General features: G+C 72.0%; 53 protein-coding genes (1 of these 53 cut by a window edge). 23 read left to right on the top strand and 30 right to left on the bottom strand.

The features are described 5' to 3' along the window. Positions 1 to 77: 77 nt before the first annotated feature. From SALPAC2_RS0106115 to SALPAC2_RS0106090, 6 genes are all read right to left on the bottom strand, one after another. The gene (locus SALPAC2_RS0106115; protein ID WP_018215763.1) at positions 78 to 683 is read right to left on the bottom strand and encodes a copper resistance protein CopC; all 606 of its coding nucleotides are present in this window, start codon (positions 681 to 683) and stop codon (positions 78 to 80) included. Positions 684 to 699: 16 nt separating this feature from the next. Next, positions 700 to 1,929, bottom strand: a complete 1,230-nt coding sequence (locus tag SALPAC2_RS0106110; RefSeq protein WP_026184480.1) for a Dyp-type peroxidase — start codon at positions 1,927 to 1,929, stop codon at positions 700 to 702. After that, complete coding sequence (locus SALPAC2_RS0106105) at positions 1,926 to 2,513, bottom strand: copper chaperone PCu(A)C (protein ID WP_018215761.1); 588 nt, start codon at positions 2,511 to 2,513, stop codon at positions 1,926 to 1,928. The genes SALPAC2_RS0106110 and SALPAC2_RS0106105 overlap by 4 nt, the downstream gene beginning before the upstream one ends. A gap of 125 nt (positions 2,514 to 2,638) precedes the next feature. Beyond that, entirely contained in the window at positions 2,639 to 3,463 is an 825-nt protein-coding gene (locus SALPAC2_RS0106100; RefSeq protein WP_026184479.1) for a zf-HC2 domain-containing protein, read from the bottom strand. Between the two features lie 55 nt (positions 3,464 to 3,518). Further along, entirely contained in the window at positions 3,519 to 4,079 is a 561-nt protein-coding gene (locus SALPAC2_RS0106095) for a sigma-70 family RNA polymerase sigma factor (RefSeq protein WP_026184478.1), read from the bottom strand. A 98-nt stretch (positions 4,080 to 4,177) separates the two neighbouring features. Beyond that, the gene (locus SALPAC2_RS0106090; protein WP_018215758.1) at positions 4,178 to 5,425 is read right to left on the bottom strand and encodes a MalY/PatB family protein; all 1,248 of its coding nucleotides are present in this window, start codon (positions 5,423 to 5,425) and stop codon (positions 4,178 to 4,180) included. Between the two features lie 120 nt (positions 5,426 to 5,545). Here SALPAC2_RS0106090 and SALPAC2_RS28300 point away from each other — a divergent pair, with 120 nt between their 5' ends. From SALPAC2_RS28300 to SALPAC2_RS0106060, 6 genes are all read left to right on the top strand, one after another. Beyond that, positions 5,546 to 5,833, top strand: coding sequence for a hypothetical protein (locus tag SALPAC2_RS28300; protein WP_018215757.1), 288 nt, complete (start codon positions 5,546 to 5,548; stop codon positions 5,831 to 5,833). A 113-nt stretch (positions 5,834 to 5,946) separates the two neighbouring features. After that, positions 5,947 to 6,855 carry an ABC transporter ATP-binding protein gene (locus tag SALPAC2_RS0106080; RefSeq protein ID WP_018215756.1) on the top strand — a complete coding sequence of 303 codons (909 nt, stop codon included), beginning with the start codon at positions 5,947 to 5,949 and terminating at the stop codon, positions 6,853 to 6,855. Continuing rightward, entirely contained in the window at positions 6,855 to 8,513 is a 1,659-nt protein-coding gene (locus SALPAC2_RS0106075; protein ID WP_018215755.1) for an ABC transporter permease, read from the top strand. Before SALPAC2_RS0106080 ends, SALPAC2_RS0106075 begins: the two co-directional genes overlap by 1 nt. A 92-nt stretch (positions 8,514 to 8,605) precedes the next feature. Continuing rightward, complete coding sequence (locus SALPAC2_RS0106070) at positions 8,606 to 9,487, top strand: hypothetical protein (protein ID WP_026184477.1); 882 nt, start codon at positions 8,606 to 8,608, stop codon at positions 9,485 to 9,487. 75 nt (positions 9,488 to 9,562) lie between these two features. After that, on the top strand, positions 9,563 to 10,453 hold the full coding sequence (locus SALPAC2_RS0106065; protein ID WP_018215753.1) for a bile acid:sodium symporter family protein: 891 nt from the start codon (positions 9,563 to 9,565) through the stop codon (positions 10,451 to 10,453). 25 nt (positions 10,454 to 10,478) lie between these two features. Next, complete coding sequence (locus SALPAC2_RS0106060; RefSeq protein WP_018215752.1) at positions 10,479 to 11,072, top strand: TetR/AcrR family transcriptional regulator; 594 nt, start codon at positions 10,479 to 10,481, stop codon at positions 11,070 to 11,072. 28 nt (positions 11,073 to 11,100) lie between these two features. Here the strand turns inward: SALPAC2_RS0106060 and SALPAC2_RS0106055 are convergent, their stop codons facing one another. Together SALPAC2_RS0106055 and SALPAC2_RS0106050 are read right to left on the bottom strand one after the other, a co-directional pair. Beyond that, the gene (locus tag SALPAC2_RS0106055; protein WP_018215751.1) at positions 11,101 to 11,676 is read right to left on the bottom strand and encodes a flavoprotein; all 576 of its coding nucleotides are present in this window, start codon (positions 11,674 to 11,676) and stop codon (positions 11,101 to 11,103) included. Positions 11,677 to 11,826: 150 nt separating this feature from the next. Further along, the gene (locus SALPAC2_RS0106050; protein WP_026184476.1) at positions 11,827 to 13,389 is read right to left on the bottom strand and encodes an FAD-binding oxidoreductase; all 1,563 of its coding nucleotides are present in this window, start codon (positions 13,387 to 13,389) and stop codon (positions 11,827 to 11,829) included. A 48-nt stretch (positions 13,390 to 13,437) separates the two neighbouring features. Here SALPAC2_RS0106050 and SALPAC2_RS0106045 point away from each other — a divergent pair, with 48 nt between their 5' ends. Then, entirely contained in the window at positions 13,438 to 14,964 is a 1,527-nt protein-coding gene (locus tag SALPAC2_RS0106045) for a glycerol-3-phosphate dehydrogenase/oxidase (protein ID WP_018215749.1), read from the top strand. Between the two features lie 32 nt (positions 14,965 to 14,996). Here the strand turns inward: SALPAC2_RS0106045 and SALPAC2_RS0106040 are convergent, their stop codons facing one another. The 7 genes from SALPAC2_RS0106040 to SALPAC2_RS0106010 form a co-directional block, all read right to left on the bottom strand. Beyond that, positions 14,997 to 15,380: a hypothetical protein gene (locus SALPAC2_RS0106040; protein ID WP_018215748.1), complete on the bottom strand. Its 384-nt coding sequence runs from the start codon at positions 15,378 to 15,380 to the stop codon at positions 14,997 to 14,999. An 89-nt stretch (positions 15,381 to 15,469) separates the two neighbouring features. Next, positions 15,470 to 15,910, bottom strand: a complete 441-nt coding sequence (locus tag SALPAC2_RS0106035) for a hypothetical protein (RefSeq protein ID WP_018215747.1) — start codon at positions 15,908 to 15,910, stop codon at positions 15,470 to 15,472. A 167-nt stretch (positions 15,911 to 16,077) separates the two neighbouring features. Then, positions 16,078 to 17,943: a hypothetical protein gene (locus SALPAC2_RS24445; RefSeq protein ID WP_018215746.1), complete on the bottom strand. Its 1,866-nt coding sequence runs from the start codon at positions 17,941 to 17,943 to the stop codon at positions 16,078 to 16,080. Continuing rightward, positions 17,928 to 18,695, bottom strand: coding sequence for an ABC transporter ATP-binding protein (locus SALPAC2_RS0106025; protein ID WP_018215745.1), 768 nt, complete (start codon positions 18,693 to 18,695; stop codon positions 17,928 to 17,930). Before SALPAC2_RS0106025 ends, SALPAC2_RS24445 begins: the two co-directional genes overlap by 16 nt. Before the next feature lie 103 nt (positions 18,696 to 18,798). Beyond that, positions 18,799 to 19,095 (bottom strand): BON domain-containing protein, encoded by a 297-nt coding sequence (locus SALPAC2_RS0106020; protein ID WP_018215744.1) that lies wholly within the window; start codon positions 19,093 to 19,095, stop codon positions 18,799 to 18,801. 72 nt (positions 19,096 to 19,167) lie between these two features. Further along, the gene (locus tag SALPAC2_RS0106015; RefSeq protein ID WP_018215743.1) at positions 19,168 to 19,701 is read right to left on the bottom strand and encodes an STAS domain-containing protein; all 534 of its coding nucleotides are present in this window, start codon (positions 19,699 to 19,701) and stop codon (positions 19,168 to 19,170) included. Next, the gene (locus SALPAC2_RS0106010) at positions 19,698 to 20,054 is read right to left on the bottom strand and encodes a hypothetical protein (RefSeq protein WP_018215742.1); all 357 of its coding nucleotides are present in this window, start codon (positions 20,052 to 20,054) and stop codon (positions 19,698 to 19,700) included. Before SALPAC2_RS0106010 ends, SALPAC2_RS0106015 begins: the two co-directional genes overlap by 4 nt. A gap of 177 nt (positions 20,055 to 20,231) precedes the next feature. Here SALPAC2_RS0106010 and SALPAC2_RS0106005 point away from each other — a divergent pair, with 177 nt between their 5' ends. Genes SALPAC2_RS0106005 through SALPAC2_RS0105995 form a run of 3 tightly spaced genes read left to right on the top strand, consistent with a single transcriptional unit; the run spans position 20,232 to position 22,809 of the window. After that, positions 20,232 to 20,906 (top strand): response regulator transcription factor, encoded by a 675-nt coding sequence (locus SALPAC2_RS0106005; RefSeq protein ID WP_018215741.1) that lies wholly within the window; start codon positions 20,232 to 20,234, stop codon positions 20,904 to 20,906. Further along, positions 20,903 to 22,255 carry a sensor histidine kinase gene (locus SALPAC2_RS0106000; RefSeq protein ID WP_026184474.1) on the top strand — a complete coding sequence of 451 codons (1,353 nt, stop codon included), beginning with the start codon at positions 20,903 to 20,905 and terminating at the stop codon, positions 22,253 to 22,255. Before SALPAC2_RS0106005 ends, SALPAC2_RS0106000 begins: the two co-directional genes overlap by 4 nt. After that, positions 22,252 to 22,809, top strand: coding sequence for a GerMN domain-containing protein (locus SALPAC2_RS0105995; RefSeq protein ID WP_018215739.1), 558 nt, complete (start codon positions 22,252 to 22,254; stop codon positions 22,807 to 22,809). Before SALPAC2_RS0106000 ends, SALPAC2_RS0105995 begins: the two co-directional genes overlap by 4 nt. 76 nt (positions 22,810 to 22,885) lie before the next feature. On the opposite strand, the gene SALPAC2_RS0105990 is transcribed toward SALPAC2_RS0105995, so the two are convergent. Then, on the bottom strand, positions 22,886 to 24,361 hold the full coding sequence (locus SALPAC2_RS0105990) for a coiled-coil domain-containing protein (RefSeq protein WP_018215738.1): 1,476 nt from the start codon (positions 24,359 to 24,361) through the stop codon (positions 22,886 to 22,888). A 258-nt stretch (positions 24,362 to 24,619) separates the two neighbouring features. On the opposite strand from SALPAC2_RS0105990, the gene SALPAC2_RS0105985 reads away from it, so the two are divergent. Both SALPAC2_RS0105985 and SALPAC2_RS0105980 read left to right on the top strand, forming a co-directional pair. Beyond that, on the top strand, positions 24,620 to 25,519 hold the full coding sequence (locus tag SALPAC2_RS0105985; protein ID WP_018215737.1) for a siderophore-interacting protein: 900 nt from the start codon (positions 24,620 to 24,622) through the stop codon (positions 25,517 to 25,519). Between the two features lie 151 nt (positions 25,520 to 25,670). Continuing rightward, complete coding sequence (locus tag SALPAC2_RS0105980; RefSeq protein WP_026184473.1) at positions 25,671 to 26,423, top strand: SDR family NAD(P)-dependent oxidoreductase; 753 nt, start codon at positions 25,671 to 25,673, stop codon at positions 26,421 to 26,423. Between the two features lie 35 nt (positions 26,424 to 26,458). Here SALPAC2_RS0105980 and SALPAC2_RS0105975 read toward each other — a convergent pair whose 3' ends face one another. From SALPAC2_RS0105975 to SALPAC2_RS0105955, 5 genes are read right to left on the bottom strand one after another with little or no spacing between them, the layout of a single operon-like run. Then, on the bottom strand, positions 26,459 to 27,022 hold the full coding sequence (locus SALPAC2_RS0105975; RefSeq protein ID WP_018215735.1) for a GNAT family N-acetyltransferase: 564 nt from the start codon (positions 27,020 to 27,022) through the stop codon (positions 26,459 to 26,461). Continuing rightward, complete coding sequence (locus SALPAC2_RS0105970) at positions 27,015 to 29,123, bottom strand: penicillin acylase family protein (protein ID WP_026184472.1); 2,109 nt, start codon at positions 29,121 to 29,123, stop codon at positions 27,015 to 27,017. Before SALPAC2_RS0105970 ends, SALPAC2_RS0105975 begins: the two co-directional genes overlap by 8 nt. Further along, the gene (locus tag SALPAC2_RS0105965) at positions 29,120 to 29,929 is read right to left on the bottom strand and encodes an ABC transporter ATP-binding protein (protein ID WP_026184471.1); all 810 of its coding nucleotides are present in this window, start codon (positions 29,927 to 29,929) and stop codon (positions 29,120 to 29,122) included. The genes SALPAC2_RS0105970 and SALPAC2_RS0105965 overlap by 4 nt, the downstream gene beginning before the upstream one ends. A 26-nt stretch (positions 29,930 to 29,955) precedes the next feature. Further along, entirely contained in the window at positions 29,956 to 30,984 is a 1,029-nt protein-coding gene (locus SALPAC2_RS0105960; protein WP_018215732.1) for a FecCD family ABC transporter permease, read from the bottom strand. Then, on the bottom strand, positions 30,981 to 31,931 hold the full coding sequence (locus SALPAC2_RS0105955) for a FecCD family ABC transporter permease (RefSeq protein ID WP_018215731.1): 951 nt from the start codon (positions 31,929 to 31,931) through the stop codon (positions 30,981 to 30,983). The genes SALPAC2_RS0105960 and SALPAC2_RS0105955 overlap by 4 nt, the downstream gene beginning before the upstream one ends. A gap of 216 nt (positions 31,932 to 32,147) precedes the next feature. On the opposite strand from SALPAC2_RS0105955, the gene SALPAC2_RS0105950 reads away from it, so the two are divergent. From SALPAC2_RS0105950 to SALPAC2_RS0105930, 5 genes are all read left to right on the top strand, one after another. Next, positions 32,148 to 33,179, top strand: a complete 1,032-nt coding sequence (locus tag SALPAC2_RS0105950) for an ABC transporter substrate-binding protein (protein ID WP_018215730.1) — start codon at positions 32,148 to 32,150, stop codon at positions 33,177 to 33,179. Between the two features lie 123 nt (positions 33,180 to 33,302). Further along, entirely contained in the window at positions 33,303 to 34,904 is a 1,602-nt protein-coding gene (locus tag SALPAC2_RS0105945) for a pyridoxal phosphate-dependent decarboxylase family protein (RefSeq protein WP_018215729.1), read from the top strand. A gap of 35 nt (positions 34,905 to 34,939) precedes the next feature. After that, positions 34,940 to 36,226 (top strand): lysine N(6)-hydroxylase/L-ornithine N(5)-oxygenase family protein, encoded by a 1,287-nt coding sequence (locus tag SALPAC2_RS0105940; RefSeq protein ID WP_018215728.1) that lies wholly within the window; start codon positions 34,940 to 34,942, stop codon positions 36,224 to 36,226. Then, complete coding sequence (locus tag SALPAC2_RS0105935) at positions 36,223 to 36,789, top strand: GNAT family N-acetyltransferase (RefSeq protein WP_018215727.1); 567 nt, start codon at positions 36,223 to 36,225, stop codon at positions 36,787 to 36,789. The genes SALPAC2_RS0105940 and SALPAC2_RS0105935 overlap by 4 nt, the downstream gene beginning before the upstream one ends. Continuing rightward, a complete protein-coding gene (locus SALPAC2_RS0105930; protein ID WP_018215726.1) occupies positions 36,786 to 38,576 on the top strand; it encodes an IucA/IucC family protein in 1,791 nt (596 codons plus the stop codon). Before SALPAC2_RS0105935 ends, SALPAC2_RS0105930 begins: the two co-directional genes overlap by 4 nt. 63 nt (positions 38,577 to 38,639) lie before the next feature. Here SALPAC2_RS0105930 and SALPAC2_RS0105925 read toward each other — a convergent pair whose 3' ends face one another. Genes SALPAC2_RS0105925 through SALPAC2_RS0105910 form a run of 4 tightly spaced genes read right to left on the bottom strand, consistent with a single transcriptional unit; the run spans position 38,640 to position 41,735 of the window. After that, positions 38,640 to 39,704 carry an ABC transporter ATP-binding protein gene (locus SALPAC2_RS0105925; RefSeq protein WP_018215725.1) on the bottom strand — a complete coding sequence of 355 codons (1,065 nt, stop codon included), beginning with the start codon at positions 39,702 to 39,704 and terminating at the stop codon, positions 38,640 to 38,642. Continuing rightward, complete coding sequence (locus tag SALPAC2_RS0105920) at positions 39,701 to 40,549, bottom strand: ABC transporter permease (RefSeq protein WP_018215724.1); 849 nt, start codon at positions 40,547 to 40,549, stop codon at positions 39,701 to 39,703. Before SALPAC2_RS0105920 ends, SALPAC2_RS0105925 begins: the two co-directional genes overlap by 4 nt. Further along, positions 40,546 to 41,313: a molybdate ABC transporter substrate-binding protein gene (gene modA, locus SALPAC2_RS0105915; RefSeq protein ID WP_018215723.1), complete on the bottom strand. Its 768-nt coding sequence runs from the start codon at positions 41,311 to 41,313 to the stop codon at positions 40,546 to 40,548. The genes SALPAC2_RS0105920 and modA overlap by 4 nt, the downstream gene beginning before the upstream one ends. Then, positions 41,310 to 41,735: a TOBE domain-containing protein gene (locus SALPAC2_RS0105910; protein WP_018215722.1), complete on the bottom strand. Its 426-nt coding sequence runs from the start codon at positions 41,733 to 41,735 to the stop codon at positions 41,310 to 41,312. Before SALPAC2_RS0105910 ends, modA begins: the two co-directional genes overlap by 4 nt. Before the next feature lie 263 nt (positions 41,736 to 41,998). On the opposite strand from SALPAC2_RS0105910, the gene SALPAC2_RS0105905 reads away from it, so the two are divergent. Continuing rightward, positions 41,999 to 42,421 carry a Fur family transcriptional regulator gene (locus tag SALPAC2_RS0105905; RefSeq protein WP_018724739.1) on the top strand — a complete coding sequence of 141 codons (423 nt, stop codon included), beginning with the start codon at positions 41,999 to 42,001 and terminating at the stop codon, positions 42,419 to 42,421. A 141-nt stretch (positions 42,422 to 42,562) separates the two neighbouring features. Continuing rightward, the gene (locus SALPAC2_RS0105900) at positions 42,563 to 43,699 is read left to right on the top strand and encodes a carboxylate-amine ligase (protein WP_018215720.1); all 1,137 of its coding nucleotides are present in this window, start codon (positions 42,563 to 42,565) and stop codon (positions 43,697 to 43,699) included. A gap of 74 nt (positions 43,700 to 43,773) precedes the next feature. Here SALPAC2_RS0105900 and SALPAC2_RS0105895 read toward each other — a convergent pair whose 3' ends face one another. Further along, positions 43,774 to 45,555, bottom strand: coding sequence for an N-acetylglutaminylglutamine amidotransferase (locus SALPAC2_RS0105895; RefSeq protein ID WP_080636875.1), 1,782 nt, complete (start codon positions 45,553 to 45,555; stop codon positions 43,774 to 43,776). A gap of 319 nt (positions 45,556 to 45,874) precedes the next feature. Here SALPAC2_RS0105895 and SALPAC2_RS0105890 point away from each other — a divergent pair, with 319 nt between their 5' ends. Beyond that, on the top strand, positions 45,875 to 46,804 hold the full coding sequence (locus SALPAC2_RS0105890) for an ABC transporter ATP-binding protein (RefSeq protein WP_018215718.1): 930 nt from the start codon (positions 45,875 to 45,877) through the stop codon (positions 46,802 to 46,804). Next, positions 46,801 to 48,423 (top strand): ABC transporter permease, encoded by a 1,623-nt coding sequence (locus SALPAC2_RS0105885; RefSeq protein ID WP_018215717.1) that lies wholly within the window; start codon positions 46,801 to 46,803, stop codon positions 48,421 to 48,423. Before SALPAC2_RS0105890 ends, SALPAC2_RS0105885 begins: the two co-directional genes overlap by 4 nt. A 25-nt stretch (positions 48,424 to 48,448) precedes the next feature. Here SALPAC2_RS0105885 and SALPAC2_RS0105880 read toward each other — a convergent pair whose 3' ends face one another. From SALPAC2_RS0105880 to SALPAC2_RS0105870, 3 genes are all read right to left on the bottom strand, one after another. Then, on the bottom strand, positions 48,449 to 49,408 hold the full coding sequence (locus SALPAC2_RS0105880) for a hypothetical protein (protein WP_018215716.1): 960 nt from the start codon (positions 49,406 to 49,408) through the stop codon (positions 48,449 to 48,451). A gap of 361 nt (positions 49,409 to 49,769) precedes the next feature. Then, on the bottom strand, positions 49,770 to 50,417 hold the full coding sequence (locus tag SALPAC2_RS0105875) for a CatB-related O-acetyltransferase (protein WP_026184468.1): 648 nt from the start codon (positions 50,415 to 50,417) through the stop codon (positions 49,770 to 49,772). Between the two features lie 63 nt (positions 50,418 to 50,480). After that, complete coding sequence (locus SALPAC2_RS0105870) at positions 50,481 to 51,467, bottom strand: LacI family DNA-binding transcriptional regulator (RefSeq protein ID WP_018215714.1); 987 nt, start codon at positions 51,465 to 51,467, stop codon at positions 50,481 to 50,483. Positions 51,468 to 51,630: 163 nt separating this feature from the next. Here SALPAC2_RS0105870 and SALPAC2_RS0105865 point away from each other — a divergent pair, with 163 nt between their 5' ends. After that, positions 51,631 to 52,845: an MFS transporter gene (locus SALPAC2_RS0105865; protein ID WP_026184467.1), complete on the top strand. Its 1,215-nt coding sequence runs from the start codon at positions 51,631 to 51,633 to the stop codon at positions 52,843 to 52,845. 148 nt (positions 52,846 to 52,993) lie between these two features. Here the strand turns inward: SALPAC2_RS0105865 and SALPAC2_RS0105855 are convergent, their stop codons facing one another. Continuing rightward, entirely contained in the window at positions 52,994 to 54,649 is a 1,656-nt protein-coding gene (locus SALPAC2_RS0105855; RefSeq protein WP_018215711.1) for an FAD-binding dehydrogenase, read from the bottom strand. Positions 54,650 to 54,851: 202 nt separating this feature from the next. On the opposite strand from SALPAC2_RS0105855, the gene SALPAC2_RS0105850 reads away from it, so the two are divergent. Next, positions 54,852 to 55,364, top strand: the 5' end (the start) of a protein-coding gene (locus SALPAC2_RS0105850; RefSeq protein ID WP_018215710.1) for a PucR family transcriptional regulator. 696 nt of this gene lie beyond the right edge of the window; the window shows 513 of its 1,209 coding nt (coding positions 1-513); it begins with the start codon at positions 54,852 to 54,854; its stop codon lies beyond the right edge, outside the window.

The raw sequence follows: 55,364 nt of genomic DNA, 5'->3' as shown, positions 1-55,364 counted from the left end.
CCAACGGCGCTGATTCCGCTGGGACAGCGGCGCCAACGGGTGCCGGGCAGTGCCGAGCACTGCCCGGCACCCGTTGGTCAGGCTGTGCCGCGTCGGCGGCGCAAGAGCACCAGGCCGCCGGCCACCAGGACCAACAGGATCCCGCCGCCGATCGCCGCCGCCGTGCCGATCCCGCTGCCGCCGTCGTCGTCGGTCGCCGCCACCGGGCTGGCCGCCGCGGGCTCCCCCGACGGTGTGGTGGGCTCGGCCGCGGAGGACGACTTCGCCGGCGTCGGAGCCGGCGCCTCGGCGCCAGCGGGGTCGGCGACGGTGAACGTGTACGAGCCCTGGACCGGGTGCCCGTCGGCGGAGACGACCCGGTACGCCACGGTGTAGGTGCCGTTCGCCAGAGCTCCGTCGATGCTTATCGTGCCCTTTGCCCCGGTGACCACGGGTTCACCGGTGGCGACCTTCTGCTCCGCGGCGTCGGAGAGGACGATGGTGGTGAACGCCGGATCCAGCTTCTGGAGGAATTCCAGGGTGATCTCGGCCGGCGCCTTGTCCAGCTCGGCGTTCTTGGCCGGTGTGGTGGTCTTCAGGGAATTGTGCGCAGCAGCCGGCGCGGCCGGTACGAGCAGCAGCGCGGCGGCGGCGAGGACTGCGGCGAGGAAGCCGGCGGGTCTCGGGCGGGTGTTGGTCCGCATGGTTCTCCTGTCGAGGTCAGCCGAGCAGTTGCTGGCCGACCCAGCTGCCTTCGGGGCAGCCGGGTGGGATCGCGAAGACGGCGGAGCCGATCGGGGTGGTCCACTCGTTGAGTAGGTCCCGCTCGGCCAGCCGTCGTTGGATGGGTAGGAACTGCTGGGTGATGTCGGCCTGGTACGAGGCGAAGATCAGGCCGCTGTCCGCAGTGCCGTCGGCGCTGGGCACGCCGTCGTAATTGTAGGGGCGGCGCAGAATCCGGAGCCGGTCCTCGGTGACGTGGGAGCGGGTCAGGTGCGAGAAGTCCGGGATGACGGTGAGCCCGCCCGACCCGAGGGCGTCGAAGTCGGGCTCGTCGTGTTCGTCCGTGCCGGTCAGCGGCGCGCCGGTGTCGAGCCGGCGGCCGACGGACAACTCCCGGTCGGTGCGGCCGAGGAGGTCCCACGACTCCAGGTTCATGCTGATCCGCCGGACGACCAGGGTGGTGCTGTCGCGCAGCCAGGCCGGCCCGTCCGGTACCCACACCGCGGTCTCCAGGGGAGCGCCCGGCTTCGGGTTGGCGGTGCCGTCGAGTTGGCCGAAGAGGTTGCGCTGGGTGCGCCCCGGCTCGGCCCCGGCCGCGCGCCGGAAGCCTTGCTGCACCCAGGCGACGGTGGCGAAAGGGCGGCTGTCTTTTACCAGCACCCGCTGGGCATGCGCGACGGTCAGCGGGTCGTCGGCGCAGATCTGCAGCAGCAGGTCTCCGCCGGACCAGTGGGGGGAGAGCCGGTCGATGCGGAACGCCGGGAGGGCGGCCACCGATGGTGGCCGCCGCTCGTCGACGTTGGCCGCTTGGTAGAAGCCGGGGCCGAAGCCGAAGGTCACCGTCAGCCGGGCCGGCAGCAGTCCGAGCTCCGGCTCGGTGTCGGCTAGGGCGGGACGGCCCTGGGTGAGGCGGGCGGCGTCGTCGGAGAGCAGTCGCAGCATCCGTCCCAGCGCCTCCCGGTCCGTCTCCGGCCGGAGGACGAGCGCGACGAACGCCGCGTGTGCCTGCGGTTCGGTGGCGACCCCCGCCTGTCGGGTCCCGTGGAACGGTTCGACGGCGAGCCCGATCTCCGCCACCGGCGCCAGCTCGGCGGGGCGGGTCGCGGGGTCGTCCGAGGAGCCGACGGCGGTGACCGCCACGGTGGCGCCGAGCGCGCCACCGGCGGCCAGGGCACCGCCCGCGAGTAGACCGCGCCGGCTCACCGCGCGGGGGCCGCTCCCAGTCACGACGCTGCGCTGGGGCTCATGGACATATCCGGCATGCTGTGCTCGGGGTCGTAGCTCTCCTCCGCGCCGGTGAACGGCTTCGCCACTGCCGTAAAGGACTGGGTCCGACCGTCGGCGAAGGCGAGGGTGAAGGTCAGCTCATCCCCGGCCCGCACCGGCTGCTGCAGATCCAGCATCATCAGGTGGTCGCCGCCGGGCTCGAGCATGTGGCTGCTCTTCGCCTTGATCACGATGCCGCCCTCCTTGGCCTGCATGACCATCTCCCCATCCTTCATGGTCATCTCATGCAGCTCCATCGGCGACACCTCGGTGCTGACGCCGGTCAGGGTCACGTCGGCGTCGCTCTCGTTCACCAGGGTGGCGAACGCCGCGGTCATCCCCTTGTCGGCGGCCTTCACCCACGGGTCGTTGATCCCGACCACGTCGGCGGGGGCATCCGCCGCCGGAGCGGTCGTCCCCGACGGGGTTGGGTTGGTCGCCGACGAGTCGCCGGATGAGCCACAACCGGCCATGGCGGCGGTCAGCAGGGCAGCGGCGACCAGGGCGGCCGGGCGTAGGCGCCGACCGGTGACGTTGCTTGGCATGTAGGGCCTCTCTGAGTTCGGTGTCGACTGTTGGTCGGTTCGGCAGGGTGGGACAGTTCCCGGTGATTCGGTTAGCAACATCACCGGTATCGGGACGCTCAGGCCGCCGCCCGCTACCGGGGCGCTCAGGCCGCCGCGTTGTCCCGATGGCACGCCGAACCCGGAACCGGCGGGGACACGAGCCGTAGACCAGGCGGGGGCGGCTCGTCCTCGGCCCGGATGCGCCAGCGGGGACGATCAGTGCGAAGGCCGGTGGGCGGGCCGTCCGGGTGTAGGCCCGGCCGGGACATGGCCACGACGATCGCATAGCCAACGAAGAGGAATCCGTGACTGACCAGCCGGGCGGTCTCCACCCGGCCGGTCATCAGGTCGTTGACCGACAGGAGCACCAGCGTGCCGACGAAGGCGCTCAACATGGGCAGTAGCCCGGTTGGTGGGGTGCGGCGGGCGGCCACGAACAGGAACCCGGCGCCGACCGCGATGTTCCACGCCGCTGCCTCGTGCCACAGGTGGCCCGAGGCCAGCGGTCCGCCGGCGTGGATGTGTGGGCCTGCCGCCGCCTGACCGACCTGGGTCAGACCCAGCAGGACCTGCAGCGCCCCGGTCAGCCCGAGTGCTGCGCGCAGGGCGATCACCAGCCGCTGTCGCCACGGCGGCCGCGTCGTTGACCCCGCCGGGGCCGCCGGGGCCGCCGGGGCCGCCGGGGCCGCCGGGGCCGCCGGGGCCGCCGGGGCCGTTGCGGGAAGTGCGGCCAGGACCGCATCGGTGAGGTCGGGGCCGATTACGCTGACCGACAGCCGGGCCCGGCGGGTGATCGCCGCCGCCTGGTCGAACCATGTGCGGCACCCACCGCAGCTGGCCAGGTGGGAGTCGGCTGCCGCCCGCTCAGCCGGGGTCTCCTCCCCGTCCAACTGCGCCGACAACACCTCGCGCCACTGCTCACACCCCATGTACCGGTAGTCGGACCGGTGCCGGCGTTGGTTCCCGTGCGGGACGGGAAGGTCTTCAACCGGTTGCGGTGTGCCCGGCCGACCTGCTGGAGCGGGCCTGTAGGGCGACAACCAGCTCCTCCCGGGCCCGGGACACCCTTGACCTGATCGTCCCGACCGGGCAGCCGCACACCTGCGCGGCCTCGGCGTAGGAGAGGCCGAGAACCTGGGTGACGACGAATGCCTCCCGACGGTCGGTCGGCAGCGCCGCGATGATCTGCTCCAGGGCGACCTGCCGGTCGAAGCTGCTCTCGTCGGCGTCGGTGATGTCGTGGGAGTCGGTCATCGGAACCGTCCGCGGACGGGACGTGGCGGTCCGCACGTGGTCCACCGCGACCCGCCGGGCGATGCTGAACAACCAGGTACGCGCGGAGGATCGGCCGGCGAATGAGGGAAGCGACCGCAGCGCGCGCAGGTAGGTCTCCTGCGTCAGGTCATCCGCCTCGGCGGGGGAGATCAAGGCGGCCAGGAAGCGCCGTACCTGTTGTTGGGTCCCCCGGATGAAGGCGGCGGCGGCCGTCTGGTCACCGCGTCCGGCCTGCAGAGCCCACGAGGTGACATCGGTGTCGTCGGTCACGGTGGGTACCTCCGGGGTGAGCATCGTGCTGAACGGTAGCGTACGACCTTCCCGGCGCGCCGCTATCTCGCCGGTTCGGGGTCGCCAACCGTTGTGGATCACTTCGTGGCCGTGGTTCCCACCTCCTGGGCAGCTCGGCCCATCCGGGTGACGGCGTCGGTGAGGATGGCGGGGGAGGTGGCGAAGTTCAGCCGGACCCAGCCCGCGCCACCGGTGCCGAAGGCGTACCCGGAGCTGAGGGCCACCCGCGCACGTTCCAGGAACAGCTCGGCCGGCCCGGCGCTCTCCTCGCCGGGTGCGCTGTCGGGTTGGGCACTGTGCGGGGCGAGACGCCGGCAGTCCAGCCAGGCCAGGTAGGTGCCTTCGGGGCGGTGGTAGCCGACGGTGGGCAGCTGCTCGGCCAGCAGCGCCTCCAACCGGGCGCGGTTGGCGTGGAGTCCGTGGAGGAGGTGGTCGAGCCACTCCCCGCCGGCCCGCAGGGCGGCCGTCTGCGCGACCACACCCAGGTGGCTCGGCCCGTGGCTGACCTCTTCCGGCATCCGGGCCAGCTCAGCCCCGGCGCGTGGTCCCGCGATCGCGAGTGCCGCCTTCAAACCGGCGAGGTTCCACGCCTTGGAGGCGGAGGTCACCGCGAAGGCATCCTCGGCGCCGGTCACGGTCAGGTACGGGGTGACGTCTGCCCCCGGCAGCGCCAGCGGAGCGTGGATCTCGTCGGAGATCACCCGTACGCCGTGCCGGTCGGCCAGCTCGGCGACGGCCTCGAGTTCCGCCCGGTGATGTACCACCCCGGTGGGGTTGTGTGGGTTGCATAGCAGGAAGGCCGGCCGCTTGCTGCGGGCCCTGGCCCGCCGGAAGGCCTCGTCGAGGGCGGCGAGATCGATCCGTAGGTCGGCCCCGAGCGGGGCCTCGACGACCTGCCGCCCGGCGTGCCGGGTGAACGCGTAGAAGGGCGGGTAGACGGGGGAGCAGACCACCACGGTGTCGCCGGGGTCGGTCACCAGCCGGAGCACCTCGACGATGCCCAGCATCACGTCGGCTACCACCGCGGTTCGGCCGGGGGAGAAGTCGGTCCAGCCCCAGCGTTCGGCGGCGAATTCGCCGAACGCCTCCGCGTATCCCGTGGGGTGGGCGTAGCCGGTGTCGCCGAGCGCGATGGCGCGCTGTAGCGCGTCGGCGACGGCGGGGGCGAGAGGGACGTCCATCTCCGCCACCCAGAGCGGAAGCACGTCCGGGCCGTACCTGCCCCACTTCACACTGGTACGTCGCCGGAGCTGTTCCAGCGTGAGCTGGGTGAGTGGGTTCGGTGCGGCGGTGGGGTGCTCGTCGGCGGGTGTGGAGCGGGACATCCGCCCACCCTAGGGCGTCCGGCGGCGGCCGGACTCGCGGCACTGGTCGTCGGCGCCGGACCGCGCGCCTCGGCCCGGTACGTGCTTGCCCGGCATTGAACGACTGTTTAATCTAACGGGGTGGCATCCGACGGCGGCGTTGTCGAGACTCGGGTTGGTGGCTTCGGCACCACGGGTCCACGCCGCGGTGCCGCCGGGACCGCATCGGGTCCATGCGGTCCGGTGCGTCTTCGATTCCTCGGGCGCCGGGTCGCCGCCGGTATCACGGCGCCGGTCCTCGAGCGTTTCACCCAGGGGCTGCACGTCGATCGCTCAATGCTGGATGACTATCTGATGTACGTCCCGGACCCGCCCGCGGCGGGCGACGCAGCAGGCACTGCGTACCGGCTGTCACGCCCCCCGGCGTGAATTCTCTCCGCGGCGGCTCACCGACTCTCTGTGGCTCCGCGTGACCGACGACATCGGACCAACCCCGGGGCTCAACCCTGCCCGGGGCCCTCCCTCGAACGAGGTCTACGACCATGACCACGGCAATCGATATTCAGCACATCGACAAGCACTTCGGCCGCATCAAGGCACTGGACGGTCTCGACCTGCGGGTCGAGACCGGTACCGTGCACGGCTTCCTCGGCCCCAACGGTGCCGGCAAGTCCACCACCATCCGGATCCTGCTGGGGCTGCTCCGCGCCGACCGGGGCCGGGTCCGGCTACTCGGCGGCGACCCGTGGGCCGACGCGGTGCGACTGCACCGCCGGCTCGCCTACGTCCCCGGCGACGTGGAGCTCTGGCCCAACCTGACCGGCGGCGAAGCGATCGACCTCTTCGCTCGCCTGCGCGGTGGGACCGACCCGGTTCGCCGCGACGAGCTGTGCCAACGCTTCGACCTCGATCCGCGCAAGAAGGGACGGACCTACTCGAAGGGCAACCGGCAGAAGGTCGCCCTGATCGCGGCGCTGGCCAGCGACGTGGACCTGCTGCTGCTCGACGAGCCGACCGCCGGGCTGGACCCGCTGATGGAGGCGGTGTTTCAGGAGTGCATCCGGGAGGCCCGCGCGGCCGGCCGGACCGTCCTGCTCTCCAGCCACGTCCTCGCCCAGGTCGAGGTGCTGGCCGACCAGATCTCGATCATCCGGCAGGGGCGGATCGTCGAGACCGGCTCCCTGACCGACCTGCGTCACCTGACCCGGACCTCCGTGGACGCGATCGTCGACAGTCCGGCCGCCGCGCTCGCCACCCTGGCCGGCGTACACGGGCTGCAGGACATCGACGGCCACGTCCGCTTCGAGGTTGACGGCGAGCACCTCGCCGTCGTCGTCCGGCGGTTGGGCGACCTCGGCGTACGCGGGCTGACCGTCCGGCCGCCAACCCTGGAACAGCTGCTGCTGCGGCACTACGGCGATGAGTCGGCCCGCCACGGGGCGGTGGCGTGATGGCCACCGTGACGGTGAACCGTCCGGTGCTCGCCACGCCCGGTCAGGGCGGCGGCCGGGTCACCGGGACCGGCACGCTGCTGCGGTTCATGCTGCGCCGGGACCGGATCCGCCTCCCGGCGTGGACCCTCGGCCTGGCGCTGCTGATGGGGTACTTCGCCACCGCGCTGGAGACCTTCGTCGAGAGCCCGGCGGATCTGGAAGGGCTGACCGCCTTCTCCGGCAGCCCGGCCGGTGCGCTCTTCGGCGGCCCGGGATTCGGCTTCGACGACCTGACCATCGAGCGTTTCCTCGCCGGGCAGTACGGCCTCTACGTGGCCCTCGGCGCGGGCCTGATGGGGCTCTTGACCGTTGTCCGGCACACCCGCGCCGAGGAGCGCTCCGGTCGGGCCGAGCTGGTCCGCGCCAGCGTGGTCGGCCGGCACGCCCAGCTCACCGCCGTGCTGGTGCTCGTCGCCATGATGGCCGCGGTCGTCGCCATCCTGATCGGTGGCCTGATGGCCAGCCGGGGGTACGACCTCGGGGGGGCGTTGCTGTTCGGGGCCTCGGTTGGTGCGGTGGCGCTGGTATTCGCCGGAGTCGCGGCGGTCACCGCCCAACTGTCGGAGTATCCGCGGGCCGCCTCCGGCGCCGCCGGTGCCCTGCTCGGAGCCGCGTTCGTGCTGCGCGGGCTGGGTGACATGGCGGCGGTGCAGGGCAGCGGCGCGTCCTGGCTGTCCTGGCTGTCACCGGTCGGTTGGTCCCAGCAGACCGCGCCGTACGTGCACGACCGCTGGTGGCCACTGGCGATCTCGCTGGCCTTCGCGGTGACGGCCGCGGCCGCCGGCTACGCGCTCTCCGCCCGCCGGGACTTCGGCGCCGGGCTCGTGCCGCCCCGCCCGGGACCGGCCCGGGCGGCGGCCTGGCTGGACGGGCCGCTCGCCCTCGCGTTCCGGCTGCACCGGGCCAGCCTGATCGGGTGGAGCGTGGGACTGCTCGCCGCCGGTCTCGCCTACGGCTCGTTCACCCAGCCACTGCTCGACGGGTTCACCGACGCACCCGAGGACATGGTCGCCATCATGGGCGGTACGGAGAACCTGCTGGATGGCTACCTCGGCACCATGGGGCTCACCATGGCCCTCGTCGTCGGGGTCTACGTGGTGCTCGCCGTGCAGACCCTGCGTTCCGAGGAGAGCGAGGGGCGGGCCGAGTCGGTCCTCGCGACGGCCGTCAGCCGGTCAGCCTGGATCGGCAGCCACCTCGTGGTGACGGCAGTGGGCGTACCGTGGCTGTTGCTGGTGGCGGGCGCCGGTATGGGGGTCGGGGCGGCGGTGAGCACCGGCGACGCCGGGTCCCTCGGTGGCCTGCTGCTCGGCCACGTGGCGCACACTCCGGCGGTCTGGCTGCTCCTTGCCGCCGCCGCGCTGCTCTATGCGGTGGCGCCGCGGGTGCTGCCGCTGATCTGGGTGGTGCTCGGCTACGGGCTGATCGTCGGGTACTTCGCCCCGATCCTCGAGATTCCCGCCAGCGCCGCGCGGCTGTCCCCCTTCGCGCACGTCGGCGAACATCCGTTGGAGGAGGTCAGTGTGGTCGCGGTCCTGGTACTGACCGGGCTTGCCGCGGTGACCGCCCAGGTGGCTCGCCTGGTGTTCCGGCGGGACGTGGTCGGTCGAACCTGACCGGACTGTCGAGCCTGACCGCGTTTCTGTGGGGCGGCGAGGGATCGTCGTCCCACGGGAACCTTCCGGCGCCCGGCCACGTCTGATCCGACATGACCAATAGTCGACTCCGTTGGACGGCGCCCGCCGTGTCGCTGCTCCTGCTCGTCACCGCCTGCGGCCCGCAGGGCGAGGCGGCCAACGCGGACGATCCCGGCCAGCCGGAGGCGTCGCACCCCGCTGACGCGGTGGTGTTCCAGATGGCCGCCATCGGTGGGTTCGGGATGCCGTCCGAGCTGTCCAGCCGCATCCCGTCCCTCAGCGTCTACGGTGACGGACGGGTGATCAGTGAGGGCCCCACGATCCTGATCTACCCGGGGCCCGCGCTGCCCAACCTCCAGGTCCACCCGATCGCCCCCGAGGACGTGTCGACGCTGCTGGAATCGGCGCGGGCCGCCGGCCTGGACGGCGCGGTGGACTTCGGCACTCCGGCGATCGCCGACGCCCCGACAACCCGATTCACCGTACGCGGCGCGAACGGCACCGAGCAGATCGACGTCCCGGCCCTCACCGAGGCGAGCGACGACGCGCCCGGCCTCACCGCCGACCAGCGGGCGGCCCGAACGCAGCTGCGGGCGTTCGTCGCGTCACTCACCAGCGAGTCGGGTCTGCTGGCGCCGACCAAGGCGAACAGCGCGAAACCCTACGTGCCCACCGTGGTCGCGGGCGTCGCGGAACCGTTCACCGACCCCGAGGGCCTCGGCCAGCCCGAGGTAGCCTGGCCCGGGCCGACGCTGCCCGGCGACCCCCTCGGTGCCGACACCGGGCCGGGCTGTGTGACCGTAACCGGAGCTGAGCTGCAGACGCTGCTCGCGACGGCGGCGGAGACCACCGCGGCGGCGCCGTGGACCTCGGACGGCAAGAGCTGGACGGTGCAGCTGCGACCGTTGCTGCCGGATGAGACGAGCTGCGGGGATCTCGTGGCCAACGGCTGACGCGGGCCCAGGCCGGGCAGCGCGAGCCACCCGGGGGATTGCGGCGCCGAACGCGAGGGTTGATCATGTGCTGCCATGGACTCGGCATTGACCCTGATCGGATTGCCCGTCGCGCTCGGCATCATCATGCTCGGTCTGGGCCTCGGGCTGACCGTGGCGGACTTTCGGCGGGTGGCCCGCTACCCGAAAGCTGCCCTCATCGCCCTGGTGTGTCAGGTGCTGGTGCTGCCGGCGCTCTGCTTCGGGCTGGTGCTCGCCTTCGACCTGGCCCCGGAGCTTGCCCTCGGGATGATGCTGCTGGCCGCGTCCCCCGGGGGCACCACGGCCAACCTCTTCAGCCACCTGTTCGGCGGGCACGTCGCCCTCAACATCACCCTGACCGCCATCAACTCGGTGCTGGCCGTGGTCACCCTGCCGATCGTGGTCAACCTCTCGGCGGCGTACTTCCTCGCCGACAGCGGGGGCCTGGGTCTGCAGTTCGACAAGGTGCTGCAGGTCTTCGCCATCGTGCTCATCCCGGTCGCGATCGGCATGCTGATCCGGGCCCGGGCGCCCCACGCCGCCGTACGCCTGGACCGGCCGGTCCGGGTCCTGTCGGTCGCGGTGCTCGTCGCGGTGGTCGTCGGCACGGTGCTTAACGAACGAGAGAACCTCGCCGACTACTTCGTCTCGGTCGGCCTGGTGGTGTTGGCGTTCAACGTGCTCAGCCTCGCTGTGGGGTACGGAGTGCCCCGGCTGGCCGGGGTTGATCGGGGCGCCGCGACCGCGTCCGGATTCGAGATCGGCATCCACAACAGCACCCTGGCGATCACCGTCGCGCTCAGCCCGGCGTTGCTCGACAACACCCGGATGGCCGTCCCCGGTGCGGTCTACGGCATCGTCATGTTCTTCACCGCCGCGGCCTTCGGCTTTCTGGTGACCCGTGCCGGGTCCCGGTCGGAGGGGCCGGTTGGCCGGAATCCGTAGCAGCGGGGGATGGTAGACATGCGGCGTGGTGGAGCGGAGTAGGACCGGCGAGCGTGGCGTCGAGGACGCGATTCTGGACGCCGCCCGTGACTGCGTCCTCGCCTACGGCGTACGTCGCACGACCGTGACCGACGTGGCGCGTCGGGCCGGGGTCTCCCGGATGACCGTCTACCGGCGCTGGCCGGACGCGCAGTCGCTGATCGGCGATCTGATGACCCGGGAGTGGCAGCGGGTGCTGCTGGCCACGACGACCGACGAGGGTACGGGACACGCTCGATCCCGCCTGGTCGAGCGGGTGGTGGCGGGAGCACGGGTGATGCGGGAGCACCCGTTGCTGTGCAAGATCCGCGATGTCGATCCGGAGGTGCTGATCCCGTACCTCCTCGACCGGCGCGGCGCGGGCCAGGAGGAGATGCTGCGGTTCCTGGTGGACGCGGTCGCCCACGGCCAGGCCGACGGCTCGGTCCGGCCCGGGGAGGCCGAGACCATGGCCCGGGTTGTCCTGCTGACCACGCAGTCCTTCGTGCTCTCCGCTCGGATCGTCGCCGACGGTCTCTCCACCACCGGCCTGGACCGGGAACTGGCCCGGTTGGTGGACGGCTACCTGCGGCCGGACTAGCACTCATCCCCGCTGATCTCCCGCATGGTCAGAGGTGGCCGGTAGCAGGTGGATGAGGTTCGTGGGCGAGCCGGACCGCTGTCGTGAACGCTGTAGTCCAGGGGAAGGCTTTCTGCCGCTCGTTGCCGCTGCCGGGCGGGTGCGGTTCCCATTGGTCGTCGAGGCCGAGTAGGACGTGTACCCCCTCGTCGCGGAGGCTGGCCACGGCGTGCTGGAACGGCGCCCGCGCGGCGAGGGCGGCGTTGACGAACGGGACGATGACGGTCGGTACCTGCCTGCCGATCAGCTCGGCGACTGAGGTCATGGCGTAGTTGTCCGCTAGACCGAGGGCGATCTTGTTGATCGAGTTGTAGGTCGCAGGGGCGATGACCAGGGCGTCGGTGGCGGGAGGCGACCGGCGAGTGCCGGGTGACGAGTGGTAGGTCGACCGGACCGGATGGCCGGTGAGGCTTTCGAGTGGCTGCGAATCGATGAAGTTCATCGCGCTCGGTGTGGCGGTGACCGTGGCTGTCCAGGATCGGCCCTGTGCGGCCTTGACCAGCTGGGCTGCGTTGGTCGCCGGGCCGGCGCCGCAGACGACGATCTGAAGGTGGCCGCCGTTCACGGAGCGACGTTGTGGTTGGGCGTGGCAGCGACGCCGATCGCTGCTCCGCGTAGGAGGCCTCGCCGTCGCACGTCACCCCTCGAATCCAAGTCGCGGTCTTCGTCATCGCCATTAGCCGGCTCGGTGTGGCCCAGCACCGCGCTGGTGCGGCTACGGCACCAGGATGCCGGGGTTGAGGATGCCGGCCGGATCCAACTGTCCCTTGACCGTGCGGAGCAGGTCAACGGCGAGCTCCCCGATCTCGGCCGCGTACCAGTCGCGGTGATCGGTGCCGACTCCGTGATGGTGGGTGATGGTGCCCCCGGCGCGGGCGATCGCCTCGCTGGCCGCCGCCTTCGCGGTGCGCCACCGGTCGATCGGATCGGAGCCGGGGGAGCAGATCACGGTGAAGTACAGCGAGGCGCCGGTCTCGTAGACGTGGGAGACGTGCGCCAGCACCAGCGCGCCCTCCGGCAGCGCGTCCAGGATCGCCGCCCGGACCTGCTCGTGCACCTCGGGCAGCCGAGACCAGTACGCCGCGGTCTCCAGGGTCTCCGCGAAGGCACCCGCGTCCAGCAGCGCGTCGCGCAGGTACGGGGCGTCGAACCGGTGCCGCAGCCACTGCCGTCCCGGCTCGGCGCCCAGCGGTTGGCCCCCCTGCGCGGTCAGCACCGCGGCGGCCGCCGCGGCGGTGGCGTGAACCTGCTCGCCCTCGTACCCGATGACCAGTAGGCAGCCCCCGTCGGACTGGCCCTGGCCGCTCGCCCCGACCAGGGTTTCGACCTCGTCGGAGAGCCGCAACACCGTGGCCTGCGGCCCCTCCTGCGCGAGCCTCCGGATGGCGTGCAGCCCGGCGGGGAAGGAGTCGAAGCGCCAGCCCTCGTAGTGGGTCTGCGCCGGGATCGGTCGTACCCGCACGGTGACGTCGGTGATGACGCCCAGGGTTCCTTCACTGCCCAGGAAGAGCTGGCGCAGGTCGGGGCCGGCGGCGGAGGCGGGGGCACGTCCCACCCGGATGGTGCCGCGGGGGGTGGCGACGGTCAGGGCGGTCACCAGGTCGTCGAAGCGGCCATACCCGGATGACGCCTGCCCGCAGGAGCGGGTGGCGGCGAAGCCACCGATGGTGGCGTATTCGTAGGACTGGGGAACGTGGCCGAGGGTGAGCCCGTGTTCGGCGAGTAGCTCCGCGGCGCGGGGGGTGGGGAGTCCTGCCTGGAGGGTGGCGGTGCGGGAGACAGCGTCCACGGCGAGGACCCGGTCCAACCGGCTCAGGTCGATGGTGACGTGGGCCGGCGCGGTAGGTGTCAGTCCGCCGACGACCGAGGTGCCACCACCGAAGGGGACCACGGCGACCTGGTGCTGGGAGCAGAGTTCGAGTAGGGCGAGGACCTCGGCGTGGTCGGCCGGGCGGACCACCGCCTGCGGGGCGTGGTGGAGCCGGCCCCGACGTCGTCGCAGTAGGTCGGGTGTGGATAGACCGGTGGCGTGGCGGGCCCGGACCGGCTGGGAGGTCAGCACGTGCTCGGTACCGACGGCTTCCCGGAGTGCGGCCAGGACCGCGCCGCTGGGTTCGGCCGCGGGCATCGCGACGTCGGGTAGGGGTACGGCTGGGGGTGCGGGGGTCAACTCCAGTAGCTGCGCCAGGAGCTCCGACGCGGATTCCGGCAGGGGTTGTGCTCTTGAGGCCGGCCCCCAGCGGGTCCATCGGTCGGCGTCTTCCCCAACTTCATTCATGTGTGACACAGTGACATTCAGTGTCACTTTCGTGCAAGGGGTGCAGGCATGGACGCCACGCTGACCGGGGCGCGCCGGGACCGGGAACTCGCCGAACTGGCCGATGGTGCCGCCGTCGACCTCCTCGTCGTCGGGCTCGGCGTCACCGGCGCGGGCGTGGCGCTGGACGCGGCCAGCCGCGGCCTCTCCGTGGCGGCCGTCGAAGCCCAGGACCTGGCCCACGGCACGTCCCGCTGGAGCTCCAAGCTGGTCCACGGTGGACTGCGTTACCTCGCCCACGGCCAGGTTCGCATCGCGTACGAGAGTGCGGTCGAACGTCACGTCCTGATGACCCGCACCGCCCCGCACCTGATCCGGGCACTGCCGATGTTGCTACCCACCACCGACTACACCGCCGGTTGGCGGGACCGGGCCGCGACGGTTGGGCTCCGCGTCGGCGACCTGCTCCGCGTCAGCGCGGGAACCAACCGCCGGACCCTGCCGGGAACCCGACGGCTCGGCCCGGCCGAGGCGGGCGCGATGGCACCAGGGTTGCGCCGGGTCGGCCTCCGCGGCGCCCGGTTGTCCTGGGACGGCCAGCTCTGCGACGATGCCCGGCTCGTGGTCGGCCTGGCCCGTGCGGCGGCGGCGCGTTCCGCCCGCATCCTTCCCCGCGCCCGGGTGGTCGCCCTGCACGGCGACGGCGCCACCGTCGAGGACACCCGCACCGGGGAGACGCTGTACATCGCCGCCCGCGCCGTGATCAACGCCACCGGGGTCTGGGCAAGCAGCCTGACCCCACACGTGCGCCTGCGGCCCTCCCGCGGCACCCACCTCGTGCTGCCCGCCGCGGCGCTGGATGGGCTCTGGGCCGGTCTGACCATCCCGGTCCCCGGCGAGTTCAGCCGCTATGTTCTCGTGCTGCCCCAGCCCGATGGCCTGGTCTACGTCGGGCTGACCGACGAGCCGCTGGCCGGACCCATCCCGGACGTACCGGAGCCCACCGAGGCCGACATCGCGTTCCTGCTAGACGTGCTCAACGGCGTCCTCGACCGGCCACTACACCGCGGCGACGTCCTCGGTGCCTACGCCGGGCTCCGGCCGCTGCTCGCCGACGCCGCCGACCGTACCGCCGATCTTTCCCGGCAGCACGCCGTCATCGACGACCCGGACGGGGTGATCAGTGTTGTCGGCGGAAAGCTCACCACCTATCGGCGGATGGCCGAGGACGCGGTGGACACCGCGGTGCATCGTCGGAACCTGACCGCCGGTGTTTGCCGTACCCGCCGTCTCCCGCTTCCAGGTGCCGCGAGCCCCGCACACCTCGCCCGGGTCCCGGCCCCCCGGCGGCTGGTCGCCCGCTACGGTGTCGAGGCGGTCAATGTCCTGGCCGAGGCGCCGGCGCATCTGCACCGGCCGATCGGCCCAGAGATCCCGGTCACCGGCGCCGAGCTACTTTGGGCCGCCCGGCATGAACTCGCCCGTACCGTTGACGATCTGTTGGAGCGGCGAACCCGCCTCGGTCTTGTTCCTGCCTACCGGGACGCGGCGCTGCCGGTGGCGGGTGAGGTCCTTGAGCTCGCCGAGACCCGGTGACGTACGCCGGCTCGCTGCCTAGTCCGGAACGCCTACCGGTCACCGGTCGGTTCGGCCCGGACCTCGCCCGACGTCCGGATGCGTCGGCGGTCCTCGCGGACTACGTGCCGGATCGACTGGAGGGAGGCGTCCGGCGCGAAGATCAGTGCGTACCAGCTGTCCAGCGTGGTGCGAAGCTGGGCGATGCTGGCCTGGAGTCGACGGCTTCGCTCATTCGAGGCGCGTAGCTGCTCCCGGATCGTCTGCGCCTCGGCCTCCAACTCGGCCATCCGGATTCGCATCGGCTGCACCAGGGTCAGGGCGGTATCAGTGATCACACCAGCCGCCTCGGCGCGGAACTTTCCCCGCTTCACCACCACCGCGGCGATGGTCGCGAATCCGCCAGCGCCGCCCAGGACGCCGAGTATCGACAGCACGACCTGGAGCCACTGTGGGGCGGCAGCTGCTGCGTCGGTCGCGGGTAGAGGTGGGGGCGGGGGTGGGGGTGGGGGTGGGGGTGGGGCTGTCATGGGAACTCACCAGCCAGGTCCGGGGCTGGGCGCTGCGGCTCGACCAGCCGGTACAGATCGTGTAGGAGCTCCCCGCCCCGCCACCATGAAGCGAGCGCCACCGCGGTGATGAAGGAGACGGAGGTGACGGCCGCCAGACCGCCGCCCACCCCCATCGTGATCGCGTACATGCTGGTGACAGTGCCGAGCATCAGCATGGACGCCAGTTCCAGCCCGAGCCCGGTGGCATACCGGCCTGGCCACAACAGCCCGGCGATGCCGATCAGGCCGGCGACGATCAGCCCCAGCTGCCAGCCGATGCGGATCGGCTCCGGCATGGCGACCCCCAACGAAGGTGGTGCCCCCAGGACGAGCATCAGCGTGCCGCACATGGGCGAGGTGAAGACGACGGCGTTCTCGAAGGGCCGTCGATTTCGCCAGATCAGCCGTTTCCGCACCGCAGCTCCTCAAGTGGTCACTCGCCGAGCCGGTCTCAGGGGACACGCTCGGACCGGCGCTGCGCGAGGAGGGGATGACGACGAGCGTCATTGATTGCCGATAACTCAGTCATATCACCCGGCGGAGCTGTCGCCCAAAAGATGCTGAGATCCGACAAACCTGCAGGTCAGGAGGGGTGTAGTGGCGATTTGGCCCGGTTGTCGACCTTGGTCATGATGGCCCGGCCGTACAGGGCGACGCCGGCCAGGATGCTGACCACGGCGATCGGTACGCCGTAGAGGGGCCGCACGTACATCGCCAGGAACCACGACTTGACGTTGATGTCGGCCAGGATGAACACCAGCGGGATGACCCCCTGCGGGATCAGCAGGATCGACCCGAGGCCCCAGCTCAGTCCCTCGACTGCGCTGCCCTTCTTGGCCACGTCGGTACCGCCGGCGTTCCGGGCCACGGTGGTACCGACGGCGTTCCGGGCCACGGTGGGGCGGCCGGTCCGCATGGTGTGTAACAGGTCCGGCCCGTCCGCGCTGAGCTTGCGGATCGCCAGTCCGCCCAGCACCCAGGCGACGGCGACGCCGGTGAGTACGCTGACCGGGGCCCCGGCCCAGGTCAGCCACGGCTGGTCGGTCCGGGTGCCGAGATAGACCAGGGCGAGCGCGGGCGCCGGTGGCAGCAGCCCGACCCAGAACAGCACGTTGGACTGACCAGTGGTGTCGGCGCGTTCGAGTGGGTTGCTCGGCCGCTTGTGCGCGTCGGGACCCGGGACCATGCCGAACACCGACGAGTAGGCGATCAGGCCGGCGCCGCCGCCGAGCAGCGCGGGCACCGCGGCGGCGACCCATGGCCAGGTCCAGGTCAGACCGCTCCACCAGACGAACGCGATGCTCGCCACGACGGCCGGCGGCGTGAAGACGAGCAGGTACGCCCACTGCCGGCCCCGCACGTCGACGCGCTGGGTGCCGGTGGTCAGGGTTTGCCAGAGTGCGGTGCCGTCCTGGCTGTAGAGGTTGCAGGCCGAGGTGATGGCGAAGAGCGCGAGTGCCGGTCCGGCCCAGGGCAGCAGGAGCCGGGCGTCGAAGGTCAGCGGCAGCAGCACGGTGCCCAGTGCCCAGACGATCGGCACCACCGCGGTGGTGGTCCGCAGCGGGTCACGCCACCAGGTGCGCAGCTCCTTGGAGACGATCGCGCCACCCGGGCCGCCGAGCAGGCCACCACCGGCCGGGGCGCGGCCGGCGCTGCCCCGGATGGTGACCCGCCCCCGGCGCGGGTTGCCCAGCTCGACCGACCAGACGAGCAGCAGCAGCAGGCAGAGCACGGCCAGGCCGGCCGGCGCGGCGATCGCGAGCAGCCAGTCCCCACGGCCGGCGGCGTCCACCGCCACCACGCCCCAACTCGACGGAATCGACCGCAGCGTGACGGTGGTGGTGTGGGAGAACCCGGTCTCGAGGATGTCGGAGTACATCACCGCCACGACGATCATCCAGCCGGACTGGGTGAGCACGAGCATCGCCGCGAACAGCACACCGGTGATCGCCGCGCCCGCCCGGGACGCCGCGACCACGCCGAACAGCGCGTAGACCACCCGGGACAGCAGCACCACGAAGACCAGTTGCAGGGCGGCGACCGGCACCGCCAGCAACGCCGGGCCGAGACCCTGCCGGGCACCGTACGTGATGAGGGCGAGGAAGCCGAGCGCGGTGACCGCGGTGGTGATGCCGACGAACGCCGCACCCAACAGTCCCACCGCGAGCCGGCGGCGCGGCACCGGCAGCAGCGTGAAGTGGTCGGCACGCAGCACCGCCGAGCCGCCCCACAGCGGGCCGATCAGCCAGCCGAGCGTCCACATGCCGAAGACGCCGGCAAGCAGGTCGCCCAGCACGCTCTGGTTGGGCAGGTCGACCAGGGAGAGCCAGATGGTGGCGGCGGCGAACAGCAGGCCGAAGACCGCGCCGACCAGCATCCAGGCGGCCCGGCCACCGGTCATCGCATTCTTGATGACCGACAGCTTCATCCGGATCAGGACGCCAGCCACGACAGCCCCTTCCGGGTGTGCTCGTCGCCGCCGACCAGCCGCACAAACGTCTGCTCCAGGCTCGTGTCGCCGCGTACCTCGGCCAGCGGACCGGCCGCCACGACCTTCCCCGCGGCCATGACGGCCACGGTGTCGCAGAGCTGCTCGACCAGCGGCATCACATGGCTGGAGAGCACCACCGAGCCGCCGCTGGCCACGAACCCGATCAGGATCGCCTTGAGCGCCGCCGCGGACACCGGGTCCACGGCCTCGAACGGCTCGTCCAGCACCAGCAGCCGGGGCCCGTGCAGCAGCGCGGTCGCCAGCCCGATCTTCTTGCGCATGCCGGTCGAGTAGTCGACCACCAGGGTGCGCTCCGCCGAGCGGAGCTCCATCACGTCGAGCAGCTCCTGAACCCGGCCGGCCAGCACGCCGGCCTCGATGCCGCGCAACTGCCCGAGGTACGTCAGCAGCTCGCGTCCGGTCAGCCGCTCCGGCATGGACAGCCCGTCGGGCAACACACCCATCAGCGTCTTCGCCGCGACCGGATCGGACCACACGTCCACACCGAACACCTGGGAGGTGCCCTCATCCGGGCGGAGCAGCCCGACCGCCATGGACAACGACGTCGTCTTACCCGCCCCGTTCGGGCCAACGAGTCCGAAGAAGGAGCCCCGCGGCACCACCAGGTCGACGTGGTCGACCGCGGTGTTCGCGCCGAACTCCTTGTGCAGGCCGGACAGCCGCAACGCCGCTGGCCGGCCCCCATCCACCTCAGCACTTTTCGCTGCGGCGTACTGAGTGGTCGATGGCTCCATGATTCCCCCGGTATCACGCTCGGCGGCGACAGGCCCAGTTTGCCTTCGTCGATCAACCTCAGCGCTGTCGGCGTCCATGCTGCGCTACTCGCAGGGTGTTACACACGTCGGCCACGCCCGGGATGTCCCACGCGAGTTCGCCCGCGACCTGCCGGGTTTCGAGGTCGGCGGTGATACCGGTCAGGATGATCACCCGGTTCTGCGCGGTAACGGTGATCTGCTGGCGACGCGTCGTCCAATCAGATCGGAGCCGTTGGGCGGCTATCGAGGCGAGCCGGGCGTCCTCGTCGTGGTGCGCTGACGGGTCCCAGGCCGGGTGGAACGGGTCGTCGTCGGGCGTGGGCCAGGGCACCATATGGCAGTCCTCATCGCTGGAGGTGGCAGCGGGGTGCGGCCGGTCGCGGGTCGCGACACGCCGGTCCGTTGTTCACACCAGCACCTTGGGTTCGTTCGTGGGGTTTGGTTGGTCGGTCACGACGGGGAAGGCGGTGTCCAGGCGCATCGTGTGTAGCACGGTCAACACGAACCGGGAGGGCGCGCGGAGGCACAGCTCCGCGCCGCGCTGACGAGCCTCCTGTCGGGCCCGGACGAGTAGGCCGAGGCCGACGGAGTCGATCTGCTCGACGGCGGAGAGGTCGACGACCACGCGTCCCTCGTGCTCGGTGGCCTTGCTCAGCGCGGTGCGTAACGGTTCCGTCGTCGCGGTGGACTCGACGACCTCATCGTGGTCGGCGCCCCCGAGCGGCTGGGCGGGGGCGGCCCGGCCGGGCGGGGATGGGGGTGGGGTGCACCCGGCGCACCGGTGTGGACCGGTGGCGAACGGAGACCCGCTCCAGCCATGCTCGGACACGAGCGTCCAGACCACCTCGTCGTCGGGTAGCACGACGGAAGTGCTGGCGGCGGTCTCTCCGCAACCATCGCAGATCAGGGTCATCATGTTGTCGTCTGGCACGACCGTCATGGTTGGTTCCCTTCCTGGTCCGTCGGTGCCGAGGGGTCAGCGGCGGTACGCCACCGGCGGATGGACCGCCTCGTCGGCCCCGGCGTGCGCCTCGCCGTTACGACCGCGAGGGTAACCGCGGCGCCGGCGAAGCCGACCTGCACGGCCAGCCGCAGCCCGGAGGGAGCAGCGACATCGACGCCAGCGACTCGGGCGGTGATGGTGCCGAGCAGGGCGGCACCGAGACCCACGGAGATGGCCAGCCACACCGGGGCAGCGTCGCGGCCCGGGAGAACGAATCGCCCGAGTATGCCGACGAAAACGCCGACGAAAACGCCGACGACGAGGGCGTAAATGAGGGCGTTGCCGGTCACTGCTGCCTCCTCTCAGCGGGATGGGGCCGGCGTTGGCGTGACGGGCGGCCCGACACGCCTCTCACCCTCTAAGTGGGTCGTGTAGCGGTCGGTGCGGTTGGATGACAGTCACATGACAAAAAGTGTGGCGGCTGCCCCGGAGTGGGTGGTTGCCGGGGCGCCGGGGATGATGCCGTAATGACCGCGGTACTGGTGATCGAGGACGACGACCGGATCCGGTTGGCACTGCTGCTCGCCTTGGAGGAGGAGGGCTACACCGCGCGGGGGGCGGCCAGTGCCGAGGAGGGGCTGCGGATGCAGCGGTCTGACCCGGCCGATAACGTGTTGTTTGACCTGATGCTGCCCGGTATCGATGGATTTGAGGGGATCCGTCAGCTGCGCCGCGACGACGATGTCCCGATCGTGGTCGTCAGCGCCCGGGACGACACCCACGACATCGTCGCCGCGCTGGAGGCCGGTGCCGACGACTACGTGGTCAAACCGGTCGCCATCAAGGAGCTGTCCGCCCGGCTGCGGGCGCTGCGACGGCGGGCCCGGGCGGTGGCTACCCCGGTCGCGGTGCAGGTCATCGGGGACCTGGAAATCAGCCCGGAGGCGGGGGAAGTGCGTCGTGCCGGAGCGCCGGTAGCGTTGACCCGCACCGAGTTCCGGCTTCTCTGCGAGCTGGCCGAGCATGCCGGCCGGGTGTTGTCCCGGCAGCAGTTGCTGCAGCGGGTATGGGGGTACGACAGCGGCGACGAGCGCCTAGTGGACGTGCACGTCGGGCGCCTGCGCCAGAAGATCGAGGCGGAACCGGGTAATCCGCGCCATCTGGTCACGCTCCGTGGCCTTGGCTACAAGCTGCAGCGATGAGACATCTCGGGCTCCGCGCGCGGGTGACGGCCGGATTCGCGGTCGGCGCCGCGTTGCTGGCCTCCTCGATGGCGTTGATCTCCTATGACCTGACCCGGCGCAGCCTGCTCGACGAGCGGGAACGCACGGCCGTACGGGCCGCTTACTTCGACGCCGGCGTCGTACGCATCGGGTTGAACACCGACGACCCCGACGTCGTCGAAGTGCTCCGTTCGTTGGACACCGGCAGCTCCCGGCGACCCCTGCTCCACCTCGACGGCTCCTGGTACGGGCGTACCGCCGAGACCGCGGCGACGAGCGTGCCGGCGGCCTTGCAGCAGCAGGTCCGGGCCGGACAGCCCGGGGTACAGCGGGTCCAGCTGGCCGGGCAGACGACCCTGTTGGTTGGGGTGCCACTGCCCGACGGCGCCAGCTACTACGAACTGACCTCCCTGCGGGAGTTGGAGGAGACCTTCCAGGTTCTCGCGTTGGCGTTGACCGCCGTGGCGATCATGGTGGCCGGTGCCGGAGCCGCCTTCGGCTGGTACGCGACCCGGCACAGTCTGCGCCCGCTGACCGCCGTCGCGGACGCCGCCGAGCGGATCTCCGCCGGCGACTTCACGACCCGGCTGGCCCCGGCCACGGACCCGGATCTGACCCGCCTGTCGACCTCCTTCAACGACATGGTTGACCAGCTGGCCCGACGGAACGAACGGGACCGACGCTTCGCCGCCGACGTGAGTCACGAGCTGCGTTCGCCGTTGCAGACCCTCTACGCCGCCGCGAGCGTGCTGACCCGTCGGCGGGGACACCACGACGAACGGACCGCGACCGCGGCGGGGCTGGTGGCCGACGAGATCGGCCGGTTCCAGCAGCTGGTCAACGATCTCTTGGAGCTGGCCCGTACCGACCAGCCCGCCCAGCGGGAGTCGGTGGACATCGTCGCGCTCGCCAGCGAGGTGTGCCAGAGCCGGGAACTGCCGAAGAAGCTGGTGCAACCCGACTCCGGTATGCCCACGGAGTGGCGGGTGGACCGGCGGCGCACCGAGCAACTGTTGGTCAACCTGCTCGAGAACGCTGTCCGCTACGGCGGGGGCCCGGTCGCGGTCCGGCTGTCAGCCGTCGACGCCACGGGCATCGTCGAGGTGGATGACGCCGGTCCGGGCGTACCGGTGGCCGATCGGGGTGTCATTTTTGACCGCTTTGTTCGCAGTCGTGCCGCCCGTGCCCGCGGGGGTACTGACGGCACCGGGCTCGGCTTGGCGATCGTCGCACAGCACGCGACCGCGCACGGCGGGCACGCCGTGGTCGTCGACCGGCCCGGGGGCGGGGCGCGGTTTCGGGTGGAACTGCCGGGGAGCGTGGAGTGAAGGCCCGCCTAGCGGTGGCCATGCTGCTTGTGCTGCTGGCAGGTTGCGGCGTGCCTACCGACGACCAGCCACGGGCGGTAGAGGCGCCGTACGGGCCGTTCCCGACCCCGAGTACGGCGGTCTCCGACCCGGCCGGGCGGTTCACCGAAGCGCTCTACTTCGTTCGGGATGACCGTCTCGTCCTGGTCCGCCGTCGCCTCGACGTCCTGCCCACGGTTGAACAGCACCTGGAGCACCTGCTGGCCGGGCCAAACGAGGCCGAGCGGGCCGATGGGCTGGCCACCGCGCTCTTCGGCGCGGTCACCGTGGCCGGCATCCGCCTCACCGGGACGCGGGCCGAGGTGGACGTACCGTCGGTGGCGGACGGCGCCGGCCGGAGCGACGAGGTCTTCGCCTTCGGCCAGATCGTCTGCACCCTCACCGCCCGCCCCGAGGTTGACGCGGTGTCCTTCCTGCGCGACGGTGCGCCGCTGGGCGTCCCTCGGGCGGACGGGTCGCTGTCGCAGGGGCCACTCACCGCCGCCGACTACGTCGAGCTGTCCGGCGCGGACTGAGCCGTAGCGGTCGAGCTGTCTGGGCTCCGGCGCAGCGGCGGTGGTCAGCCGGTCCGGTGCTGGCGCGGCGGTGTGGTCAGCCGGCGACCGGTACCGTCTCGCCCGGTAGGGTCGGCTCGTCGGGGTGCGCCGGGGCGGTGCCGGGCAGCTCCGATGCCTCGTCGCTGTGCCCGTTGTCGCCGCCGGCGCCCTCGTCCGGTTGCTGTGCCGGCTGGCCGCTGCCCGAGTGATTCGGCTGGCCGGGTGCGGGCGCATCGCCACCGGTGGGGACGTTGCGGGCGACCACCTGCGGATACTCCGCGGTCGCGGCACCGCCGGTAGCGGCTGCCATCACCGCTGCCGCGGCCAGGTCGGCCACCCGCTTCGCCTCGCGCTTTACTCGCGACCTGACTTCCTTGGCGTGTTGGTCGGCGTAGTCGGCAGCGCGTCGGGCCTCCTCCAGCCGGTGCAGCTCGTCGGCGAGCTCCCGACGGGTGGTGCCGAGTCGCTGCTGCTGCCTGGCCAGTTCCTGGTCAATGGTGTTGCCGTCCTGGCGGACCTGAGCGAGCTGCTGCTGGCCGGCCTCCAGCTCGGACTGGAGCCGGCCGAGCCCCTCCCGACGGTCTCGGATGTCCTGCTGCACCGCGGCGAGCTGCTGCTGGTGGCTGGCGGCCTGCTCGTCGATGCGCTGGCGAACCTTCGCGGCGTACTCCTGGGCCTCGGCGATGAGCGCGGCGATCTCCTGCTCGGCGGCGGTACGTTGGGTCGCGAGCTCCCCCTCGGCCGTGGTCCGCTGCTCGGCTATCTCCTGTTCGACAGCGGTACGCCGGTCGGCCAGCTCCCGCTCCACGGTGGATTGCCAGCGGGCCAGCTCCTCCTGGGTTCGGGTCCGGGCCGCCTGCACCTCCTGTTGGATCTGGGTGCGGGCGGAGCTGAGGAACGCCTCGGCCTCGGCCCGGGCCTGCTCGATCCGCTGGGCGCTCTGCTCTTCGACCTGGATCGCCTCCTGCCGGGCCCGCTCATGGGCGGCCTCACCCGCCTCCCGCAGCTGGTCGGCGGCGGCGCGGATCTCGGCCAACTCCGCCTGGGCGGCGGCCCGCCGCTCCTCGTCCGCCTGCTCCTGGTCGGTACGCCGGGTAGCCAACTCCTCCTCGAAGTCGCGCATCGTTCTGGCCGCGTGTTCCTGGGCCTCAGTGAGCGTCCGCTCCGCCTCCGCCGTGAGCTCGGCGGCCTGCTGTCCGGCCGCCTCGCCGATCATGGCGGCCTGCCGTTCGGCCAGCACCAGGATCTCCTCGACTATCGGTCCCAGATCGCGGAACGCGGCACGGTCGACCCGGGCTGGCCGCTCGCGCAGCTCGGCGACCTCCGCCTCGAGGGTGGCGAGCTGGGTGGTCAGTGCCTCGGCTCGGGCGTGTGCCTGGTTGCGGTCGGTCACGGTCTGGAGCAGCTCGCCGTCGAGCTGGTCAAGGTGCCGCTCCACCTGCCGCTTGTCGAAGCCTCGCATGGTGACGTCGAAAGCCGGCCGCGACACCTTGTGATCGCTGACCGCGAACGACTCGTCGCCGTGGGACATGGCTGCATCCTCCGTACGATCGCTAGCGCCACGCCGGGGCGGGTACCACCCCACGGGCAACGGTGTGGCGACACGCTACCGCCGTCGTGATGTGGGCTGAAGACCTGCCCCGCCCTTGGGAGCCGTGGTGGCGAGCTGTCGGCCGGTCGAGTCGTTCGACTGTGTCGATCTCCACTTGACAGCGGTCAAGGTAAGGCTAACCTAACTGGGTCGAGTGCGGCGCGGGACCGGTTCCCACGTCCGACCCCGGAAGGCATCATGACCCAGACCCTGCCCGTTGCGCCCTGGCGGCTGTTCACCGTCGAGGTTCGCGCCGTACGTCGGCTCAGCCCGTCGTTCGTGCGGGTTACCTTCACCGGCCCGGACCTGGACCGGTTCGCCGACAACGGCTACGACCAGCGCGTCAAGCTGGCATTCCCGCTGCCGGGCCAACGGGAGGCCAGGTTGCCGGAGGGTCCGGACTGGTACGCCCGCTGGCGGGTCCTGCCGGAGCGTAAGCGCAATCCGATCCGCACCTACACCGTCCGCGCCGCGCGTCCCGAGCTCGCCGAGGTCGATGTTGACCTCGTTCTGCACGGTGACGGTGGGCCGGCGACCCGCTGGGCGCGTCGAGTGCGGCCCGGAGACCAGATCGTGATTGTCGGCCCGGATGCGGGTTACGGCGGCGAACACGGCGGGGTCGAGTTTCGGCCACCGGCCGCCGCGAAGCTCCTGCTCGCCGGTGACGAGACGGCGGTGCCGGCGATCTGTTCCATTCTGGAGCGGCTTCCCGTCACCGCCCGTGGCCGGGTGCTGCTGGAAGTGCCGGAGGCCGACGACGCGCAGCCGGTGGCGGCGCCACCCGGGGTGGCGGTGCACTGGCTGGCCCGAGGCGGACACCCATCCGGCACCCGGCTGGTGCCGGCCGTGTCGGCCGCGGCGGCGGAGTTGATGTCCGGTCCGTCGGTCGGGGTGCCGGTCACCGAGCTGAACCTGGACGTGGAGCTTCTCTGGGAGGTGCCCATCTCCGTTCTCCCGACCCCGCTGTACGCGTGGCTGGCGGGCGAGGCGGGCGTCATCCGTACCCTCCGTCGCCACCTTGTCACCGAACGCGGCCTGGATCGTCGGGCGGTGGCCTTCATGGGCTATTGGCGCCTCGGTCGCGCCGACCCGGCCTGAGTGTCGGGCGGGGGTGGGGCGCGGTCGGCGCGGCGCAAGGAGCTCGGGCCAGATCGAATGCGACCGGGCCGTCGTCCTGTCGGGTCACCGACGATACCCACCGCCATGAAAGAATTTAGCGATGCGTAGCCCGGCTCAACCACTCGACGGCATGAACGCGTTGGTTATCGGTGGCGGAGGCAGAGGAATCGGACGGGCGATCTCGCGGGCGTTCGCCTCGGCCGGCGCTGCCGTCGCCGTCGCTGACGTCGACGAAGGGCGTGCGCGGGATGCCGTCGAGGAGTTGATCGGATCAGGCGCCCACGCCCTTCCCCTCGTCGGCGACGTGCGGTCTCGATCAACTGTGGACGACTTTGTTGCCACCACCATCGCCGAGTTTGGCCGGCTTGACACGCTCGTAACTGTCGTGGGCGGGCAGGTCGCGTTCGTGCCCGCGGTGCGGCTGCACGAGATGAGCGACGACGACTGGGATCTCGCGTACGAAATGAACCTCGGCTATGCCGTCCGTGCGGTCCGCGCTGCGATCCGTGCCTTCCTGGCCCAGGGGCAGGGCGGTTCCATCGTAAGTGTCGGTTCGGTCGCCGGGGTAATGGCCGCGCCCAGGCAAGCCAGCTATGGTGCCGCCAAGGCCGGCCTCGTAAGTCTTGCCAGGACCGTCGCTGCCGAATACTCCGCCGACGGTATCCGGATGAATGTCGTCTCCTGCGGTGCCATCGCTACGGCGGTAGCGAATTCCACGCAGCCTGCCGGCGAGGTGCCCGAGATCCCGATGCGCCGACTTGGCGCTCCGGATGATGCCGCTGCAGCCGCCGTCTACCTGGCCTCACCGCTTTCGTCCTACGTGACCGGGCAAAGCGTTGCCGTCGACGGGGGCGTGACGGTCCGAGGCCCGTTCGCCACCTGAGTCGCCCTTGGGCGCAACCGGGCTGCGCCAACCGGTCAGCGGCCAGCGGCGGCGCGATCCAGGAACATCAGCCGGGCCTGCTTGCCCGGCAGGTCGACCAGCGGCCCATCGACGAAGCCGGTACGGCGCAGTCGAGCGTGTGCCCGCTCGTTGCGGGCGTCTGGCTCAGCGACGATCCGCTGGTGGGTGGGGTCGGCGAAGACGAAGTCGACCAGGAGCCCGAAGAGGTGGCCGGTGAAACCCGGCTCGGGGCGGGCGGGGCGGGCCGGCGGGCCGATCAGAAAATGGATGCCGTGGTCGCCGGGCTGGACCGGGTACACCTCACCGACCGGATCGGCGTCCGGCTGGTACGTCTGGAACAGCGCCGCCGGAACCCCGTCGCGTAGCGCCAGCCAGGCCTGGTGAGTGAGGAGTGAGTCCAGGTAGCGATAGATCTCAGCCACCCGGTCGCGACCGGCGTCGCGCATCCCCCAGAACCGGGCCCGCTCCTGGCTGACCCAGCCGTGGATGAGGTCCAGGTCACTCTCCGGATCCACCGGCCGCAGCTGCACCTCGCCGAAGCCCGCGACCACCCGCCCGAAGACCACCCGGTCACCCATCTCGCTCCTCAGTCAGCTTGTCCCAGTCGGTGACCACCGGCAGCAGCTCCCCGCGTTGCCAGGCGGCCAGTTGGTCGTCGTCGTGCGCCGAGCCGGGCACCCCATCCGCGCCGAGGGGCACCACCCAGCGGCTGTTCTCGCGTCGCGCGAGGTCCCAGGCGTACCGGGCGGCCGGCCCGCGCCGGCACAGGTCGGTTACCCCGGGCACGCTGGAGGTGGAGAGTACACAGTCGTGCTCGCCGCCGAGTTCCGGTCCGGCATCCACCTCCGGGTAGCCCGGCATCCGATTGTCCGCGAGCCCGTGCTCCGCCACCACGGTGACCGGCACCGCCCGCCAGGGCGTGAGCCGGTGGCGGGCGCCCCACCGGGCCGCCTCGCCGCCGACGGCCGGGTCGAGGTCACTGCCCGCGACCTCCAGCAGCGCGGCCCGGACCAGAGCCGGCGCGTCCAGCCCGGGGAGCGCGTCGGGAGCGAGCAGCGCGCCCAGCGCCGTCCCCACCCGCGGGGCCAGCGCCAACCAGGGCGCGAAGACCTCCGGGTACGCCGGTGGGTCAGCGAGCGACGCCAGCGCCGGATGCGCGGCGATCCGCCGGACCAGGGCGGCCCGGACGGCGGCGAAGGCACCCGCGTCGGCGCTGTCGGCGGCCATCCGTCGATCCCAGCGCAGCAGCCGGTCCCGCAGCGCGGCGGCCGGCGTCGGCAGCTCCGCCAGGCCCGCCAGGAGGGCGAGCAGCGGCCCGGCGGCGGCCGTGTACGTGTCGGTGTGCACGTCGGCCATCCGCTCCGCCGTCCAACCGGCGGTCGCGTCGAGCAGCTCGCGGATGCGCCGCGCCCGGTGCGGGGGTGCGAACTCGACCCCCAGCGGAGCGGAGACAGCCCGCTCGTTGGCCATCACGGCGACCTCGGTGACGGTGGCCCGGGGCATTGCGCACCAACCAGACCAGGCGTAGCGGGGCTCCCACGCCGGTACGACCCGTACGCCGTTGGCCGCCGGGCGGGCCGGCACCGCACCGGCGACCCGGTGCAGCAGTCCACCGTGGGTGTCGGCGGCGAGCACCACGTTGACCGGCTCCACCCAGTGCTCCACGGCGGCGTCAACGTCGGCGACGGTGCGCGCCCGCAGTAGCGCGGGCAACGCGGCGAAGCCCAGCTCACCGGTGACCCGCGGCGGGTAGCGGAGGCTGATCGCCTCGGCCGACTCCGGGCCGCCGACGACCACCGGCCCCCGGTCGGTCTCCACCACCTCCACCTCGACCGGCTCGCCGCCGGCCACCGTGATCGTCTCTACGTGGGTGCGGGTCGGCTGCCAGCCGTCCGGCCCGTACGCCTCCACGCCGCCGCCCCGTCGACGTAGCCGCTCGGCGTACAGGTCCTGGTAGTCGGCCATCGCGTTGGTGATCGCCCAGGCGACCTCGCCGGTGTGCCCGAAGTGGGCGATGCCGGGAACCCCCGGCACTGCCAGGCCGACCACGTCGTACGCCGGGCAGGCGAGGCGGATCTGCTGGTAGATGCCCGGGTCCTCGATATACCGGTGTGGGTCGCCGGCGAGTAGGGCGGCACCGGTGGCGGTACGTTCGCCGGCCAGCAGCCAGCCGTTACTGCCGGAGCTGACCGGCGCGTCCGCCTGGAAGAGCGCGACGGCGTCCGGGCCGAGTCGCCGGGCGATGTGTTCGCGCCAGAGCTTGCTCGGGAAGCCGGCGAAGAGGACGTGGTGGGCCAGCCAGATCGCCAGCGGGGTCCACGGCTCCCACCGACTGGCGTCGAGCCCCGCGGTGGCGAAGCGCGGGTCGCGGGCCGCCCCCGCGGCCAGGCCGGCGTTGACTCCGGCCACGTACCGGCCCACCCAGGAGGCGGTCGCCGGGTCAAGGCGGGCGTGGCAGCGCCGGGCGGTGTCGGCGAGGCGGGCCTGGCGGGCGAGCCGGTCCCACGGCACCGCCTCGGGTCCGAGGAACGCGGCGCTCGCCCCCAGCGATCGGTGCCGCTCCACCTCGATCTGCCAGGCCCGGTCGTATGCGGTGACCCGGCCCTGGGCGTAGGCCAGCTCGTCGGGGTCGGCGGCCCGCAGGTGCGGCACACCCCACCGGTCTCGGAAGAGTCTCACGTCGTGACTCCGATCGGGCTCCGGCGCCGGGCCGTCGGTATCACCAGCGGGGTGCCGGTCTCCGGATCGTCGATGACCCGGCAGGGGAGGCCGAAGACCTCCTCGACGAGCGCGGCGGTAACCACCGTCTGAGGCGGGCCCGTCGCCACCACCTGCCCGTCGCGCATCGCGATCAGGTGGGTGGCGTAGCGGGCGGCCTGGTTCAGGTCGTGGAGTACGGCGACCAGCGTACGGCCCTCCTCCTCGTGTAGCCGGGCGCAGAGGTCGAGGATCTCGATCTGGTGGGCGATATCCAGGTACGTGGTGGGTTCGTCGAGCAGCAGCAGGGGGGTCTGCTGGGCGAGGGCCATGGCGAGCCAGACCCGCTGTCGTTGCCCGCCGGAGAGTTCGGCCACCGGACGGTCGGCGAGGTCGGCGACGCCGGTGGCCGCCATCGACTCGGCGACCACCGCCTCGTCCTCGCGGGACCACTGCCGCAGCAGCCCCTGGTGCGGGTACCGTCCCCGAGAGACGAGTTCGGCCACCGCGATGCCGTCCGGGGCGATCGACGACTGGGGCAGCAGGCCGAGAGTCTTCGCGATCTCCCGGGCGGGGCGTCGGTGGATGTCCGCCCCGTCCAGCAGGACCGCGCCGGCGCTCGGCCGCAGCAGCCGGGACAGGGCGCGCAGCAGGGTGGACTTGCCGCAGGCGTTCGGGCCGATGACCACGGTGAACGACTGGTCCGGAACGTCAACGGTCAACTCGCGGGAGATGGTCCGCCGTTCGTACGCCAGGGTCATCGCGCTACCGCGTAGCCGGGACCGCATCTTCGGTGCTCCGTTCTCCGTCGGGATCACAGCCGGCCCGCCCGGCGCTCGGCTGCCAGTAGCCAGATCAGGTATGCGCCGCCGATCAAGCCGGTCACCACGCCTACCGGAAGTTGGTGGCCGGGTACGGCGCGCTGAGCGAGCTGGTCGGCAACGACCAGGAGTAGCGCCCCGAGCAGCGCGGAGGGCAACAGGTTGGGCCCGGGCGCGCGGGTGAGTCGTCGGGCTAGGTGCGGCGCGGTAAGCGCCACGAAGTTGACCGGGCCGGCCGCTGCCGAGGCGAGGGAGACCAGCAGCACGGCCGCGCCGAGCAGGGCCAGCCGCAGGCGCTCGACCGGCACGCCGAGGGCGTTGGCGGAGTCGTCGCCCATCTCCATCAGCCGCAGGGCGGGTCCGGCGCCGGCCAGCACCGCCGGCCCGAGTAGGGCGAGGGCGATCAGGACCGGCAGGGCGTGGATCCAGCCCCGGCCGTCGAGGCTGCCGGTGAGCCAGAGTACGGCCCGGGCGGCGTCCATCAGTGGGGCGCGGGTGAGCAGCCACCCGTTGATCCCGGTGAGGATCGCGGCGATCCCGATCCCGGCCAGCACGAGTCGGTAGCCGTGCACCCCGCGTCGCCAGGCGATCACGTAGACCAGGAGGCCGGTGGCGAATCCGCTGATGGCGGCGGCGCCGGAAAGCATCGTGCTGGTGCCGCCCACGACGATCACCACCAGCGCGCCGGTCGCCGCGCCCTGGGTGAAGCCGAGCAGGTCGGGACTGCCGAGGGGGTTGCGGACCAGGGTCTGGAAGACGGCGCCGGCCAGCGCCAGCGCGGCGCCGACCGCGATGGCGGTGGCGAGGCGGGGGAGCCGTAGCTCGTGGACGATGAACTCCTGGGCCGGGGTGCCGTCGCCGGCCAGGGTGCGGAGCACGTCGGCGGCGCTCATCGGGTAGTCGCCGCTGCCCAGTGCCAGCACGCCCGCGGCGAGGGTGAGCAGCGCGCAGGTCAGGCCGACGGTGAGGGCGCGCGGGTGCAGGCGCAGCGAGACACCGCCAGGAGTACGCAAGACGATCATGGCTGCCCCACCCGCCCCCGAAGTACCAGCCAGAGGAAGAGCGGTCCCCCCAGCACGGCGGTGACCATGCCGACCTGGAGTTCGCCGGGGCGGCTGAGGATCCGGCCGAGCACGTCGGCGCCGAGCAGGAGCACGGGTGCGAGCACGGCGCAGTACGGCAGCAGCCACCGCAGGTCCGGCCCGGTCAGCGCGCGTACCAGGTGCGGGACCAGTAGCCCGACGAAGACGATCGGCCCACAGGCGGCGGTGGCGGCGCCGCAGAGCAGGGTGACCGCCGCGATGACCGCCGCCCGGATCAGCGCCGGCCGCGCGCCGAGCGCCCGTGCGGTGTCGTCGCCGAGGGCGAGGGCGTTCAGCGGGCGGGCCACGGCGAGGGCGAGCAGCAGCCCCGCCGCGATGAACGGCGCCACCGTGCCGACGAGGGCCAGTTCGGCGCTGGCCAGCGAGCCCACGGTCCAGAACCGCAATCGTTCTAGGGAGGCGGTGTCGAGCAGCATGATCGCGCTCACATACGAGTAGAGGGTGGCGTTGAGCGCGGCCCCGGCGAGGGCCAGCCGCGCGGGGGTGGCGCCGCGCCCGCCGCCCACGACGTAGCCGGCGGCGGTGACGACGGCAGCGCCGATCAGCGCGAACCAGACCTGTCCGTTCAGTCCCGCGACTCCGACGAGGGCAGTGCCGGTGGCTACCGCCGCGGAGGCGCCGGCGTTGATGCCGAGTAGCCCGGGGTCGGCCAGCGGGTTGCGGGTGAGCGCCTGCATGACCGCCCCGGCCACTCCGAGGGCGGCTCCGGCGAGCAGGCCGAGCAGCGTGCGGGGCAGTCGCATCTGGTGTACCACGGTGTATTCGTCCGCGCCGGGGTCGAGCAGGGCGGGCCAGATGTCGGCGAGGGGGAGGGCCTTCGCCCCGACGGCGATGCTGAGCACCGCGACGACGGCGAGCAGGAGCACGGCGGCGGCGAGGCCGCTGGCGCGGGGTGCGGTGCGACCGCCTCGGATGGGGTGCGCCGAAGCCGTTTGCGCAGCGGACGGCGGTGCATGAGTGAGGGACAGGGTGGGCTCCGAGTTGGTGCGAATCGCCGGGGGCGGGACTTGACAGCATCTTAGGTTAGGTTAGCCTAACCCCGCTGTCCATGGTCGCCCGCGACCCCGACCGAAAGATCTAACATGTCGCACCCCGCGTCCGCCCGCCGACTTTCCCGTCGCGGCCTGCTCGCTGCCGCCGGCGGTGTCAGCCTGGCCGCCCTCCTCGCCGGCTGCGGCAGCGAGGACACCGACACCCCCGCCGCCGACACTGACTCCGGCCCCTGGTCCTTCACCGACGACCGCGGCGAGAAGCTCTCCGCCGACGCGCCTCCGACCCGCGTCGTCGCCTTCACCGGAGTGGCTGCGGCGCTGGTCGACTTCGGCGTCGACAAGCAGGTCGTCGGCGTGTTCGGCGAGACCACCCGCGCCGACGGCAGCAAGGACCCGCAGGCCGGGGAGCTGAACGTGGAGAGCGTGGAGATCCTCGGCAACACCTGGGGCGAGTTCAACCTCGAGAAGTACGCCGGCCTGCAGCCCGAACTGCTGGTCACCCACATGTACGACCCCGATGCGCTCTGGTACGTGCCGGACGAGAGCAAGGACAAGATCGTATCCCTCGCCCAGGTCGCGGCGATCACCACCGCCCGGGTGCCCATGACCGAGCCCATCGAACGATACGCGCAGCTCGCCGAGTCCCTCGGCGCGGACCTGTCCGCGTCGGCGGTCACCAAGGCGAAGGCCCGCTTCGACGCCGCCGCGGAGTCGGTCCGCGAAGCCGTCAAGGCCAACCCCGGCATCAAGGTGATGGCCTGCTCCGGCAGCCCCGACCTGTTCTACGTCTCCAACCCGCAGGTCAGCACCGACCTGATGTACTTCGCCGAGCTCGGCGTTGACCTCGTGGTGCCCACCAAGCTGGAGGCGGGCGACTACTTCGAGGCACTCAGCTGGGAAAACGCCGGCAAGTTCCCGGCCGACCTGCTGCTGCTCGACAACCGCGGCACCGCGCTGCAGGCCGACGACCTCGCCACCAAGCCGACCTGGGCGCAGCTGCCGGCCGTGGCGGCCAACCAGGTCACCGCCTGGGACTCCGTGCCCCGCTTCTCGTACGCCGGCGCCGCTCCGCTGCTGGAGAACCTGGCCACCGCGATCAAGGGTGCGAAGAAGGTCAGCTGACCGTCGCGTCCCGGCCGGCGACGCCGGCCGGGACCCCCGAACCAACTCACCGCAACCGCCGTCAGCGCACGGCGGACGATGGCGGCTGCCCTAATCCGGGCGCCATGAACATGAGGATCACCCATGAACCCGTCCGCAGGCCGCGTTGACGCCGTACCACTCGACCCGGGGCCCACCTCGGCCCGACCCGACCCGGAGTCCGCAGCGCCGGGCACTGTCGAGGCCGCCCAGGCGTACCTGCTCGGCAATGGTTCGGTCGACCACTATCGACAGGCGCTCGCCGACGGGGTGGAGCGGGTGGCCCAGCGGGTCGCGACGGTCGAGAGACCCTTCACCGGGATCACCCCGGACGAGCTGGCCCCGCTCGTCGGCGGCATCGAGCTCGACCGGCCGCTCGGCGACCACACCAGCGCCTTGGACGAGCTGGACGAGCTGTGGCTGCGCGACGCGGTCTGGTTCCACCACCCCCGTTCCCTGGCCCACCTCAACTGCCCGGTGGCGATCCCCGCGCTGCTCGGCGAGGCGATGCTCACCGCGGTCAACCCGTCGCTGGACACCTGGGACCAGAGCGCCGGCGCCACCCTCATCGAACGCCGGTTGATCGAGTGGACGGCCGCCCGGATCGGCCTCGGAACGGCCGCCGACGGGATCTTCACCAGCGGGGGAACCCAGTCCAACCTGCACGCCCTACTGCTGGCCCGGGAGGAGGCCGTCGCGCACGCCGCCGATGCCGACGCCCGGGCCGCGCTCCTGCCCCGGCTGCGGATCCTCACCTCCGCCGCCGGGCACTTCAGCGTCCAGAAGGCCGCGAAGCTGCTCGGCCTGGCGCCGGACGCGGTGATCACCGTCGAGACCGACGCGGCCCGGCGGATGTGCCCGCAGGCGCTGGACCGGGAACTGGAGCGTTGCCAGCAGGCCGACCTGCCGGTGATGGCGGTGGTCGCCACCGCCGGTACCACCGACTTCGGCACCATTGACCCGCTGCCGGAGCTCGTCGGGCGCTGCGCCACCGCGGGCGTCTGGCTGCACGTCGACGCCGCGTACGGCTGCGGCCTGCTGGTCTCGCCGACCCGCCGGCACCTACTCGACGGCATCGAGCAGGCCAACTCGGTGACCGTCGACTACCACAAGTCCTTCTTCCAGCCGGTCAGCTCCAGCGCGTTGCTGGTCCGGGACCGCCAGGTGCTGCGGCACGCCACCTACCACGCCGACTACCTCAACCCGGCCCGGGCGGTCGCCGAGCGCATCCCGAACCAGGTGGACAAGAGCCTGCAGACCACCCGCCGGTTCGACGCGCTGAAGCTGTGGTTGACCCTGCGGGTGATGGGCCCGGACGCCATCGGCGCGCTCTTCGACGAGGTCTGCCGCCGCGCCGTCGAGGCCTGGGCCCTCGCCGACGCCGACCCCCGCTTCGAGGTGGTCGCCCGCTCACCGCTGAGCACCGTCGTCTTCCGCTGGTGCCCCGCCGGCACCGACGCCGAGCTGGCCGACGAGGCCAACCGGCACGCCCGGGCCCAGCTCGCCGCCTCCGGTGCCGCCATGGTGGCCGGCACCATGGTGGACGGCCGGGCGCACCTCAAGTTCACCCTGCTCAACCCCGCGACCACGAGCGCGGACCTGACGCTCGTGCTGGACCTGATCGCCGAACACGCCGGCCGGTACGCGCACGACCACGCCCCCGGGCTCAGTGGCCGTCCCGCTGACCTGTCCTGCTCGGTCGCCTGACTACCTCACCTTTGCAACACCGTCTGGAGAAGCACATGACCACCCACGACTTCATCGCGGTCGGACTCGGCCCGTACAACCTGGGCCTGGCCTGCCTGACCGAGCCGATCTCCGAGCTGGACGGGCTCTTCCTGGAGGCCCGGGCCGATGTCTCCTGGCACCCCGGGATGCTGCTGGAGTCCACCCGACTGCAGACGCCGTTCCTCGCCGACCTGGTGACCTTCGCCGACCCCACCTCACCGTTCTCCTTCGTGAATTTCCTGAAGGAGACCGGCCGGCTCTACCCCTTCTACATCCGGGAGAGCTTCTTCCCACTGCGGGCGGAGTACGACGCGTACTGCCGGTGGGCGGCGGACCGGTTGTCGAACCTGCGCTTCGGGCACACCGTCACCGCGGTGTCCTACGACGAGGCCAACGGCGAGTACGTGGTGCAGGCGGAGACCGCCGACGGTCCGGTCACCCACCGGGCCCGGCGCCTGGTGCTCGGTACCGGCACCTCGCCGGAGGTGCCCGCCGTCTGCCAGGGGCTGGGTGGGGACGCGTTCCACAACTCCAGCTACATGGAGCACCGCGACGCGCTGCGGAGCAAGCGGAGCATCACCATCGTCGGTAGTGGGCAGAGTGCCGCCGAGATCTACCACGAACTGCTCACCGACATCGACAGCTACGGCTACCAGCTCAACTGGGTGACGCGGTCGCCCCGCTACTTCCCGCTCGAGTACACGAAGCTGACGCTGGAGATGACGTCACCGGACTACGTGGACTACTTCCACGCGCTGCCGGAAGAGACCCGCTACCGGCTGGAATCCGAGCAGGTCGGGCTACTCAAGGGGATCAACTCCGACCTCATCAACAGCATCTTCGACCTGTTGTACGCGCGCAGCGTCGACGGCCCGGTCCGTACCCGGCTGATCACCAACACCGAGCTGGTCAGCGCCGCCCACGACGCCGGTACGTACACGTTGGGTCTGCGCCACCACGAGCAGGGCCGCGACTTCACCCTCGACACCGAGGGCCTGGTGCTGGCCACCGGCTACCGGTTCCAGGTGCCGGCGTTCGTGGACGGGATCCGGGACCGGCTCCGCTGGGACAGCCACGGCCGGTTCGACATCGCCCGTAACTACAGCGTCGACCACACCGGACGGGAGGTCTTCCTACAGAACGGCGGCACCCACGCCCACAGCGTCACCTCCCCCGACCTGGGCATGGGACCGTACCGGAACTCGTACCTCATCCGGGAGCTGCTCGGCCGGGAGTACTACCCGGTGGAGAAGAGCGTCACCTTCCAGGAGTTCGGGGCCCCGGCGGCGGTGGACGCGTGACCGTGCACACCCGCCGGGACCCGCTGCTGGGCGAGTTCACGCTGCGCGCTCTCGACCCGGAGGGTGACGCCCCGCTGCTGCACCGCTGGGTGACGCACCCGAAGGCGGCCTTCTGGCTGATGCAGGACGCCGACGTGGCGCAGGTCGCCGCCGAGTACCGGCGCATCGCCGACCACCCGCACCACGACGCGTACCTCGGGTGGCACCAGGGGGCGCCGGTGTTCCTCGCCGAACGCTACGACCCGGCCCACGTGGAGCTCGTGGGCCGGTACGACGCGCACCCCGGCGATGTCGGCATGCACTTCCTCTGTGCTCCCACCGAGACGCCCGTGCCCGGGTTCACCCATGCCGTCCTCACGACGGTGCTGGACTGGCTCTTCGCCGACCCCGCCACCCAGCGGGTCGTGGTCGAGCCGGACATCCGCAACACCGCCGTCCAGGCCCGGAACGCCGCCGTGGGCTTCCAGGTCGTCGGCCCGGTGGAGCTACCGGCGAAGACCGCCCTCCTGAGCATCTGCACCCGTACGGCCTTCCGCGCCGCCACCGAAGGAGCGCCCGCATGACCCCCGGCGACGCCGTCACGCACCTCACCCCGGCACGCTGGGAGCAGGCCAACCGGCTGCTGGTGCGCAAGGCCCTCGCCGAGTTCGCCCACGAACGGCTGCTCACCCCGGAGCCGATGCCGGCCGAGCCGGGGCGCTACCGCGTCCGCAGCGACGACGGCACGGTCGAGTACCGTTTCGCCGCCCGGCTGCTCGCCCTGGACCACTGGCAGATCGACCCGGACCGCATCACCCGGCACGGGGAGTCCGGGCCGCTGCCCGTTGATGCCGGCGACTTCTTCCTGGAACTGCGCGGCGCACTCGGTCTCTCCGACCGGGTCCTACCGGTCTACCTGGAGGAGATCACCGCGACCCTCGCCGGGACCGCGTACAAGCTAGCCCGAGGTGGGCCGGCGGCGGAGAAGCTGGTCAACGCCGACTTCCAGACCGTGGAGTCGGCGATGACCGAGGGGCACCCCTGCTTCGTGGCCAACAACGGCCGGCTCGGGTTCAGCTCCGACGAGTACCACCGGTACGCGCCGGAGGCCGCCGCGCCGGTACAGCTCATCTGGCTCGCCGCGCACCGGGACCACTCGACCTTCAGCTGCTCGGCCGAGCTGGACTACGACACCCTGATCCGCTCCGAGTTGGATGAGCAGACCCGGGCCCGGTTCGCCGCCACCCTGGCCGGGCTGGGCCTGGACCTCGCCGACCATCACCTGATCCCGGTGCATCCCTGGCAGTGGCAGCACAAGCTCTCGGTGACCTTCGCCGGGGAGGTGGCCCGCCGGCACCTGGTCTACCTCGGTGCGGGGCCGGACGAGTACCGGGCCCAGCAGTCAATCCGGACCTTCTTCAACCTCACCGAACCCAGCCGGCACTATGTGAAGACCGCGCTGTCCGTGCTGAACATGGGCTTCATGCGGGGCCTGTCGGCCGCCTACATGGCGGCCACCCCGGCTATCAACGACTGGCTCGCCGACCTGATCGACGGCGACGAGGTGTTCCGCGGCACCGGGTTGACCATCCTGCGCGAGCGGGCCGCCGTCGGCTACCGGCATCGGCAGTACGAGGCGGCGACGGATCGCTACTCCCCGTACCGGAAGATGCTGGCGGCGCTGTGGCGGGAGAGCCCGGTGCAGGGGTTGGCGCCGGGCCGGCGGCTGGCCACCATGGCCTCGCTCCTACACCTTGACCCGGATGGCCGGTCCCACACCGCCGCGCTGATCGCCGCTTCGGGGCTCACCCCGGCGGCCTGGCTCCGCCGCTACCTCGACGCCTACCTGGTGCCGTTGCTGCACGCCTTCTACGCGCACGACCTTGCGTTCATGCCGCACGGCGAGAACGTCATCCTGGTCCTGCACGAGGGCGCGGTCGAGCGGGTGATCTTCAAGGACATCGCCGAGGAGATCGTGGTGATGAGCGCCGACGCGCCGCTACCCCCGGCGGTGGAGCGGATCCGAGCCGACGTACCGGAAGAGATGCGGCTGCTGTCGATCTTCACCGACGTCATCGACTGCTTCCTGCGGCACCTCAACGCCGTGCTGGTCGAGGCGGGAGTCTGCCCGGAGGAGACCTTCTGGCGGACGGTCGCCGAGTCCGCCGCCGGATACCTGGACCGGGTGCCGCACCTGGCCGAGCGGGCCCGCCGGTACGACCTCTTCGCGCCCGAGTTCACGCTCTCCTGCCTCAACCGGCTCCAGCTGCGGGACAACCAGCAGATGGTTGACTTGGCCGACCCAGCGGGGGCGTTGCAACTCGTGGGGACTCTGGCCAATCCGCTCGCCCCGTACCGCCCCGGGACCTGACGGCCCGACCCGCAGCGCCTACCCGGCCCGCAGAGCGCCTACCCGGCCGGGTAGGCGCGTCCGCTACCCCGCCGGGTAGGCGTGCGTCTCCGTCACCCCGACCGCAGCCCAGACCCGTTGGCCTGGAACCAGGCGCAGGGTCGCCGCGGAGGCGGGCGTTACGTCGGCCGCCACCCGGACCGGCCCGTCCAACTGCACCCGCAGGTTGTCGCCGTGGCGTTGCACCCCGGCGACCGTGGCCGGCCAGGTGTTGGGTGGGCTACCGGCGGGCTGGTCGTCGTGCAGCGCCACCGCCGAGGGGCGGAACGCGACGAAGGCGTCCCCGTCGAGGCGTTCCGGGACGGTGAGCAGGAGGTCGTCGGCGACCCGGATGTGGTTGTTCTCGGCCTGGCCCCGGTGCAGGTTCAGCCCGACCAGCTGGGCGACGTAGTCGGTACGGGGCCGGGCGGTGACGGCGGCCGCATCCCCCTCCTGGACCACCCGGCCCTCCTCCACGATCACCAGCCGGTCGGCCAGCACCAGCGCGTCGAGCGGGTCGTGCGTGACCAGTACGGTGGCGCCGGGGTGGGCGACCAGGTGCCGGTGCAGCTCGGCGCGGGTGTCCAGGCGGGTACGGGCGTCCAGGGCGGCCAGCGGCTCGTCGAGCAGCAGCACGGCCGGCCGCACCGCGAGCGCCCGGGCCAGCGCCACCCGCTGCGCCTGCCCGCCCGAGAGCTGCCCGGGTCGCCGGCGGGCGTGCTCGACCAGCCCCACCCGGGCCAGCCAGTCGCCGGCGCTGCGCCGGGCGGTCCGCCGGGTGGCGCCGTGCCGGCGCGGGCCGAAGGCCACGTTGTCGAGCGCGTTCAGGTGCGGGAAGAGCAGATAGTCCTGGAAGACCACGCCGACCGAACGGCGCTCGGCGGGGACGAACGTGTGACGGTCCGGGCGGTCCAGGTCGCTGCCCGCCACCGTGAGGTGGCCGGCGGTCAGGGGCTGTAGGCCGGCAAGCGCCCGTAGGGCGGTCGTCTTGCCGGCGCCGTTCGGACCCAGCAGCGCCACCACCTCACCGGCGGCGACCCGCAGCGGTACGTCCAGCCGGAAGTCACCCCGCTCCACCGCGAGGCGCGCGTCCAGGAGGTGCCCGGTCACGGCGTGCTGATCCAGCGGTCGCGCAGCCCCGCCAGGATCACGACCGAGACGACGAGCAGGATCAGGCTGAGTACGATCGCGGCCTCGACGTCGGTCTCCAAGGCCAGGTAGACCGCGAGCGGCATGGTCTGGGTCCGGCCCGGGTAGTTACCGGCGAAGGTGATCGTGGCACCGAACTCGCCCAGCGCGCGGGCCCAGCACAGCACCGCGCCGGCGGCCAGGCCCGGGCCGACCAGTGGCACGGTGACGTGCGTGAAGGTGACCCACCGGCCGGCGCCGAGGGTGGCCGCGGCCTCCTCGTAACGGCGGTCGGCACCCCGTAGTGCCCCCTCCACGGCGAGGACCAGGAACGGCATCGCCACGAACGCCTCGGCGAACACCACGCCGGTGGTGGTGAACGGCAACGTGAATCCGAAGGTCTGGTCGAGCCAGCCGCCGATCAGCCCGCGCCGACCGAAGACCAGCAGCAGGGCCACCCCGCCCACCACCGGCGGGAGCACCAGGGGCACGGTAACCAGGGCGCGCACCAGCCGCCGGCCGGGGAATTCCACCCGGGCGAGCAGCCACGCCAGCGGCACCCCGAGCAGCAGGCAGAGCAGGGTCGCCAGGGTGGCGGTGAGGAGCGACAGCCGCAGCGCGGCGAGCACCCCGGGCTCGGCGAGCCGCTGCGGCAGGGTGCTCCACGGGGTGCGGGCCAGCAGACCGATCAGCGGCAGGGTCAGGAAGGCCAGACCGAGCAGCGCCGGCAGCAGCAACGCGACCGGGACGCCACCGCCTCGCCGCCGCGCGCCGCGCAGCCGGCGGAAGCCCGTCGGCCGGCGGACCGGATGCTCGGTGAGCGTCATGGCGCCTGGAACCCGGCCTCGGTGAGCACCGCCTGCGACTGGGCGGAGCGGACGTGGGCCACGAAGGCGTGGGCCGCGGTCGGGTTCGGCGCGTCGGCCAACACCGCGATCGGGTAGTCGTTGACGGCCTGGTCGGACTCGGGGAACTCCACCGCCGCCACCTCCGGCGCCGCGGCGCGGGTGTCGGTGCGGTAGACGAGGGCGGCGTCCACCTCGCCGAGCCGTACCTTCGCCAGGGCCCCCCGCACGTCCGCCTCCAGGGTGACCGGGGTCAGCGCGACGCCGGCGGTGTCGAGCGCCCGGCGGGCCGCCGATCCGCACGGCACCTGCTCGGCGCAGAGGGCCACCTTCAGCCCGGGCCGGGTCAGGTCACTCAGGCTCCGTACCCCCTCGGGGTTGCCGGCGGCGACCGCGATGACGAGCTGGTTGCGGACGAAGACGGCCGGTGTGCCGTCTGTGCCGTCGGCGGTGGTGACGGCGGTCAGGTGCTGCGGGGCGGCGGAGGCGAAGACATCCGCCGGGGCGCCCGCGGTGAGCTGGGTGGCGAGGGCGGAACTGCCGGCGAAGTTGAACACGACGGTGCTGCCCGGATGGGCTGCCTCGAAGTCGCGCCCGATCCGGTCGAACGTCGCGGCGAGCGACGCGGCGGCGAAGACGGTCACCGTGCCGGTCACGCCACCGCCGACGGCTTCACCACCCGGGGTGCCGCAGCCGGCCAGGACCAGCGTGACGGCGCCGGCCAGGACCGAGGTACGCGGCCTCACGGCGCCGGCCTTCCCCGGGTGCCGGCCGGCGGCGTAGCCCGCTCGACCAGTACGTTCGTCGACTTGATCACGGCGACGGCCAGCGAGCCGACCCGCAGGTCCAGTTCGTCGACGGCCTCCCGGCTCATCAGGGAGACGATGCGGAACGGGCCGGCCTGGATGTCGACCTGGGCCATCACGGTGTCCCGGACCACGCCGACGACGATGCCGCGTAGGCGGTTGCGGGCCGACGAGGCGTCGGACCGCTCGTCGCGTTCGGCCGCCTGCGCGCGGGCGAACGCCGCCAGATCCACCCCATCCACAGCACGGTGTCCGTGCTCGTCGCGTTCTGCCCGAATGCGCCCGGCGTCGATCCAGCGGCGGACGGTGTCGGCGCTCACCCCGAGCAGCTCGGCCGCCTCCCCGATCCGGAACCTCGTCACCCGGTCACCTTAGCGCCCGCATCCGAGAGGTGTTTCACCGCTCATCTCCGGCGGTTGCAAGGTGCTGGAGTCGTATTTCCTCGCAATCGCGAGGTCCGGCCGGGTCGGGTACCCGCGTACCGACCTGACCCGGCGGTCAGCCGACCCGCCAGCGCCAGGATCGACGGGGCGGCCGGTGCCACGGTGTACGGCTCGGGTTGGTCCGACCCGACCGCGCATAATGTGGGTACGCCGGAGCTGCCCCGGCGGTCAGCACACGTGAGATGGTGGGGAGTACGGTGCCGCAGACGATTCCGAACGCAACCCGGAACACCCGGCAGCGAGCCGAGGTGCTCGCGTTGCTCGGGGAGGTCGACGGGTTCCACACGGCGCAGCAACTGCACCGGATGCTCTGCGACCGCGACGCGCGGGTGGGTCTGACCACCGTCTACCGGACTCTGCAGCTTCTGGTGGACGCCGGTGAGATCGACTCCACCCGGCTGCCCGGCGGCGAACAGCTCTTCCGCCAGTGCAGCCAGAGTCGTCACCACCACCACCTGGTCTGCCGGTCCTGCGGACGGACCGTGGAGGTGGCCGGCCCGGCAGTCGAACGCTGGGCCGACCAGGTGGCGGCCGAGCACGGCTTCACCGAGGTCGGGCACACCCTGGAGATCTTCGGCAACTGCGCCGGCTGCGCCGCGTCCTGACCCCCGCCGGCTGCGCCGCATCCGGACCACCCCGGTTGTCACCAGCCGGGGTGTTTCCCGCCCCGTCGCTCGGGAAATCAGCACCACGGCACCCCGGCAACGCGGCGTCGCGCGCCGCCCGACGAACGGACGCCGATCGCCATGACGTACCGTCCGGCCACCGACCGCCCCGACCTGGACACCCTCACCCTCGGGGTGGAAGAAGAGTTTCTGCTGCTGGACTCCAACACGGGGGAGAGCATGCCGGTCGCCGCCCAGGTACTCGGCGGGTTGTCCGGCACCGCCTACGAGCAGAGCCGGCAGGAGTTTCGACACAGCATGGTCGAGATGGTCACGCCGGTCGTATCCGACCTGACGGAGCTGCGGCGGCACTTGGTGGCGCTGCGCACCGCCGCCATTGACGCGGCCGAGGCCGCTGGCGCCCGTCTCGTGGCCGTGGGAGCGACTCCGGTGAACGAGGCGCACCGGACCGTACCGGACGAACCTCGCTACCACGCGATGTCCCAGCGGTTCGGACCGGTCGCGCACGACCCGGCGGTCTGCGGCTGCCACGTGCACGTCGGCCTGCCCGACCGGGAACTGGCGGTCCAGGTCTGCAATCACCTGCGCCCGTGGCTGCCGGTCGTGCAGGCCCTCACCGTCAACTCCCCGCTGCACGACGGCCAGGACACCGGGCACGCGAGCTGGCGAGGGATGCAGCTGGAGCGTTGGCCGAGCATCGGCCCCACCCCGTACTTCGACTCGGCCGCCGACTACGACGCCACGGTGGCGGACCTGATCAAGGCGGGGATCATGCTCGATGCCGGGATGGTCTACTGGTATGTCCGGCCCTCCGTCGCGTACCCCACGGTCGAGGTCCGGGTTGGCGACGTCTGTCCCACGGTTGACGACACGGTGCTGGTGGCCGCGCTGGTACGTGCCCTCGTCGCGACCCTCGCGGCGGAGGTCCGGGGCGGTGCCCGGGCGACCCGGACCCGAGGCTGCCTGGTCTCCGCCGCGCACTGGCGAGCCGCTCACGACGGGCTCGACGGTGACCTTGTCGACCTTCGTACCGGGCACGCCCGGCCGGCCTGGGACCTGGTGGACGAGATGTTCGCCCTCGTCACGCCCGCCCTGGAGCGACAGGGCGACCGGGGGTACGTGCTCGACCAGCTAACTCGGCTCCGGGACGAGGGCACCGGCGCGGCCCGGCAGCGTCGGATTCTGGAGCGGACCGACTGCGATGTCCGCGCCGTGCTGGCCCACCTGGCGGCGCAGACCCGCCCCACCCCGGCCTGAGCCGGCCCGGACCGCCGTCCCATCGTGAGCCGAACCGCCCCGTCCTACCGCTGGTGGTGGTGCGGCCGTCCGTCCTACCGCTGGTGCGTCTGCAGCCACAGCTCCAGCAGCCCGAGCTGCCACAGTTTGTTGCTGCCGGCCGCGGCCTGCGTCGCCGCCGGATCGGCGAGCAGTTCGTCAACGTACTCGGGCTGGAACAGCCCCCGTTCCTGGGCGGCCGGTGCCCGTAGCGCGTCCAGCACCAGCTCCCGCACCCGCCCGGAGACGTTGCGCAGCGCCGGCACCGGAAAGTACCCCTTCGGCCGGTCGATCACCTCCGCCGGCAGCACCTCCCGAGCGATCTCCTTGAGTACGCCCTTGCCGCCCTGCGCCACCTTGTGCTCCGGCGGACAGGCCGCCGCGAGCGCGACCAGATCCTGGTCCAGGAAGGGGGTGCGGACCTCCAGCCCCCACGCCATGGACATGCTGTCCACCCGCTTGACCGGGTCATCGGGGAGCATCCGGTGCGTATCCAGGCGCAGCACCGCGTCCAGCGCGGTCTCCGCACCGGGCGCGGCAAGTTCGGCGACGAGCAGCTCCCGGCTGGCGTCCCGGTCGTGGGCGTACGCCGGACTGACAACCCGGGACAACTCGGCGTGGTCACGGTCGAAGAAGGAGGCGGCGAAGACCTCCGCCGCCCCGTCCCGGTGCGCCCTCGCGAGCGGCTGGTGGTAGCCGTACCCGGCGAACACCTCGTCGGCGCCCTGCCCCGACTGGGCCACCTTGACGTGCTGGGCCACCTGCTCGCTGAGCAGGTGGAAGGCCACCACGTCGTGGCTGCCCATCGGCTCGGTCATCGCGGCGATGGTGGCCTGTACCGCCGGCACGAGGTCGTTGTCGGCGAGCCGGATCCGCCGGTGGTCGGTGCCGAAGGCCCGGGCCACCTGGTCGGAGTAGTGGAACTCGTCGCCGGCCTCGTCGCCCCGGCTGTCGAATCCGATGCTGAACGTCTGCAGGTGGTGTTGGCCCGCCTCGGCGAGCAGGGCCACGATGAGACTGGAGTCCAGGCCGCCGGAGAGCAGCACCCCGACCGGGACGTCCGCCACCAGCCGCCGGCGAACCGCCGCGCGCAGGGCGTCCCCGACCGCCGCCTGCCAGTCCCGGGCATCCCGACCGTCGTGGGCGGGGTCACGGGCGTACTCCGGCTGCCAGTAGACGTGTTCGCGGCTGCGCCCGTCCGCCTCGACCACCCGCAGTGTCGCCGGGGGCAGCTTTCGGACGCCCCGCAGTACGGTCCGCGGCGCCGGCACGATCGAGTGCCAGGAGAGGTAGTGGTGCAGGGCGACCGGGTCGATCTCGGTGTCCACCTCGCCGGCGTGCAGTAGCGCGGGCAGAGTTGAGGCGAAGCGCAGGCGACCGGGGGACTCCGCCAGGTAGAGCGGCTTGATGCCGAGCCGGTCGCGGGCCAGCAGCAGCCGCTGGCGGGTCCGATCGAACAGCCCGATCGCGAACATGCCGACCAGGTGGTCGACGAAGGCCTCCCCCCACTCGGCGTACGCCACCAGGATGACCTCGGTGTCACTGGTGGAACGGAAGGTGTGCCCGGCGGCCCGGAGCTCCGCGCGCAGCTGCGGATAGTTGTAAATGCATCCGTTGAAGACCAGCGCTGATCCGAGGTCCTCGCGCACCATCGGCTGAGCGCCGGTGTCGGAGAGGTCGATGATGGTGAGCCGGCGGTGCCCGAGGGCCACCCAGCCGTCCGTCCAGTGGCCGGTGTCGTCCGGGCCGCGGGACTCCATCGCCTGGGTCATCCGGTTCACCGCGTCGGTGTCCGGCCTCGAGCCGTCAAAACGCGCTTCCCCGCTGATGCCGCACACGCTCAGTGCCCCTCTGGCCGCTGTCCGGCGGTCCGGGAGGGCCGATGGCCGAGCGTCGAATCCATGGCCACCGTCCCGTCGCACCGTTTATCTGGCCACCGGGCATGGCCCGGGTCCCGTCCCGCGGACGGGTGCGCCGGGTACCCGTGCTCGGGCCGCTCAAACCCGGCCCGGTGCCCGTCACCGTCCGGACCGAGTTTCGAGCCGGATTCGACACAGGTATAGCGTGGCGCGGGGCCCCTAGGGTGGTGGCGATCGGTTCACCCGAGCGGGTACCGACGCGCGTACCCGGCGCGAACCGACGGCGACAGGAGATCCCATGCCCGTTATCGCGATTGACGGCCTGGTGAAGAGCTTCGGCGCGGTCCGCGCGCTCGACGGGCTCAACCTGCAGGTGGAGACGGGGGAGGTGCACGGCTTCCTCGGGCCCAACGGCTCCGGGAAGTCCACCACTATCCGCGTCCTGCTCGGGCTGCTGCGCGGTGACGCCGGCAAGGTGCGACTGCTCGACGGTGACCCGTGGCGCGACGCGGTGGCGCTGCACCGCCGACTCGCCTACGTACCGGGCGACGTGAACCTGTGGCCCAACCTCTCCGGCGGGGAGGCGATCGACCTGTTCGGGGCCCTGCGCGGTGGCTTGGACCGGCGCCGCCGCGACGAGCTGCTGGAGCGGTTCGACCTCGACCCGACCAAGAAGTGCCGGGCTTACTCCAAGGGCAACCGGCAGAAGGTGGCGATCGTCGCCGCCTTCGCCTCCGATGTCGAGCTGTACGTGCTCGACGAGCCGACCTCCGGGCTTGACCCGTTGATGGAGGCGGTGTTCCAGGAAGAGGTGCGGCGGCTCACCGGCAACGGCGCCACGGTGCTGCTCTCCAGCCATGTGCTCGCCGAGGTGGAGGCGCTCTGCGACCGGGTCAGCATCATCCGTGCCGGCCGTACCGTCGAGTCCGGCTCCCTGAGTGAGCTGCGGCACCTCGCCCGCACCACGGTCACCGTCGAGACGGTGCGCCCGTTGACCGGTGTCGCGGAGCTACCCGGCGTGCACGAGGTCCGCGACGTTGACGGGCGGGTCCGGTTGGAGGTTGAGCCGGAGCACCTCGACGCGTTGCTCGCCCACCTGATCCGCTTCGAGGTCCGGGCGCTGGTGAGCGCACCGCCTACCCTGGAGGAGCTGTTCCTGCGGCACTACGACGGGGCCGACGACGGTCGGGCCGCGGTCGCGGACAGCGGCGCGGAGTCGGCCCGGTGAGCGCATTCACCGGCACCGGCCGACTGGCCCGGCTCGCCCTGCGCCGCGACCGGATCAAGCTCACGGCCTGGCTGCTCGGCACGCCGCTGCTCGGGCTCGCCCTCGCCAGCAGCGTCATCGAGTTCTACCCCGACGAGGCCGCTCGCCTCAGCTATGCCGACACCGCGCTGACCAGCGTGGTGGCGCGGGCCTTCAACGGGCCGATCTTCAACGCCGAGCTGGGCTCGATCGTCGTCGCCGAGGCGTACCTGACGTTAACCCTGCTCGCCGCCCTGGTCAGCACGTTCGCCGTCGTCCGGCACACCCGACAGAACGAGGAGACCGGCCGGGCGGAGTTGCTCGGTGCGGCCGTCGTCGGTCGGCACGCGTTGCTCACCGCCCCGTTGCTTGTTGTCGTCGGGGCGAACGTCGCCGCCGCCCTCCTCCTCGGGCTGGCCTTCGCGGCCGCCGGCCTGCCGCTGGCCGGATCCCTCGCCGCCGCCGGTGCGGTCGGCGGGGTCGGCGTCGCCTTCACCGCGGTCGCCGCCGTGACCGCCCAGCTCACGGTTACCTCCCGTGGTGCGAACGCGCTTGCCGCGGCCACCATCGGGGTGGCGTTTCTGCTCCGCGCCGCCGGGGACGTCCTCGGTGAGCGGAACGGCCTGCAACTGGTGAGCGCCTGGCCATCCTGGCTCTCCCCGCTTGGCTGGGGCAACCAGGTACGCGCGTTCGGCGCCGAGCGGTGGTGGGTTCTGGGCCTGCCGATCGTGTTGCTGGTCGGCGCCACCCTGGCCGCGTTCGGCCTCGCCCGTCGGCGGGACCTCGGCGCCGGGTTACTCAGTGACCGGCGGGGGCCGGCCCGTGCCGCCGCCGGCCTGCTCAGCCCGAGCGGACTGCTCTGGCGGCTGCACCGCGGCTCCCTGGTCGGTTGGTCGGTGGCGGTGGTGATCCTCGGGATCTCGATGGGCTTCGCCGCGGACGAGGTCAACGACGTGATCGCCGAGAATCCGGCCGCCGCCGACCTGATCGCCGCGATGGGCGGCGGGGTCGACGACCTGGTTGACGCGTTCCTCGCCGCGATGCTGGGGATGTTCGCGTTGGTCATCGGCGCGTACGTGGTGCAGGCGTTGCTGCGTACCCGCGCCGACGAGTCGGGCGGCGTCCTGGAGGCGGTACTCGCGACCGCGGTGGGCCGGGTTCGCTGGCTGGCCACCCAGGTGGTGGGCGCCGTCCTGGGCGCGGCGGTCCTCGTGCTGCTGGCCGGGCTCGCGACCGGCCTCGGCTACGGACTCGCGGCCGGTGATCCGGGCCGGTGGGCGCTCCACCTGGGCGGGGCCGGGCTGCTGCAGCTACCGGCGTTGCTGGTGGTGGCGGGCTTGGTGACCGCGCTACTCGGGTTGGTTCCCCGGTGGTCGGTGTCGCTGTCCTGGGCGGTGCTGATCGGATTCCTGCTGTTGGGGCAGCTCGGCGCGGCGCTCGACCTGCCGCAGGCGGTGCTCAACCTCTCGCCGTACACCCATGTCCCGGCGGTGCCGGCGGTCGAGGTGACCGTGCTGCCGCTGGTGCTGCTCACCGCGGTGGCCGGTGCGCTGCTCGCCGCCGGGCTGGCTGGCTTCCGCCGCCGCGACGTCCCCAGCTGAGTGGCCGTAGCTCGATTCCGGGACGTTAGCCGGATACCTCCGGCTCCGTTTCGGACTCCGAGCCGGTGTGGCGTTGGCGTAGCAGTTCACCGCTCCACCGCGCGGCGGCCCGCTGCTCGGAGAGGGTTCGCTCCCGGGCGCGGGCCAGCCCCTCACGGACCGCCTCCGGGACGTCGGCGTCGGGCAGGTCGTCGAGGATCGCCGACCAGCGTCGGTTGAGCTGCTCGGCGTAGCGGGCGCGCCGTAGCAACTCCTCGTGTCGGCAGTCCAGCGCGATCACCCGTTCCCAGTAGGGCTGAAGGGCTTGGCGGACCCGCTCGTCGAGTTGCACCCACGCCTCGGGCCGGCAGGTGACCGTCTGACCGCCGCGCTCGAACGACCACGGTTCCTGTTGGGCGAGCTTCCGTTGCAGCTGCGCTTCCAGCTCACCGGCCCGGTGCGGTGCGACGGTGCGGGCGAGATCGGCGGCGATGCTGGTCAGCCGCTGGGTGGCCGGTGGCAGAAAGTAGTGGGCGTACCAGGCCAGCTGATCCGGTCGCAGTCCCTGCGAACGCCAGGTGAGATCGGCACGGATGGTGAAGGTGAAGACGTAACCCCGGGCGAAGACGGTGATCGGACCGGCCGGCTCACGCCGCTCGATCGGCTCCTGTGGTGGGGGTGGGGCTGGCCCCTGCTTGGCGGCCGTGTCGACCGTACGGGCCAGCGTGAGCAGCCACCGCCACAGCCGCCCGGCAGCCGGTGCCAGCCGCGCGGCGAGTTGCCGGGCCGCCCAGGTCAGCTGGGCAGCGAAGCGACGGGTCGCTGGTGCCAGCCGGGCGGTTACTCGCCGCGTTCCGGCTGCCAGCCGGGTCGCGCTCCGTCGGCAAGCCCGAACCGGCCGGGCCCAGCGGCCAGGTCGCGTGGCGTCCGGAGCGGCCGGGCGATGCTGATCCGGATCGGGGGCTACGGGCGGCTGGGGCGTCTCCGCGGCCGGGCCGTCGGCCATGTCGCCTCCCTCGTCCGTCAACCGGTCCGCCGGGTCGAAGGGTGGTGCGGTCGGCGCCAGGTACGAGGGGGGGTGCCGGCAGGTGCGGTGTCGCCGCGTACTCACGTTAACAAGGACCGGGCCGGTGGGGCGGCAGCGGCGCGGCGTGCCGATCGGCGCTCGGCTGACCGCGCGGGGGCCGGCGCGGTGGACCGAAAGAGTCCTGTGCCGTCCCCGTGCCGTCCCCGTGCCGTGCCACGCCCCTCTTCATGGGGCAGCTCGACAGCGAGGAAACCGGAAGTACCCGACCCATCGCGAACGACGAATGAGCCTCACCCCCGCAGCGGCCTCGCGCTGCTGTTGCGGGGGTCGACCAGAGCCATCAGCTCCCTGGCGGCGCCACGGTCTCCAGGGCGTCAATGCTGCCGGACATGATCGTGCGAATGTGATCGGTGATGAGTGGTAACGGCCAGTCCCACCAGGCAAGCGCCATCAGGCGGGCAACCTCTTCGTCGGGGAAGCGGCGGCGGATTACCCGGGCCGGATTGCCGCCGACGATGCTGTATTCGGGAACATCGTCCACGACGACAGATCCAGAGGCAACGATCGCCCCGCTGCCGATGCGGACGCCGGGCATTACCGTGGTGCGGTAACCGAACCACACGTCGTTACCCACCACCGTGTCTCCTCGCCCGGGCAGGTTGGTGATGAGGTCAAAGTGTTCGCTCCAGGAGCCACCCATAATCGGGAACGGGAAGGTCGAGGGACCGTCCATACGGTGATTGGCGCCGTTCATGATGAACCGTACGCCCTCGCCCAACGCGCAGAACTTCCCGATTACCAGCCGCTCCGGCCCGTAGTGATAGAGAACGTTGCGAACCTCGAAAGCCGTCGGATCGTCCGGGTCGTCGTAGTAGCTGAACTCCCCGACTTCGATCAGTGGCGAGGTGATCAGTGGCTTCAGCAGCACCAGACGTGGCTGTTCGGGCATCGGATGTAAAACACCTGGGTCGGCTGGAGTACCTGTCATCGCAAGGTCCTTGTGGGGTGAAAGGTGAAAACCGTGCCCATTCTGCGGGAGTAGCGCGTTGCGTCAGCCGCTCATCCGGTGCACCGGGCGGGACGGAAAGAGCGTTTGCGGCAGAATCGCGTTGCCGTTGAGTACGGCGGTCACGGCCGCTGTCGCGATTCCGGCCACCGGGTGGGTGGACGTGGTGAGCGAGGGGTTGGTCATCGCGGCCAGCGGGGTGTCGTCGAAGCCGGTCACCGCGATGTCCCCGGGGACCTGGACGCCATCTCGGAGGAGTCCGCTGAGCACGCCGAACGAGGTCACGTCGCTGGCGCCGACGATCGCGTCGGTGTCTGGCCAGCGGGCCAGCACCTCCCGGGCTGCGGCACGCCCTCGGCCCGCGGTGAAATCACCTCGAACCAGCCGAGGCGGCAGCCCCGCCGCGCGTAGCACTCCCCGGTAGGCGCGTACCGAGCGGCCGGCGCAAGGTAGCCAGCTAGAGCCACTGATCATGGCGATGCGGCGGCGGCCCGTCGCGTACAGGTGCTCCACCAGCGCGGTGGTGCCGCCACCGTTGTCGATGTCGAAGGAGGCCACCACGGGGGAGCCGACGCCGAGCGAGGCGACCCGACCGCGCAACGTGGGCGGCACGGCGGCCAGGACCGCGGGGGTGGTGTTGACCAGGATCAGCCCGCTCACCCCGCGCTGTTCGCCGAGCTGGCGCAGCTGGGCCAGGTCCCGGGTCGGCAGCCAGTGCAGGGCCACCCCGACGCCGTGCGGAGCGCACACCCGGGCGGCGGCGCCGACAACCTGGTCGACGTACGGGTCCTCGAGCACCCGGGGTGAGGTGCCGTGGACCACCGTGACCAGGCGCACACCGGTGCCCCGGACCAGGGCGCGGGCGGCCGGGTCTGGCTGGTAGCCGAGCTTTTCGGCGGCGGCGGTGACCCGGTCGCGGGTATGGGCCGCGGCGTACCCGTTGTTGGCTAGTACTCGGGAGGCGGTGGCGCGGGAGACGTCGGCCACCCGAGCCACATCCGCCAGGGTCGGCGCGCGCTGCGGTGCCGGCATCGTGGTCCCCCCGTTCTCCGTCGCCGGGGCGACGCTTGTCGTCAGGACATTATTGCTCGGCCCAACGGCGGTGACCTGTGATTACTTTTCGGTTTGCAATGAGAACGTTCTCAGGGGTGTGCTCGTGCAGCCAGGACCAATACCCAAGCGAAAGGAACTTGTGGTGAGCAGCGTCACAACCCCGGCCGCGCCTGCTGCCGCACACCGGTTGGTGCGCACCGCCCGTACCGGTGTCGCGGTGGTGTTCGCCCTCAACGGCCTCGCCATCGGGTCCTGGTTCGCCCGGGTGCCGGCGGTCCGGGAGGCGCTTGACCTCACCGCCGGTGGGCTCGGGCTGCTGTTGCTCGCGATGTCGGCGGGAGCGGTGCTGGCGATGCCCACCTCCGGTCTGGTCGCCCAGCGACTGGGCACTGCCCGGACGGTGGCGGCGGCGACCCTGTTGGTCGCCGTGGGCTTGGGGATCGCCGGCGTCAGCGCGAGCGCGGCGGGCTGGCTGCCCGGGGTGGCGGTGGGCCTGGTTGTCCTTGGCTACGGCACCGGTACCTGTGACGTCGCGATGAACATTGAGGGTGCCGCGGTTGAGCGGCGGCTCGGTCGTACCGTGATGCCGCGGTTCCACGCGGCGTGGAGCCTGGGCTCGGTGGCCGGGGCTGGCCTCGGTGCGGTGGCGGCTGAGGTGGGGCTGGCGCTGGCGGTCCACCTGCCGCTCGTTGGCGCGGCGGTGCTGCTCGGCACGGTGTCCGGCACCCGGGCGTTCCTGCCGGTCCCCGAGCCGGCGCCGGACGCCGACGAGGGCTCCCCGGCGTCCCGCCGTCGGGCCGTGCTGGCCGCCTGGCGGGAGCCACGAACCCTGCTGATCGGCCTTTTTGTGCTGGTAGCAGCGTTCAGTGAGGGGGTCGCCACCGACTGGGTCGCGGTCGCGTTCGTTGATGGCTACGGCGTCACCGAGGCGGCCGGAGCCGCCGTCTACGGCGTGTTCGTGATCGGCATGACCGTGGGACGGACCGTCGGCACCCTCGCCCTGGACCGCTGGGGCCGGGTGCCCGTGCTCGGCACCACGATCCTGCTCGCCGTGGTCGGCGTGATCGTGGCGGTGCTGGCCGGTTCCGGAACGGTTGCGGTCGCCGGTGTGGCGCTGTGGGGCCTCGGCATTTCCCTCAGCTTCCCGGTGGGGATGAGCGCTGCGGCCAACGCGGAGGAGCACGCCGCGGCCCGGGTCAGCGTGGTGGCCGTGATCGGCTACACCGCGTTCCTCGCCGGACCACCGCTGCTGGGCCTGATCGGGGACCGGGTCGGGACGCTGCAGGCCCTGCTGGTCGTACCGGTTTTGCTGCTGCCGTCGCTGGCGTTGCTGCCGGTGACCCGCCCTCCCCGCTGACCCTCCCGACCGGGCGGCACCCTGCTGACGTGCCTGGTCGCCGCGTTCGCGGTGCTCGGCCCGACCGCGGTGCAGGTTGGCGTCGCCCACGGCCTGTGGAGCTACACCTCGGAACGGCGGCCCCGCCCGGCCCGCCCGGCCCAGCCGGTCAGCTGAGCTGGCGGGCGGCGGCGCGGCCGGCGACCCGGCCGGAGAAGAGGCAGCCGCCGAGGAAGGAGCCCTCCAGGGCGTTGTAGCCCATCATGCCGCCACCACCGAACCCGGCCACCTCGCCGGCCGCGTAGAGGCCGGGAAAGGCGTCGCCGTCGCGGGTCCGGCAGCGGCCGTCCAGGTCTGTCTCCAGCCCCCCGAGGGTCTTGCGGGAGAGGATGTTGAGCCGTACGGCGATCAAAGGCCCGGCCTTCGGGTCCAGGAGGCGATGCGGCGCGGCGACCCGCAGGAGCCGGTCACCGCGGTAGTTGCGGGCGGAGCGGATCGCCTTGACCTGGGCATCCTTGCAGAAGGTGTTGGTGAGCTGCCGGTCCCGTTCGGTGACGAGCGTACGGATCCGGCCGACTTCGATCGCCGGCACGTCCGGGTCGGCGATGCGGTTCATCCCGGTGACGAGGTCGTCGAGGGTGTCCGCGACGACGAAGTCCTCGCCGTGCCGCTTGAACGCCTCGACCGGCCCGGGAGCGCCGGCCCGTACCCGGGACAGCAGCAGTTTGAGGTCCTTGCCGGTCAGGTCCGGGTTCTGCTCGGAGCCGGAGAGCGCGAACTCCTTCTCGATGATCTTCTGGGTGAGTAGGAACCAGGAGTAGTCGTAGCCGCTGTGGCGCAGGTGGCGCAGGGTGCCGAGGGTGTCGAAGCCGGGGAAGTACGGAGCCGGCAGCCGGTTGCCGGCGGCGTCCAGCCAGAGCGAGGAGGGGCCGGGCAGGATGCGAATTCCGTGGTTTTCCCAGATCGGATCCCAGTTCCGTAGCCCTTCGACGTAGTGCCACATCCGGTCCGGGTTGATGATGTTGGCGCCGGCCTCCTCGGCGATGCCCAGCATCCGGCCGTCCACGTGGGCCGGCACTCCGGCCACCATCCGCTTCGGCGGGCTGCCGAGCCGTGCCGGCCACGCCCGGCGGATCAGGTCGTGGTTGCCGCCAATGCCGCCGCTGGTCACGATGACGGCTTGGGCCCGGGCCTGGAACTCGCCGACCACGGTGCGGCTGCTCGGCCGGCCCCGTTCGGCCGTGGTCGGCTCCAGCCGGCGGCCCTGCACCCCGACCACCGCACCGGCTTCCACGAGTAGCCCGTCAACCTGGTGGCGGAACGCGAACCGGATCCGCCCGGTGTCGACGTGCGCCCGTACCCGTCGCTCGAACGGCTCCACCACGCCGGGACCGGTGCCCCAGGTGATGTGGAAGCGCGGAACCGAGTTGCCGTGCCCACCGGGCCGGCCGTCGCCGCGTTCGGCCCAGCCGACCACCGGGAAGACGCGATGCCCGTACTGCCGCAGCCAGGACCGCTTCTCTCCGGCGGCGAACTCCAGGTACGCCTCGGCCCAGGCGCGCGGCCACCGGTCCTCGTCCCGATCGAACTGGGCGCTGCCGAACCAGTCCTGTCGGGCCAGCTCGAGGGAGTCCCGGACTCCCATCCGCCGCTGCTCGGGGCTGTCAACCAGGAACAGTCCGCCCAGGCTCCAGAAGGCCTGCCCGCCCAGGTTCTGCTCCCCCTCCTGGTCAACGAGGAGCACGCTGCGGCCGAGGTCTGCCGCCTCGGCGGCGGCGACCAGCCCGGCCAGACCGGCTCCGACCACGACGATGTCAGCTTCCACGGCTGCCTCCTATCGGTGCGGGCGGGCATTGACCCCGCTTCCGGGCCGATCGCGGGGAGCGGGGCGGCGCCGGGGGTTGCCCCACCGTGCCGCAGCCAACCGGGTGACGCCACCACTTCCGCGCCTGGTGAGCATGAGTATTGTCAATCCGCGCGGTCCGGGGAGGTCGGGCCGGCTGGCAGTGCGAGGGGCGGTGACCGGGGTGGGCCTCGCGGAACGCCTGGTCGTACATCGGCTGCTCACCGAGCGTAACTCGCCCTTGGTGGGCGAGATGGTCGGCGCGGTCGTTGACCAGGTCCCGATCTACCGCGAACTCAGCGACACCCAACTGCGGGAGGTCACCGCCATCGCCCAGTGGGCCGTCACCCGGCTCAGCGAGATGTGGGTGGACGGCACCCGGCTGACCACCCGGGACATCAGCCGCTTTCGGGGCATCGGTGCCACCCGTGCCACCGACGGTCGACCACTGCTGGCGGTGCTGCGCGCCTATCGGGTCGCGGCGGCCATCATCACCGACGCTGTCGCCGAGTACGCCCCGCCGGGGCTGACCGTCGCCGACCTCGCCGCACTGGTGCAGGCCCTCGTCGCCGCGCTCGACGAGCTGTCCGAGGCGCTGGCCAACGGCTACCAGCACAAGGCCGCCGAGTTGATCACTGACCGGCGCCGCCTGATCGACGAGTTTCTGCACGATCTGCTCGCCGGTCGCCAGACCTCG

Origin of the sequence: Salinispora vitiensis, assembly GCF_000378825.1 — a bacterium.
GTDB classification, from domain to species: domain Bacteria; phylum Actinomycetota; class Actinomycetes; order Mycobacteriales; family Micromonosporaceae; genus Micromonospora; species Micromonospora vitiensis.
The sequence above is the reverse complement of the archived record's forward strand: the minus strand, read 5'-3'. Positions and strand labels throughout refer to the sequence as shown.

Excerpts from the sequence above, each read along its gene's own strand:
- SALPAC2_RS0106090 (WP_018215758.1), bottom strand. The coding sequence starts at position 5,425 with ATGTCCCGCTCCACACCCGCCGACGAGCACCCCACCGCCGCACCGAAC.
- SALPAC2_RS0106100 (WP_026184479.1), bottom strand. The coding sequence starts at position 3,463 with ATGGGGTGTGAGCAGTGGCGCGAGGTGTTGTCGGCGCAGTTGGACGGG.
- SALPAC2_RS0106065 (WP_018215753.1), top strand. The coding sequence starts at position 9,563 with ATGGACTCGGCATTGACCCTGATCGGATTGCCCGTCGCGCTCGGCATC.
- SALPAC2_RS0106070 (WP_026184477.1), top strand. The coding sequence starts at position 8,606 with ATGACCAATAGTCGACTCCGTTGGACGGCGCCCGCCGTGTCGCTGCTC.
- SALPAC2_RS0106005 (WP_018215741.1), top strand. The coding sequence starts at position 20,232 with ATGACCGCGGTACTGGTGATCGAGGACGACGACCGGATCCGGTTGGCA.
- SALPAC2_RS0105880 (WP_018215716.1), bottom strand. The coding sequence starts at position 49,408 with ATGGCCGACGGCCCGGCCGCGGAGACGCCCCAGCCGCCCGTAGCCCCC.
- SALPAC2_RS0105945 (WP_018215729.1), top strand. The coding sequence starts at position 33,303 with ATGAACCCGTCCGCAGGCCGCGTTGACGCCGTACCACTCGACCCGGGG.
- SALPAC2_RS0105930 (WP_018215726.1), top strand. The coding sequence starts at position 36,786 with ATGACCCCCGGCGACGCCGTCACGCACCTCACCCCGGCACGCTGGGAG.
- SALPAC2_RS0106020 (WP_018215744.1), bottom strand. The coding sequence starts at position 19,095 with ATGGTGCCCTGGCCCACGCCCGACGACGACCCGTTCCACCCGGCCTGG.
- SALPAC2_RS0105950 (WP_018215730.1), top strand. The coding sequence starts at position 32,148 with ATGTCGCACCCCGCGTCCGCCCGCCGACTTTCCCGTCGCGGCCTGCTC.
- SALPAC2_RS0106000 (WP_026184474.1), top strand. The coding sequence starts at position 20,903 with ATGAGACATCTCGGGCTCCGCGCGCGGGTGACGGCCGGATTCGCGGTC.
- SALPAC2_RS0105890 (WP_018215718.1), top strand. The coding sequence starts at position 45,875 with ATGCCCGTTATCGCGATTGACGGCCTGGTGAAGAGCTTCGGCGCGGTC.
- SALPAC2_RS0106080 (WP_018215756.1), top strand. The coding sequence starts at position 5,947 with ATGACCACGGCAATCGATATTCAGCACATCGACAAGCACTTCGGCCGC.
- SALPAC2_RS0105870 (WP_018215714.1), bottom strand. The coding sequence starts at position 51,467 with ATGCCGGCACCGCAGCGCGCGCCGACCCTGGCGGATGTGGCTCGGGTG.
- SALPAC2_RS0105900 (WP_018215720.1), top strand. The coding sequence starts at position 42,563 with ATGACGTACCGTCCGGCCACCGACCGCCCCGACCTGGACACCCTCACC.
- SALPAC2_RS0106075 (WP_018215755.1), top strand. The coding sequence starts at position 6,855 with ATGGCCACCGTGACGGTGAACCGTCCGGTGCTCGCCACGCCCGGTCAG.
- SALPAC2_RS0105920 (WP_018215724.1), bottom strand. The coding sequence starts at position 40,549 with ATGACGCTCACCGAGCATCCGGTCCGCCGGCCGACGGGCTTCCGCCGG.
- SALPAC2_RS0105965 (WP_026184471.1), bottom strand. The coding sequence starts at position 29,929 with ATGCGGTCCCGGCTACGCGGTAGCGCGATGACCCTGGCGTACGAACGG.
- SALPAC2_RS0106045 (WP_018215749.1), top strand. The coding sequence starts at position 13,438 with ATGGACGCCACGCTGACCGGGGCGCGCCGGGACCGGGAACTCGCCGAA.
- SALPAC2_RS0105960 (WP_018215732.1), bottom strand. The coding sequence starts at position 30,984 with ATGATCGTCTTGCGTACTCCTGGCGGTGTCTCGCTGCGCCTGCACCCG.
- SALPAC2_RS0106015 (WP_018215743.1), bottom strand. The coding sequence starts at position 19,701 with ATGACGGTCGTGCCAGACGACAACATGATGACCCTGATCTGCGATGGT.
- SALPAC2_RS0105990 (WP_018215738.1), bottom strand. The coding sequence starts at position 24,361 with ATGTCCCACGGCGACGAGTCGTTCGCGGTCAGCGATCACAAGGTGTCG.
- SALPAC2_RS0105985 (WP_018215737.1), top strand. The coding sequence starts at position 24,620 with ATGACCCAGACCCTGCCCGTTGCGCCCTGGCGGCTGTTCACCGTCGAG.
- SALPAC2_RS0105975 (WP_018215735.1), bottom strand. The coding sequence starts at position 27,022 with ATGGGTGACCGGGTGGTCTTCGGGCGGGTGGTCGCGGGCTTCGGCGAG.
- SALPAC2_RS0106115 (WP_018215763.1), bottom strand. The coding sequence starts at position 683 with ATGCGGACCAACACCCGCCCGAGACCCGCCGGCTTCCTCGCCGCAGTC.
- SALPAC2_RS0105980 (WP_026184473.1), top strand. The coding sequence starts at position 25,671 with ATGAACGCGTTGGTTATCGGTGGCGGAGGCAGAGGAATCGGACGGGCG.
- SALPAC2_RS0106105 (WP_018215761.1), bottom strand. The coding sequence starts at position 2,513 with ATGCCAAGCAACGTCACCGGTCGGCGCCTACGCCCGGCCGCCCTGGTC.
- SALPAC2_RS0105940 (WP_018215728.1), top strand. The coding sequence starts at position 34,940 with ATGACCACCCACGACTTCATCGCGGTCGGACTCGGCCCGTACAACCTG.
- SALPAC2_RS0105905 (WP_018724739.1), top strand. The coding sequence starts at position 41,999 with ATGGTGGGGAGTACGGTGCCGCAGACGATTCCGAACGCAACCCGGAAC.
- SALPAC2_RS0105875 (WP_026184468.1), bottom strand. The coding sequence starts at position 50,417 with ATGACAGGTACTCCAGCCGACCCAGGTGTTTTACATCCGATGCCCGAA.
- SALPAC2_RS0106050 (WP_026184476.1), bottom strand. The coding sequence starts at position 13,389 with ATGAATGAAGTTGGGGAAGACGCCGACCGATGGACCCGCTGGGGGCCG.